This window comes from Candidatus Methylomirabilota bacterium (assembly GCA_028870115.1).
Taxonomy (GTDB): Bacteria; Methylomirabilota; Methylomirabilia; order Methylomirabilales; family Methylomirabilaceae; genus Methylomirabilis.
The window spans coordinates 1-57,671 of sequence record JAGWQH010000028.1; the positions used below are offsets into that span (position 1 = coordinate 1).

52 protein-coding genes (1 of these 52 running past the window's edge) are annotated in these 57,671 nt (G+C 59.0%); 36 read left to right on the forward strand and 16 right to left on the reverse strand.

Going from position 1 to position 57,671, the window contains the following annotated elements; genetic code table 11:
* Window positions 1-15 precede the first annotated feature (15 nt).
* From KGL31_02375 to KGL31_02390, 4 genes are all read right to left on the reverse strand, one after another.
* Window positions 16-1,803 carry an IS1634 family transposase gene (locus KGL31_02375; GenBank protein ID MDE2320751.1) on the reverse strand — a complete coding sequence of 596 codons (1,788 nt, stop codon included), beginning with the start codon at window positions 1,801-1,803 and terminating at the stop codon, window positions 16-18.
* Between the two features lie 392 nt (window positions 1,804-2,195).
* Window positions 2,196-3,002 (reverse strand): lipase family protein, encoded by an 807-nt coding sequence (locus KGL31_02380; GenBank protein ID MDE2320752.1) that lies wholly within the window; start codon window positions 3,000-3,002, stop codon window positions 2,196-2,198.
* A 1,026-nt stretch (window positions 3,003-4,028) separates the two neighbouring features.
* A complete protein-coding gene (locus KGL31_02385) occupies window positions 4,029-4,538 on the reverse strand; it encodes a hypothetical protein (protein MDE2320753.1) in 510 nt (169 codons plus the stop codon).
* Window positions 4,539-4,798: 260 nt separating this feature from the next.
* Window positions 4,799-5,965, reverse strand: coding sequence for a protein kinase family protein (locus tag KGL31_02390; GenBank protein MDE2320754.1), 1,167 nt, complete (start codon window positions 5,963-5,965; stop codon window positions 4,799-4,801).
* A 320-nt stretch (window positions 5,966-6,285) separates the two neighbouring features.
* On the opposite strand from KGL31_02390, the gene KGL31_02395 reads away from it, so the two are divergent.
* Entirely contained in the window at window positions 6,286-6,789 is a 504-nt protein-coding gene (locus KGL31_02395) for a transposase (GenBank protein ID MDE2320755.1), read from the forward strand.
* A complete protein-coding gene (locus KGL31_02400) occupies window positions 6,789-7,805 on the forward strand; it encodes an IS3 family transposase (protein MDE2320756.1) in 1,017 nt (338 codons plus the stop codon). The genes KGL31_02395 and KGL31_02400 overlap by 1 nt, the downstream gene beginning before the upstream one ends.
* 285 nt (window positions 7,806-8,090) lie before the next feature.
* Here the strand turns inward: KGL31_02400 and KGL31_02405 are convergent, their stop codons facing one another.
* From KGL31_02405 to KGL31_02460, 12 genes are all read right to left on the reverse strand, one after another.
* Window positions 8,091-9,095: a hypothetical protein gene (locus KGL31_02405; GenBank protein MDE2320757.1), complete on the reverse strand. Its 1,005-nt coding sequence runs from the start codon at window positions 9,093-9,095 to the stop codon at window positions 8,091-8,093.
* Window positions 9,096-9,157: 62 nt separating this feature from the next.
* On the reverse strand, window positions 9,158-10,366 hold the full coding sequence (locus KGL31_02410) for a hypothetical protein (protein ID MDE2320758.1): 1,209 nt from the start codon (window positions 10,364-10,366) through the stop codon (window positions 9,158-9,160).
* A 527-nt stretch (window positions 10,367-10,893) separates the two neighbouring features.
* Window positions 10,894-12,012: a glycine oxidase ThiO gene (thiO, locus tag KGL31_02415; GenBank protein ID MDE2320759.1), complete on the reverse strand. Its 1,119-nt coding sequence runs from the start codon at window positions 12,010-12,012 to the stop codon at window positions 10,894-10,896.
* 62 nt (window positions 12,013-12,074) lie between these two features.
* Window positions 12,075-12,353 (reverse strand): cytochrome C oxidase subunit IV family protein, encoded by a 279-nt coding sequence (locus KGL31_02420; GenBank protein MDE2320760.1) that lies wholly within the window; start codon window positions 12,351-12,353, stop codon window positions 12,075-12,077.
* Between the two features lie 77 nt (window positions 12,354-12,430).
* Window positions 12,431-12,997: a heme-copper oxidase subunit III gene (locus KGL31_02425; GenBank protein MDE2320761.1), complete on the reverse strand. Its 567-nt coding sequence runs from the start codon at window positions 12,995-12,997 to the stop codon at window positions 12,431-12,433.
* Between the two features lie 17 nt (window positions 12,998-13,014).
* Window positions 13,015-14,739, reverse strand: a complete 1,725-nt coding sequence (locus KGL31_02430) for a cbb3-type cytochrome c oxidase subunit I (GenBank protein MDE2320762.1) — start codon at window positions 14,737-14,739, stop codon at window positions 13,015-13,017.
* Window positions 14,740-14,746: 7 nt separating this feature from the next.
* Window positions 14,747-15,460, reverse strand: coding sequence for a hypothetical protein (locus tag KGL31_02435; GenBank protein ID MDE2320763.1), 714 nt, complete (start codon window positions 15,458-15,460; stop codon window positions 14,747-14,749).
* A 107-nt stretch (window positions 15,461-15,567) separates the two neighbouring features.
* Window positions 15,568-19,134 (reverse strand): DUF748 domain-containing protein, encoded by a 3,567-nt coding sequence (locus tag KGL31_02440; protein MDE2320764.1) that lies wholly within the window; start codon window positions 19,132-19,134, stop codon window positions 15,568-15,570.
* 32 nt (window positions 19,135-19,166) lie between these two features.
* Window positions 19,167-19,973 (reverse strand): mechanosensitive ion channel, encoded by an 807-nt coding sequence (locus KGL31_02445; protein MDE2320765.1) that lies wholly within the window; start codon window positions 19,971-19,973, stop codon window positions 19,167-19,169.
* A 140-nt stretch (window positions 19,974-20,113) separates the two neighbouring features.
* Window positions 20,114-20,548 carry a large-conductance mechanosensitive channel protein MscL gene (mscL, locus tag KGL31_02450; GenBank protein MDE2320766.1) on the reverse strand — a complete coding sequence of 145 codons (435 nt, stop codon included), beginning with the start codon at window positions 20,546-20,548 and terminating at the stop codon, window positions 20,114-20,116.
* Window positions 20,549-20,823: 275 nt separating this feature from the next.
* The gene (locus KGL31_02455) at window positions 20,824-21,324 is read right to left on the reverse strand and encodes a restriction endonuclease (protein ID MDE2320767.1); all 501 of its coding nucleotides are present in this window, start codon (window positions 21,322-21,324) and stop codon (window positions 20,824-20,826) included.
* A gap of 55 nt (window positions 21,325-21,379) precedes the next feature.
* Window positions 21,380-21,547: a hypothetical protein gene (locus KGL31_02460; protein MDE2320768.1), complete on the reverse strand. Its 168-nt coding sequence runs from the start codon at window positions 21,545-21,547 to the stop codon at window positions 21,380-21,382.
* Window positions 21,548-21,687: 140 nt separating this feature from the next.
* Here KGL31_02460 and KGL31_02465 point away from each other — a divergent pair, with 140 nt between their 5' ends.
* The 34 genes from KGL31_02465 to hflX all read left to right on the forward strand — a co-directional run.
* Window positions 21,688-22,743: a tetratricopeptide repeat protein gene (locus KGL31_02465; protein ID MDE2320769.1), complete on the forward strand. Its 1,056-nt coding sequence runs from the start codon at window positions 21,688-21,690 to the stop codon at window positions 22,741-22,743.
* Window positions 22,744-23,031: 288 nt separating this feature from the next.
* Window positions 23,032-25,437 (forward strand): vitamin B12-dependent ribonucleotide reductase, encoded by a 2,406-nt coding sequence (locus KGL31_02470; GenBank protein ID MDE2320770.1) that lies wholly within the window; start codon window positions 23,032-23,034, stop codon window positions 25,435-25,437.
* 252 nt (window positions 25,438-25,689) lie between these two features.
* Window positions 25,690-29,085: a DUF3883 domain-containing protein gene (locus KGL31_02475; protein ID MDE2320771.1), complete on the forward strand. Its 3,396-nt coding sequence runs from the start codon at window positions 25,690-25,692 to the stop codon at window positions 29,083-29,085.
* A 667-nt stretch (window positions 29,086-29,752) separates the two neighbouring features.
* Complete coding sequence (locus KGL31_02480) at window positions 29,753-29,995, forward strand: hypothetical protein (GenBank protein ID MDE2320772.1); 243 nt, start codon at window positions 29,753-29,755, stop codon at window positions 29,993-29,995.
* Window positions 29,996-30,192: 197 nt separating this feature from the next.
* Complete coding sequence (locus KGL31_02485; GenBank protein ID MDE2320773.1) at window positions 30,193-31,353, forward strand: AAA family ATPase; 1,161 nt, start codon at window positions 30,193-30,195, stop codon at window positions 31,351-31,353.
* A gap of 2 nt (window positions 31,354-31,355) precedes the next feature.
* On the forward strand, window positions 31,356-31,961 hold the full coding sequence (locus tag KGL31_02490; protein ID MDE2320774.1) for a hypothetical protein: 606 nt from the start codon (window positions 31,356-31,358) through the stop codon (window positions 31,959-31,961).
* Window positions 31,958-35,269, forward strand: a complete 3,312-nt coding sequence (locus KGL31_02495) for a DUF1156 domain-containing protein (GenBank protein ID MDE2320775.1) — start codon at window positions 31,958-31,960, stop codon at window positions 35,267-35,269. The genes KGL31_02490 and KGL31_02495 overlap by 4 nt, the downstream gene beginning before the upstream one ends.
* Before the next feature lie 85 nt (window positions 35,270-35,354).
* Entirely contained in the window at window positions 35,355-35,549 is a 195-nt protein-coding gene (locus KGL31_02500; protein MDE2320776.1) for a hypothetical protein, read from the forward strand.
* The gene (locus KGL31_02505) at window positions 35,546-35,746 is read left to right on the forward strand and encodes a DUF2283 domain-containing protein (GenBank protein ID MDE2320777.1); all 201 of its coding nucleotides are present in this window, start codon (window positions 35,546-35,548) and stop codon (window positions 35,744-35,746) included. Before KGL31_02500 ends, KGL31_02505 begins: the two co-directional genes overlap by 4 nt.
* A complete protein-coding gene (locus KGL31_02510) occupies window positions 35,743-36,693 on the forward strand; it encodes a hypothetical protein (protein MDE2320778.1) in 951 nt (316 codons plus the stop codon). Before KGL31_02505 ends, KGL31_02510 begins: the two co-directional genes overlap by 4 nt.
* Window positions 36,694-36,703: 10 nt before the next feature.
* Window positions 36,704-39,499, forward strand: coding sequence for an ATP-binding protein (locus tag KGL31_02515; GenBank protein MDE2320779.1), 2,796 nt, complete (start codon window positions 36,704-36,706; stop codon window positions 39,497-39,499).
* A gap of 143 nt (window positions 39,500-39,642) precedes the next feature.
* Complete coding sequence (locus tag KGL31_02520; GenBank protein MDE2320780.1) at window positions 39,643-40,197, forward strand: dCTP deaminase; 555 nt, start codon at window positions 39,643-39,645, stop codon at window positions 40,195-40,197.
* Window positions 40,198-40,463: 266 nt separating this feature from the next.
* Window positions 40,464-40,943, forward strand: coding sequence for a hypothetical protein (locus KGL31_02525; GenBank protein MDE2320781.1), 480 nt, complete (start codon window positions 40,464-40,466; stop codon window positions 40,941-40,943).
* On the forward strand, window positions 40,933-41,382 hold the full coding sequence (locus KGL31_02530) for a HEPN domain-containing protein (protein MDE2320782.1): 450 nt from the start codon (window positions 40,933-40,935) through the stop codon (window positions 41,380-41,382). Before KGL31_02525 ends, KGL31_02530 begins: the two co-directional genes overlap by 11 nt.
* Window positions 41,383-41,529: 147 nt before the next feature.
* Window positions 41,530-41,775: a hypothetical protein gene (locus tag KGL31_02535; GenBank protein MDE2320783.1), complete on the forward strand. Its 246-nt coding sequence runs from the start codon at window positions 41,530-41,532 to the stop codon at window positions 41,773-41,775.
* Window positions 41,776-42,082: 307 nt separating this feature from the next.
* Window positions 42,083-42,694, forward strand: a complete 612-nt coding sequence (gene lptC, locus KGL31_02540; protein MDE2320784.1) for an LPS export ABC transporter periplasmic protein LptC — start codon at window positions 42,083-42,085, stop codon at window positions 42,692-42,694.
* Entirely contained in the window at window positions 42,691-43,254 is a 564-nt protein-coding gene (locus KGL31_02545) for an OstA-like protein (GenBank protein ID MDE2320785.1), read from the forward strand. Before lptC ends, KGL31_02545 begins: the two co-directional genes overlap by 4 nt.
* Before the next feature lie 17 nt (window positions 43,255-43,271).
* A complete protein-coding gene (lptB, locus tag KGL31_02550; protein MDE2320786.1) occupies window positions 43,272-44,009 on the forward strand; it encodes an LPS export ABC transporter ATP-binding protein in 738 nt (245 codons plus the stop codon).
* 11 nt (window positions 44,010-44,020) lie between these two features.
* Window positions 44,021-45,445 carry an RNA polymerase factor sigma-54 gene (gene rpoN / locus KGL31_02555; GenBank protein ID MDE2320787.1) on the forward strand — a complete coding sequence of 475 codons (1,425 nt, stop codon included), beginning with the start codon at window positions 44,021-44,023 and terminating at the stop codon, window positions 45,443-45,445.
* 42 nt (window positions 45,446-45,487) lie between these two features.
* Window positions 45,488-46,030, forward strand: coding sequence for a ribosome-associated translation inhibitor RaiA (gene raiA / locus KGL31_02560; GenBank protein ID MDE2320788.1), 543 nt, complete (start codon window positions 45,488-45,490; stop codon window positions 46,028-46,030).
* A 134-nt stretch (window positions 46,031-46,164) separates the two neighbouring features.
* The gene (rapZ, locus tag KGL31_02565) at window positions 46,165-47,034 is read left to right on the forward strand and encodes an RNase adapter RapZ (protein MDE2320789.1); all 870 of its coding nucleotides are present in this window, start codon (window positions 46,165-46,167) and stop codon (window positions 47,032-47,034) included.
* Between the two features lie 103 nt (window positions 47,035-47,137).
* On the forward strand, window positions 47,138-47,932 hold the full coding sequence (locus tag KGL31_02570; GenBank protein ID MDE2320790.1) for a lipoate--protein ligase family protein: 795 nt from the start codon (window positions 47,138-47,140) through the stop codon (window positions 47,930-47,932).
* A 251-nt stretch (window positions 47,933-48,183) separates the two neighbouring features.
* Window positions 48,184-48,729, forward strand: coding sequence for a CDP-diacylglycerol--glycerol-3-phosphate 3-phosphatidyltransferase (gene pgsA, locus KGL31_02575; GenBank protein MDE2320791.1), 546 nt, complete (start codon window positions 48,184-48,186; stop codon window positions 48,727-48,729).
* Window positions 48,730-48,754: 25 nt separating this feature from the next.
* Window positions 48,755-49,387, forward strand: coding sequence for a glycerol-3-phosphate 1-O-acyltransferase PlsY (plsY, locus tag KGL31_02580; protein ID MDE2320792.1), 633 nt, complete (start codon window positions 48,755-48,757; stop codon window positions 49,385-49,387).
* Between the two features lie 7 nt (window positions 49,388-49,394).
* The gene (locus tag KGL31_02585) at window positions 49,395-50,633 is read left to right on the forward strand and encodes an aspartate kinase (protein MDE2320793.1); all 1,239 of its coding nucleotides are present in this window, start codon (window positions 49,395-49,397) and stop codon (window positions 50,631-50,633) included.
* Window positions 50,537-51,034 (forward strand): helix-hairpin-helix domain-containing protein, encoded by a 498-nt coding sequence (locus tag KGL31_02590; protein MDE2320794.1) that lies wholly within the window; start codon window positions 50,537-50,539, stop codon window positions 51,032-51,034. The genes KGL31_02585 and KGL31_02590 overlap by 97 nt, the downstream gene beginning before the upstream one ends.
* 3 nt (window positions 51,035-51,037) lie before the next feature.
* Window positions 51,038-51,775 carry a segregation/condensation protein A gene (locus tag KGL31_02595; protein MDE2320795.1) on the forward strand — a complete coding sequence of 246 codons (738 nt, stop codon included), beginning with the start codon at window positions 51,038-51,040 and terminating at the stop codon, window positions 51,773-51,775.
* Window positions 51,759-52,370: an SMC-Scp complex subunit ScpB gene (gene scpB / locus KGL31_02600; protein MDE2320796.1), complete on the forward strand. Its 612-nt coding sequence runs from the start codon at window positions 51,759-51,761 to the stop codon at window positions 52,368-52,370. The genes KGL31_02595 and scpB overlap by 17 nt, the downstream gene beginning before the upstream one ends.
* On the forward strand, window positions 52,294-53,163 hold the full coding sequence (locus KGL31_02605) for an rRNA pseudouridine synthase (protein MDE2320797.1): 870 nt from the start codon (window positions 52,294-52,296) through the stop codon (window positions 53,161-53,163). The genes scpB and KGL31_02605 overlap by 77 nt, the downstream gene beginning before the upstream one ends.
* Window positions 53,164-53,180: 17 nt before the next feature.
* Window positions 53,181-54,257, forward strand: coding sequence for a prephenate dehydratase (gene pheA / locus KGL31_02610; protein ID MDE2320798.1), 1,077 nt, complete (start codon window positions 53,181-53,183; stop codon window positions 54,255-54,257).
* Between the two features lie 16 nt (window positions 54,258-54,273).
* Entirely contained in the window at window positions 54,274-55,416 is a 1,143-nt protein-coding gene (locus KGL31_02615) for a histidinol-phosphate transaminase (GenBank protein MDE2320799.1), read from the forward strand.
* Window positions 55,417-55,455: 39 nt separating this feature from the next.
* On the forward strand, window positions 55,456-56,469 hold the full coding sequence (gene aroF, locus KGL31_02620) for a 3-deoxy-7-phosphoheptulonate synthase (GenBank protein ID MDE2320800.1): 1,014 nt from the start codon (window positions 55,456-55,458) through the stop codon (window positions 56,467-56,469).
* Complete coding sequence (locus tag KGL31_02625; protein ID MDE2320801.1) at window positions 56,466-57,410, forward strand: prephenate dehydrogenase/arogenate dehydrogenase family protein; 945 nt, start codon at window positions 56,466-56,468, stop codon at window positions 57,408-57,410. Before aroF ends, KGL31_02625 begins: the two co-directional genes overlap by 4 nt.
* A protein-coding gene (gene hflX / locus KGL31_02630) for a GTPase HflX (GenBank protein ID MDE2320802.1) crosses the window boundary here: on the forward strand, window positions 57,376-57,671 show its 5' end (the start). Its footprint extends 880 nt past the window's final position; 296 of the gene's 1,176 nt are visible here — the first part of the coding sequence; its start codon is at window positions 57,376-57,378; the stop codon falls past the right edge of the window. Before KGL31_02625 ends, hflX begins: the two co-directional genes overlap by 35 nt.

Genomic DNA, 57,671 nt, shown 5'->3' on the forward strand with positions numbered 1-57,671 from the left:
AATAACGTCAAACAGTTACAGCCCTGATTCGGCCGTTTTCTGCACTACATTGTCAATGATCTTGGGCCGGTTGGGCAGCAAGATGTTCATCCGCTGGAGCAGCACCCTCAGGGCTTTTGAAGGGGTAGAGACCACTCTCAGCCGGATGGTCTTATCTTTCGCAGGCAGCAGGACATCCAAGGATCGCACCTCCCGCATCTCCTCAAGGAGCTTTCTCGGCGCGGTGCCGAGTCCAGCCGCCTTCATCCACTGCTGCAGCGTTCGCCACATGGCCAGGGCCAGAAAACAGACCAGGATATGGGCCTGGGTCCGGTCCTGTCGCTGATGGTAGATCGGCCGCATCCCGAGATCCGACTTTTCGGTCCTGAAGGCCTCTTCCACTTCGGTCAACTGGATATAGCGCCTCCAGATGGTCGTCGGATCAGCCTCCTGCCAGTTGGTGCGCAGGAGATAACTGCCGCCGCTCTGCAGCGCCCACCGATACCGGTCGTCGTGCTTGATGATCTCGATGGCCAATCGCGTCTCCTGACCCATCACGGTTTCCGTCACCGTCACGGTGAAGAGGGAGGCGGCCCGGCTATTGCGCTCCAGGAGCCGTCCGATGCGACGTTCGGCCTTTTGCCGATCCCGGAGTCGGCCCTGGTCGGCCTGGGCTTGCAGGCTGTGCAGTCCAGCCTCCAGGCGGATAAGAAACCGGTCGAGGATGGCCGCCTCCTTGTCTTTCCGGCGTGCGGACCGGCACAGCACAAAGGTGTCCGCTCCGCCGTCCGGTGACGCACACCGCTTGACCTCGACACCGGGCTGCACCTCCTCCCAGTCGTGGGCCAGCAGCTCGTGCTCGAACTTTCTGAGCATCGACTTCGGGGTCCCGACGAGGTAGCGTGCACCCCGCTGCCGCAGAAACTCCATGTTGTCTTCGCTGACCATCCCCCGGTCCATGACCCAGATCCGATCGGCCTGACCGTACTTGCGCTCCATGGTCAGCACCATGTCCTTGGTGGTGGTGACATCGGGACGATTGCCGTCGAAGACTTCAAAGGCCAGGGGCAAGCCCTCCCGGCTCGTCACCAGGCCGATACAGACCTGGGGACAGTCCGGGCGGCCATCGCGGCTGTAGCCTCTCCTGGCCTGCGGATTCCCGTGCGCCCGGCCTTCCCAATAGGCGGAGGTGATATCGTAAAACAGAAAGTCGAAGGTCGCCCCAAAGAGTTCGCCGTAGCGGTCCTGCAGGTGTCGGCACAGGGCGTCTTTGTGTGGCAGCAGCGCATCCAGGGCGCGGTAGAGGCGATCGTCGTTGATCCTGTCCGTGGGTACGCCGACCAGGTCCTCCAGCGCGGTCTTGGCATACCAGGAGTCGGCAATCTGCAGTTCCGACGACGGGGCGCAAAAGCGTGCAATGGTCAGGAGGCAGGCCATGACGGACCATGGGATCGCTTCTCGGCCTTCGGCCATCTGCGCGGCACACCAGGTGGCCAAGCCGAGCCGGTGCCACAGAAGCAGGGCCAGATACACCTCGCCGAAGTGTCGCAGCCGCTCGACTCTGACGCGAGTGAGATCGATGGTCACCCAGGCCGGCGGCTCGACCGTCTGTGTAAAGAGGCTGTCTTGTGGTGAGGACTTCCCGGTGAGCAGGCGGCCGATGGCTTCCCAGCCGATCCGTTCCTCTCGGTCCAGTCCCGGCAGTTTCCCGATCGTGGCGACGAGACGCTGGCGAGGGCCTCGTGCGGTGCGGATGGATTCCACCAGCGACCAGTAGCCGTACTCCTCGCCGTCCACGCGCTTGTCATGTCGCCGCAAGTACATGCCCGACGTTATGCCCGATCTCGGCGTCCACCGCAAGAGGCTTTTCTGCACTACACGCGGTTTTCAGCATCCGGCGCTTCCGGATCACGGAGTGACGCGGTCCGGCTGATCGACGAGCGGTCTTTTTGGTGCAGATCGAGCCACTACTGCGGAAGATGGGCTAACGTTGCTGTACCAGCCAGAGTACCGGACCACGTGCTCGCCGTGGTTGGGGATGTGCGCGGTGAGGGCGGCCAGCCAGTCCAGGGCGGGGAAGAGCTCGAAGTTTCGCGTGAGACGGGGTGCATCTTGGAGCGGTAGATGACAGTCTGGGTCTTCGCCTGATAGCGCAGCTTCTCCTGGGAGAAGGGGGAGCGGAGGATAACCAACTCTTCTCACGCGAAGCTGAGCGCTCAGCGACCCCCTGCAAGATGTGGTAGATCTTCGGTAACAGGCACCGCAGCGCGCTCTACCAACGCGACATATCTTTCCATGGAGTGGGCCTTGAACGTAAACACTGATGCGAAGTTGCGCCACAGGCGGCGCAGCCAGAAATCCGCGACGGCGTGCACATCGCTCACGTCGAAGTGGATAGTACCGGCGCTGTCAAAGTAGACCAACTGGCCGACATGCACGTATCCCGTACTAAAGAGCGGCACACGCGGGACCAGGTCTGCGTGATTAACAAATCGGAACGTGCGATCACCCATGCGCAGATCGTAGTCCCTCGCGAATTCACTATTGCCCACTCTCGGCGCACCAAAGAGGTAGACACCTTGGACGTCGATATCATCCGCCAATAGCTGTGTGGCCACGAGGAGCGCAATAGCGCCGCCGAGGCTATGACCAGTCAGCCATATTGGCTTCCCGCCCGCCGACGCTTCTGCGATCAGCGATGGGAGCTCATAAAGTTTCCACAACATTTCAAATGCTGCCTTGAAGCCCGAGTGGAATCTGTACAGGCTGACTTCTCTTGTTTTGTCCCGCCGTTCCTCATATGTCGTCGGCCGCAAATCCTGGCCCACATATCCGAACTCCAGATGTCCGAAGAGGTCAATGGTGAACACATCCCAGAAAATCCCTTTGAACCGATTTACTTGTGTACCGCGGAACGAAACGATTACTTTCTCCGCATCGTGCAGTAAGAGCGCTTGCTGGTTCATAACCGTTTCGCCAGGGAATGTCGTCTTCAGTCCCCAACGAGCGGCAGCTTCGCGCATCTTCGCTACGGGATCGTATGCGAGGCTCGATATCCCCGCGAGCCACACGGCATTGGCTGTGCTATAGGCCGTTGCGTGTGCCTCAAACGGACCGCCTTGCCTCACAGCGCCGAATCTCCGCGGCGTACATTGCTCGCTCGATATCCCGTGCGGACGCGATTGCCGGAAAGTCGCATGAGGCACAAACATCGGTGCCGGAAGCATTACCCGCTCCACAAAGATGGCAAGTCCACGGGTAGCGAATCATGCAAGAACAAATGGCTCAGCGGCGTAGATATAGGAATTTTAAACGCCCTTTTTCGCTGATAAAAAAAGTACCACTGGGCTAGTGGGTTTGTCAAACACGCGAGTCTTCGGTCTAGGCTGATAGGTTGATAGGAATTTGCTTTTTGGGCCGGCCGTGGTGAGACGTCATGGACACCCCTCGGCGGGACCGCACCGCATCAGCCATTGTTCCTTTTTCCTAGGCATAGCTACGGCGGTATCATCAGGTGGTTCCCCGAATTGTGTCAACGGAAAAGACAGCTTAGATGTCCGACATGATCGAGCTGTAGTCGCGGAATTGGCAGTATAGGTTACAACCACTTACCCCTGTGTCCACGTTTGGGGTGCACCACGCAACCGAGACCACCACGAGCCAGTGCCGCACGGGTTCGGCGCTTCCAGATCCCCTGCCCGCATCGTCGCGCTGCTCGCTCGCCCCCGTCGGGCGGCCTCGACACCCCTCTCCCGGCACGCACCGGCCTCTCGCCCGGAACGCCGCTTCAGTCGCTCAGAGACCCAACCAATCCGCCTGCCGGATCGCTCTCAGGCAGAGGCATCCCTCGCTTCTCGGGTTCGCCCACCGACACACGACCAGATCGTCCTCTCCGTGCGTCTCCTGACTCACGCACAGTTCCAGCACATGACAGATCCTTATGCCTTGACCGGATCCCTCCCCATCACCCCCCCTTGGCACCGTGCGACACCGCGCCTATGCTCAACTCGATAGAGAAACACCGCGATGAAAGGTCTTACACCCCAGTGCTACTCCATCTGCTCGACCGAAACTACGCGGCACCGCCAGTCGAAGACTACATTCGGCGCCGCCGCTCCGTTGGCACCCCAGGCGTAGGCTCTGATTTCGAGGTCCTTGAAGCCGTTGACCGTTGGATCGATCAGCGAATAGTCCAGTGTGAGGAAGGAAGGCGTTTGAGCAAGTGGCGTGGCAACTACATTCACCGGTGCGGCTACGAACACGTTGCCGCCCGTGGCGGCGGCATCACAAACAAACTCGGAGAGTCGAAAGACTGTTTTCCCGTCGCTGCCGGTGGAAGAAACTCCACTTACATCCCTTAGTTTGACATTAATGCAGTACTTGAACGGCGGCGGGAAGAGAAGATTAACCCAGGTGGCGAGACCGTCCGAGGATGAATATGTTCCCTTGGGCACAAATAGATTGAACGTTCCAGCCCGAGCCGTAGCCGCGTCGACTTCGTGACCGACCAATGCTTCGAAGTGTTTCTTCATTTCCAATTCTTTGGGCTTCCTCTCCATTTCGTCCTCCTTAGGTTGCGCGCTATCATTTACAGGGTTTTTTCCGGAGTTTATGAGGGAATGTAGAATACCATGCCGGTGGGGGCGCCGCCAAGTACGGCGGTGAACTGCCCCCAATTGTTGTACCACCCTCAATGTTGGTCATGCACACACATCTGGCCGGTAAGTTCCTTGTATCATGAGGCGCCCTTAATGTCGACGAAGGGGATCAAAAATTCAACGCATCAATTGGCAGATAAACTTGCTCGATCTAGTTTGCCCTATTCGCGCCAGGCGTCTGATGGCTCCCCCCCGTCGAAATAAAACCACTGGACGTGCCCACAGTGGGAACATGTGAAAATCCTATATGTGCCAGCGCCAGTTGGATTAACCCCCATGTTTGCCAGTAGGGCTCGCTTTCGATCCGCAGCAATTCGGTAGGTCCCAAGCCCGCATACCTTGCAGCGCCGTTTAGCCTTAAGATCAAGACGACAGGCGTTATCGTCAATTAGAGATAAGACTTGATCAATCTCCGCAAGCAGCCTGCTTGCATCAGGAAGACAGTCTTTCTCGTGTTCCACGATGCATTTCTTGAGAAGAGGGTTCGCCCACTCAATTGCCCGAGCCTCGGGAAATTTCGTTTCTACGTTGAACTCCGAGCTTTCAAAGTACCAGAGCCGAAGGATCGGTAGTCCTGAAACCATGTACCACAGGACCTTGCCGAGGCAAAACACGTCGAAGGCAGGGGTTATCGTTTCAACGCGCATCCCCATTGCCCACCCAGGCATCCAGTCGCGGCTTCCTACGTTCTCCCATTTGTCTGAAATTCTGGTGCGTTGAGTGTCTACGAAGTAAATCAATCCAAAATCCCCGAGAACCAGATTGTCTGCCGCATCAACGAAAATGTTCTGCGGCTTGATATCCCTATGCACAAAACCCTTTTTGTGTAACTCGGAAGCTCCCTCCACGAGCGGTCGAAACGCTTTGAGTGCACGTGCGAAGTCTCCGAAAAATCTGCTTTGATTTTTCGCAAGAGTTCCCTTTGGATAGTATTGAGAGACAAACCACTTGGATTCTGGATCAGCATCGAGAATCTTTAGGAGATTGGGATGCGAAATATCGGACATCGCTTGAATTTCGCACCTTATGCGGGCGTCAGCTCGGTCGGGATCTCTTGCCTCTTTGGGTTGATGCAGAACTTTCAGAGCGCCATGATGAGATGGGTCTTCCATTTGAACAAGAGCAACCACCGATTCCCGAAACGCGTCGAAGTGATCCTTCTTCGGCTCTTGGAAATCGGATTGGGCCAAGTATACAATCGCTTTTCTTAAGGCCGGTCGAAGATGACCCTCTACATCAAACTTGGAGCCATCGAGGGCGCGGTAGACTTTTCCCTGCCCCCCTTCGGGGAGCTCTTCAATGATTTTCCATCGATTGGAATGATCCATTTACTTTCACTTTTTGCTTTCTGGGGAATGGTCTTGGCCGCGGCCAGCAGATGGCCAGATTTTATCGGCAGACAAGCAGAGGCGTCAAGAGGCTTCTGGGTGACATCTTGCGACAAAGCACCCAGCCACTTTCCTGGGTTCCCCGCAGTATAGATTTCAACCACTAACCCGCACAAGCATCGGAACGCCTGGCCGAGTTCAATCGGAATCGGTGACCGGTTTGCGATTGGAATAGGTGGCAGATTGCCCTCTGTGCCAATAATAGTGAGACACCTGCCCCCCCTGTAAATTAGTGTAGAGGGCGGGGAGGAGCACACATCATGAGAACTGACACGATCAACGCACGTCAGGGCATCCCAGTCGCCCGCCGAATCCCCGCACGTCCGTGGGTCGACCCAGTACGCACCGCCGAGCCGCAGCGGGCTGCCTCAGCAGCTCCGGCCGATCCCGAGGTGCCGGCCAAGGCGGCCAGGCGACGCTTTACCGCCGCCGACAAGCTGCGTATCCTAAAGCTCGCCGATGCCTGCACGGTGCCGGGAAGCCGGGGAGCGCTCCTGCGCCGGGAGGGGCTGTATTCGTCGGACCTCACGACCTGGCGACGTCAGCGGGAGGCCGGCACCCTGTCCGCGCTGACGCCACAGAAGCGGGGTCGCAAGGCCCCAGGTCGCGATCCGCTGCGGCGCGAGAATGCCCAGCTCCGCACGGAGAACGAACGGCTGACGCGGCGCCTTCGACAGGCCGAACTCATCATGGACGTTCAAAACAAAGTCTCGCAGATGTTGGGGATCCCGCTGGCGACCGTCGAGGCAGGAGACAGCGACTGATGACCGTCGCGCGCACCCTGGCCTCCGAGGTGGGGATCACGCCGGCCTGCGACGCACTCGGCCTGTCCCGTGCCGGGTTCTATCGGACGCAAGCCCGGAACAATGCGCCTCCTGTGGAGCCCACGAGGCGGCTGAGCCCTGCGCGTGCCCTGTCTGCCGACGAACGGCAGGGGGTGCTCGACCTGCTGCACGCGGACCGGTTTGTGAATCAGGCGCCCCATGAGGTCTATGCGGCTCTGCTGGATGAAGGCGACTATCGGTGCTCTATCCGCACCATGTACCGCATCCTCAACGACCACACCGAGGTCAAGGAGCGTCGGAATCAGCTCCGCCACCCGGTGTATCAGACACCCGAGCTGCTGGCCACGGCCCCGAACCAGGTCTGGTCCTGGGACATTACGAAGCTCCTCGGCCCCGTGACGTGGTCGTATTTCTACCTCTATGTCATTCTCGATATCTTCAGCCGCTACGTGGTGGGCTGGATGATCGCCCCGGCGGAATCGGCGGCCCTGGCCGAGACGCTGATCCGGGAGACCTGCGACAAGCAGCACATCGAGAAAGGCTGCCTGACGATCCATGCGAATCGGGGGTCGTCCATGACGTCCAAATCGGTCGCCTTCCTGCTGGCCGATCTGGGCGTGACCAAGACGCACAGCCGACCGCACACCAGCGATGACAACCCGTACTCCGAGGCCCAGTTCAAGACCCTCAAGTACCGGCCGGACTTCCCAGAGCGCTTCGGCAGCATCGAAGATACCCGGGGCTTCTGTCAGGACTTTTTCCTCTGGTACAACACCGCGCATCGACATACCGGCATCGGCCTGCTGACGCCGGCGGTCGTGCACTACGGCTTGGCGGACGAGGTGCGCGCGGCCCGCGCCGCGGTACTCCAGGCCGCCTATGCGGCCCATCCGGAGCGGTTCGTCCGCAAGATCCCGGTTCCTCCGGCGCTGCCGGAGGCGGCGTGGATCAACAAGCCGAAGCCGGCGTCCGTGAGCGAGGAGACGCGACACTAAATTCGGATACCAGGTGTCTCAAAATCATTGACACATTCCGTTGATCGGAATACGCAGTGCATAATTGACACCGGAGTATAGGGCATTCGATTCGATTTATAGGTGCGTTAGTGCGATAAGCTAAATCGACAAAAACGACAATACAATTCAAGTGTTCTGCTATTTCAGAGCACGCCCACGCAACTGCGGTGACGGTTCGCTGACTGAAAAACTGCGATCTCAGCTAACGAGCACACCTCCCACTTCGAGCCAGCGCAACGTGTCCAGTAGCAAACTTCAATCGTCCTAAAGTTTCGGAAAAGGCTTTGGTGCTTGAGTAAAATCAAAACAATCGGCCATGCCGTCGGCGTGGGCGTCTCGTTTATTCAGATGCGGCAAATTGAACACGTCTTCACAGAAACGCACCAGGCTAACGTGCGAATGCAGGACTTTTGAGATGTAGCCCTGTTTCGCATACGGGCTGACTACCAGGCATGGCACGCGTGACCCGTAACGAAAAGGTTCTCCATTGAATTGAGGGAACGCGTCCTGGGACCGCTGCGCCATTGAGCTGTCCCACTTCTCCACCACCTGAGGCGTTACGTGATCGAACCATCCGCCCCAGTCGTCAAAAGTCACGAAGATCGCCACACTGTTCCACTGCGGTCCGGCGGCGACGGCTTTGATCTGGTCCAACGTCCACTGCATTCCCTGGGTCACGTTCTGCTTGGGGTGCTCACTCAATGATGGTGTGCCCTCTGCATACAGCCAGGAAATGGTAGGCAGGTGTCCGTTGGTCGCGTCAGGAATAAACTCATCCGTCTTGCGAGTACCCGGATGATTCTTCAACGCCTTAATGTACTGGAACGGATAGCCGCCGTAATTGCCCCAGGTCAGACCTTTGTTCTCCAGAAGAATCGGTAGCGACGGCAAGTCATATGCGTCCGTCGGGCTGGGCCGATAATGATGGGCCGGATTGTTGATAATCGGCGCGGCTGCCGCGATCAGCATCAGGTGATTGGGCGTCGACGGCCCGGCGACTTCAGAAAAGTAGTTGTCGCAGAGAGTAAATTTCTTCGCGAGCTTGAAGTAGCCAGGGATATCGGCCTCTTTGTACTGAATCCGATGGACGGCATCTGCATCGCGCTTCATCCACGCTTCATGTCGATGATTCGGATCGTCATTCGGCGGATTGGGCGCGGACGCCAGCTTGATACCGTTGGCGCCCGGGAAGGTGCCGAAGTAATTGTCAAAGGAATGATTCTCCTTAACGATGATCACCACGTGTTGGATCTGGCTGTGTTGGGTCATGGGTGGTTTCTCCTTTGTGATGGCAGACAGACGGGTGATTCACTGCGCTTACAATGCCCGCCTCACCGACCTCCAGAGGTGTTAGCGACCCGGTCCGCATCGCCTCGCGCGTCCTGGCGATCGGCGCGCGCCTTGCCGGAGGTCACGAGGTAGTAGCAAAATAGCTCGTGTTCCGTCAGCTTCTTGGCGATGACGCCGGCGGCCGTCTCGATGACGCTCGCCAGCGTCTCATTGTTGATGCCGAGGCCTCCCCCGCCTCGCACCCACTCTCCCATATGGGACGTCGCTGCGGCTTCGGCCCGGAGCGCATCGGTGGTGACCTTCGCAAAGTCGTCAATCGGAATCGGAGGGCTGTTCGCATCAAACTTCGGATATCCCGCCATCTTCAGGGCCGTCGCCCTCTCCGCGGCCGGGACTTGAAACGCGGCATCGAACACGGCTTCCATGAAGATCCGAGCCAGATCCGATGCGACACGACGAGAGTCCGCCGACCCGGCCTGGACGAGCAAGGAATTCTTCGCGACGAGCACATCAGCGGACAAGCCCGGAAACACGAGCGTTGCGCCGTTGCGGTCCACAAACCCGTCTGAGGCGCTCCGGACCACCCCTGTGATCGTCATGCCTGCTGCACCCCGCCGGGCTTCTTCCGGCGCGACTTTAAATGTGATCTCGCCGAAATAGGCTTTGTTATAGGCCACCAATAGGCGTTCGACTCGCGATCCTGTCTGAGCCATCTGGGCTTCGTCGTACCGAATGCGCGCATGCAGATGCTCAACCAACTGCGGCGTGGCGGCAAGGAGAGCTGTGTACCGACCCAGTTCGAGCTTGTGCTGGCTCGAGTCGATGGTGCCCTTGAGCCTCCGAGCGAGCGGCCCTAACGTCAGGCCATGTCCGCCCAGATCGACCAAGTCCGTGACCCGCTCGCGTAGATCGTGTCGGGCCTCGTCAACCGTGATGTGAAGGTCCCGCACCACCCGATCGACCAACGCCGCCGCCCTGCCTGCCGCGACCTCCGGCTCTGCACTGCTGACTCCGGGTCCGGACCCGACGTCGGCCGGCTCGCCCGGAGACGGCTCACCATAGGTCTCGCCGCTACAGACGAGAAATCGCCTGGCGAGTTCCTTGTCGTGTTGGATCTTCTCGTATACCCTTGACTGAGGCGGAAGGGACAGTCTGGGCAGTTCGCGAAGCGGCTGATCGAGGGTGGCGCATCCGGCCGCGACGACGCACAGTGCAATCGTCAGCCGGTGAAGCAGGCGAGCAACACGCATCGAAGACCTCCTCCTTCTGAGTGCAGTGGTCGGAAGGCTCAAGGATTATTCGAGCCGACCGTCTTCCTATGAGACAATAGCCGTCGCTAGCCAGTTTTCAGTGACACTCGGTATCACAAAACACACTAAGCGGTTAGCTGTAACGCCTAACGCCGAGGCTCGCTTGCTGCGTCGGACTGAACGTAATCTCATAGGTTGCATGCCGTCAATACGCTTTTTGGCGTACATGGTCTAACTCCGACCAGCGGGAACGGAGGATGAACCGGCTCACCCAGACACGGACGATCTAGACCTTCACCCACACGAAACCCGGAAGAACCGGAAAAAAGAGCCGTATTGAGGGCCGCACTGGAGGGGGTTGGCAGTGTAGGTTACAACCACTAACCTGCACCAGGATCGGACGCCTGGCGGATTTTAGTCGGGATGAGTGCGCGATTTCTTCGTTTGAGTCCATAGATGAGCCTGATGCGCAAACCCAATGATGTGCTTCGACAGGCTCAGCACGAACGGGGGGGCAGGACAGGCTCCTATTGCCCGGCGAATCGATCAGGGGAGAAAGCCTCGAGGGGGAATGGCGGTTTCTTGCCAAGAATGAGGTCGGCGAGCAACTCTCCGGTCAGCGGTCCCAGCAGGATCCCGCTACGGTAGTGGCCCGTAGCCACGACCAGATTCGGGATATTCGCAAAGCGGCCAATGGCAGGCAGCCCGTCCGGTAGGCGTGGACGTAGTCCGGCCCATACTCTGTCGAACGGCGCGGACATCAAAGTCGGCACCATCGCCTTGGCAGCCCCGCACAGCCCTGTCACACCGGCGAGAGTGGGGGTTGAAGCGAATCCCGCCTGCTCAACCGTAGTCCCGATCAAAAGCTCTCCGTTGAGTCGCGGAACAAGATACCCCAATGAGCCCCAGACAAGATGAGTCAACAGGGGCCGGTCAAACCGGGTCCGAACGATCTGACCTCGCACAGGCTCCATGGGCAGCCCGTGGCCGATGAGATCCAAGAGGCGGCCGGACCATGCGCCGGCGCACGCCACCACGGTATCTGCCAGGAACGTCTTACCGCCGACGTTGACACCTCGCACCCGGTCCTCGTCGAGAACGAAGTCGATCGCCTCGACGTTCTCCAGAATCTGTGCGCCGCCGGCACGGGCTCCCTCCGCCAGCGCGGATACGACGGTACAGGGTCGAACATGAGCCTCATCCGGAAAGAAGAGCGCGCCTCCAATCTCAGGATTCAGGACGGGTTCCAACGCGCGCACCTCACGTCCCGAAAGTTCCTCTACGCGAAGGCCGGCCGCTCGCTGCCAGGCGGCTCGTCCTTTGGCGGCTTCATGCTCGGTCGGATCGACGAGATACAGCAGTCCCCATCGGCAATATTCAATGTCCTCTCCGGTTGCGTCCCGAAGCTCATCGGCCAGCGTCCGATAGCGATCCCTTGCGGCGAGACAAAGGTCGAGGAAGGGCCCGGGGCCTTCTGCCTCGCCTTGAGGCACCAGCATACCTGCAGAAGCCCGCGACGCCTCACGCCCGAGCTTTCCACGCTCGATCAGGACGACACGCTTAACGTGAGCTCGGGTCAGGGCGTAGGCGCAGGCCACGCCGATAATCCCGCCACCGATGATGATAACATCCGCGCCTTTAGCCATGGTTATATGAGGGTACCGTATGTATCTATAGGGAAATCGTTACGTTGCACTAAAAGTTGCGCTCAATGGTGAAAAACGATGTCTGGAAAAAGGACCAAGGTCATGGCAACAGCGAGTAGCACTGGAACGATCGCCAGAGCGTAGATCAGCCAATTTTCAGATTTCAGGTGCATGTAGTTCAGTGCGACAAGCACCGCCTTGACGGCTGCAATGGCGAAGATCAGGCCAACAACAGCCGACTTCTCAATGGGTAACAGGGTAGCGAGGACCCCGGCCAGCATCAATACGACCAGCCATATCCAGATCGCTACATAGTGAGGGTGAACCTGTTCAGCAGTCACTTGGCGTATCCTTTACACAACAACTCGACGACTCGTCGGGCGCATATACAGCAGACGCAGGTACTAATATCATAGTTTTAGTACGAAAGATAGAGCAGTGGAAAGAGAAAGATCCACACGATGTCAACAAAGTGCCAGTATAACCCCGCAACTTCGATGCGATAGCCGGTGTTCAATCCCTTCCCTGCCGCCAGCAACAGGATGAAGTTCACAACAATCCCGGCGAGGACGTGTAGCGCGTGCAGTCCCGTCAGCATATAGTAAAAGGACCAGAAGGAACCGCTCCACGGTACGGCGCCCTCCATAATGTGGGAGGTATACTCATAGGCTTTGATGCCGAGGAACGCCAGCCCGAGCAGGATGGTGAGCAGCAGGAATTTGCGCACTCCACGCTGATCCATCTTTTGGTAGGCGGCAAAGGCCATCGCCATCGTCATACTGCTGGTCAGCAGGACAAAGGTATTGATCGTCGCCAGGGGGGTGCTCAGATGGGCGGCCTCTGCCGACCATCCTGGACCGGCCGCCCGAGCCATGATATAACTGCCGATGGCGCCGCCAAAGATCATCACCTCAGAGGCGATCAACCACCAGAGCGCGATCTTGCCACGACGCGCGGGAGTGAACTGTTCGGTTACGACGGCCATACCTGTTAACGCTGCTCTCAGGCAGATCTCGCCGCTAAGGGGCGATCCTGCGGAAGATAATCTTCATGAACACCTGGAAGGCTGTACTCATAGGGGCCGCGGTAGACTGTTGGGATCGCCTCTCCCCAGTTACCGTGGGGCGGCGGTGATGGAACGGTCCACTCCAATGTCGCTGCCTCCCAGGGGTTGCGCTCCGCCTTCCTGCCGGCTACAACGCTCCAGACAAAGTTGATCAGGAACAGAAACTGAGCCAACGTGAGTCCAATCGCACTGATTGTAATGTAGATGTTCAACGAGTGAACCGGTTGGAGAAACTCGTACTGAAGCGGGTTTGCGATGCGGCGCGGCATCCCGGCGAGGCCGACGGCATGCATGGGGAAGAATGTGAGATTAAAAAAGATGAAGGTAAGCACAAAGTGAAGATTCCCCAGGGTCGCATTCATCATCCGACCGAACATCTTTGGAAACCAGAAGTAGATGCCGGTAAAACTGCCGAATATGACGACGCTTAACAGGACGTAGTGAAAGTGGGCCACGACAAAGTAAGTTCCGTGGACCTGAATGTTGGCCGGTGCAGAACCAAGGACGATGCCGGTGAGTCCCCCGGTAATGAACATGACGACGAAAGCCAAAGCCCAGAGCATCGGTATTGCAAGCCGGATCGAGCCTCTCCACAGTGTGAGAATCATCGAGAAGACGATGAGCGCAATCGGGACGGAGATTAAGATCGTGCTGATGCTGAACGGCATCGCCAGTCGAGGATCCATGCCGCTGATAAACATATGATGGGCCCAGACAACGAGGCTAAGGAGTCCCACGGAGATCGTCGAGTAGATGATCCACCGATAGCCAAAGATCGGTTTTCTCGAAAAGACGGCCAGGACCTCCAGCACCGCCCCAAGTCCCGGCATCAGGACGACATAGACCTCCGGATGGCCGAAAAACCAGAAGAGATGCTCCCAGAGCAGCGGGTTGCCGCCTCCTTCGGGCACAAAGAAGCTGGTCCCTAAGAGCCGGTCCATCAGGAGCATCACGGCACCGGCGATGAGAGGTCCAACAGAGAGTAAGAAGATGATGGAGGCGGTGAGTAGCTGCCAGACCATCAGCGGCAGACGGAAGAAGGTCATCCCCGGTGCCCGCATAGTGATGGCGGTCGTGAGAAAATTGACGCCTCCCATCAGGAATGAGGCAAACTCAAGCGCGTGGGCCACAAGCCACAGGTTAATTCCCCAGTTCACACCGGTATATTCGGCTCTGGCGCTCAGCGGCGCATAGCCGGTCCAACCGGCCGCCGCCGCCCCCCCGGGAACAAAGAAGGATGACAAAATTATGAGCGATGACGCAAAGAGGATCCAAAAGGAGAGCATATTGAGCCGCGGGAAGGCCATATCCCTGGCTCCGATCATGAGTGGGATTAAAAAGTTGCCAAAGGCTCCAAGCAGGATCGGCATCGCCACAAAGAACACCATAATCGTACCGTGGTTCGTGACGAGGGCGTTGTACGTCTCCGGCCCCACGAATCCGAATCCAGGGATGGATGTGTCGGGGAAGGCGAGCTGCCAGCGCATCACATAGACCAGATAGCCCCCCACAAGCGCCATAAAGAGGCCGAGGCTGAGATACTGTTTGGCGATCGTTTTGTGGTCGGTCGAGAAGATGTAGGTCCGCCAAAAGCCAAGCTCCTCATGCGCGCTACGGGCCACAGACGAGGGAATGGAGTCTGATCGTGCGCGATGACTCATGGTTGATCTATTTCCTTGACAAGGTGTGACGTGATATTTCATCTCCTGTGGCGGAAGGCCACTGCTCCTTCACCCACTTGTCGTACTCCTCAGCCGTGTGGACGATCAGATGTCCGATCATTCCAGAGTGGCCGAATCCGCAGAGCTCCGCGCAGGGGATCTCGAAGACACCGGGCTTTGTGGCCTGGAACCAGGCATGAAACTCGCGTCCGGGTATCACATTCTGTTGCAGGCGCACATTTGGCAGGTACAAGCTATGGATGACATCCTTTGACTTGAGTGTGACACCGACGACCCTGTTGACTGCAACGTGCAGCTCGTTGTCGATCTGCAGATCATCTGCCGTTCCGAACTGGCCGTCCGGTCCTGGATAGAGGATCTCCCAGTTGAACTGCTTTCCGGTCACCTGCACCTGGATCTCGCTCGGTGGCACGTGGAGCTTGACTTTCGCCCAGGCATCGCCTCCACGAAAATCGATCCACAGGTCGAGCATGAGGACGAGCGCGGTCGGGATAAGCAACCATGCGGCCCCTGAAAGCCCGTCGCCGGTAATATAGGCAGCCCGTTTTCCATCACGGCGGCGGAACAACAGCACAAAGCCGAGCAGCGCTCCTATGGTCACGATGAACCAAGGCAGCGTGATGTAAAAGATAAGCCGGAGGATTGAGTCAATCTCCCCTCCAAAGGTTGAGATATTCTCGGGAAGCCAGTCCAGGAACATATCTCACTCACCTCGATCAGACTCACCACATTGTGACAGACATGCGCCTCATGACCTACGTAAGGGTTTCTAACATTCGCCTGGGGCGGTGTCAATGTTAATCCTGTCTAGCGGATTCTAAAATCAACGCGGCTCTGCTTCAGTGCGTTGCGTTTCTCAGGCGCCAGCGACTTGGGTTCGACGATGAACAGCCGTTCCGGCTCAACCTTGTTCGATCGCAGGATGGCGTCCTTAACCTTTAAGGCGCGCTGAGAGGCCAGCAGTCGCAGATCATCGTCCTTGATCTGGATGTGGGTCAGTATCAGCTTTTCCATTTCAGGAACCGGTAGATCCTTCGCAAATCCCAAGAGGTTGCGTGGCTTAGGAAATGTTTCAGCTTTGTAGGCCAGTGTCAGGTACCGCTCGTACTCAGCGGATTCGATGTTCAGTTCATCGACCGGGATCGACGGCTGTCCTTGCTTGAGGCGCTGATTGAATTTCTGGACCTTCAGCTTCCCCATGAACTGGTGCTGCCGCAACCCCTCTTTGTCCTTCTCAAGATCAACATGGCCTTCGATCTCGAGCTTCAGCGATGGCCGCTCATACAGTGCCTTGATCAGCATCTCAATCTTTTTGACGTTCGCATCGGCCACGGCAGCGCTCCCAGGCTCGTACTCGAGATACCCCAGTTCCTCTCCACCCCCGAGAAGCGCCCCAAGCAGGGTAAATGGGGCCGTTGCCGCCTTTGAGATGAGATTAATAAGGATCTTAATAACAACCTTCCAGACGCTGAATTCAGGGTCATCAAGGCTGCCGGTCACCGGGAGGTCGAGATGGATCTCTCCTTTTCTGTCCTTGAGGAGGGCGATGGCCAATCTAACTGGCAAGTTTGTGGCGGTAGGACTCTCCACCTTCTCCCCAAGCGTCATCTGGTCCAGGAATAGATTATTTTTTGCATCGAGTCTCCGCTTGGCGATCTGATAATTCACATCGAAGGAGAGTTTGCCCTTCTCGATCGTGTAGCCGATATATTTTCCGGAGTAGGGGGTCATCGAGCTGAGGTCCATGTCCTTGAACCTGGCTTTCAGGTCTACGAAGAGGTCCTCGCGCAGCGGGTTGATCTTTCCTACGATTTCGAGGGGGGCGAACTGATTGACTTTGCCACGTAACTCGACATCCGCGAGGGTGGTTTCACCGGACGACAGTCCGGATACCCTCCCACCGATTTCTGTCAGGTCCATGGAGTAGGCCGGTTTCAGCGAAGTATCTGAAAAGTTAATGCGTCCCCCCTGGAGGGTGACCGTCTGGATTTGAACGTCAGCGCCGGTCTTACCGGAGACTTGGGCTGGGGCGGGCTGCGGCGTGGTCGGCGATGTATTCGGGAGAGACGGCTTTGCCTCGCGCGTCCCCTTTTCCATGATCTGCGCGAGGTTGACGGAGCCATCGGGATACACGATCAGGCGGGCGTAGAAGTCGGTCAGCGCGACCTTACCGATATGGACGTACGTCGGATTATAGCCTACATTGAGGTCGCCGAACGCGAGGGACTGCCAGGCCAGAAAATCCTGCGCATGAGCCTTGTCAACCGATCCGAACTGCGTCAACGATACGTCCCCCTTGTAGACAGCCTGCAAGCCCGTTCCATCCTGGTGAGTCACTGACAGATAACCCTCGGTTGATACGGCGCCCTGTGTGACGTGGATCTTAACGCGATCAGTGAAATAGGGTTGAAGAGGGCGAAGATCGATATCTTTGAGACTTACGGTCAATCGCGCGGACAGCGGGGTGATGCCGACGGGCCCTTTGACCATGATGGTCCCCCCCTTATTCAAACGGAAAGAGACAGCGGTCGTACCCTGACGACCTTTCCTGGTCGTCAGGGCGTTTGCCCTCAAGCTGATATCCTCGGCGACGAGGCTGGCCGGCTCGACAGGCGATTGATCCTCAAGTTTGATCGCATACTTTTCGGCCATCACCTTCTCGACCGTAACCAGCCAGGGTCTTTCAGTAGAGGTGATGTTGGGTTGGGTCGTCGCCGAATTCTGAGCAGGAGATGGTGTAAATAGGGTCTGGATATTGAATTGACCTTCAGGGTTCCGCCTGAGTGCGAGTGAGCCCTTGGTCGTCGAGAACTCGCCGATCACAAGTTCCCGTGTCGGCTGATCCAGACGTGTCTTCTTAACGCCAATAAAGGGAATCACCGCGAATGCTTCTGTCTCATCCCGCTTTTTGAGTTTCAGTGAGGCGATGGAGACGGAAAGATCCGAAAGATTGACTCCGGCATCCGCGGTGTCACCTGACTTGTATACATACTGAGTAGAAAGTCCGAGGGTTCCCGCCTGCACGTCGAACAACAGTCTGTCGGCATAATACGGCGAGTATTTTTTCAGTGCGATGGACTGAAGGGATGCTTGCCCTTTCACTGTGAGAGGATCGAGGGAGAGATCGCCATTGAGCGCGACCTCTTCACCGACCTCCGTTTTGACCTGTAAGGCAAAGGTCGCCGGCGTTCGACCCCTGGTGCTGAAATGCTCCACGCGCAGTTCGACAGGGTTCAACACCGTTGTGAATGGAATCGCCGTGGCCGCATCTGAAAAGGAGAGCATCCCCTTGATCAGCCGTATCCCATCAATGTCTATGATGATAGGGGTAGAGTTGTCTTGGGCCTTGGCATCAGTTGGGGTATCAGCATTCCGGGGGAAGAGGGTCTGAAGGTTCGTCATCCCGGCCCTATCGCGCCTGATGAACAGTTCAGGCGATTCCAGCGTCACGGATGCTGCGTGGAACAGCCCGGCAAGCGGTTCTGTGGGTGCGAGCGAGAGATCCAGAAGCGGAAGCGTCAGGAGTAACCGATCCTGCGCGTCGCTGACGGAAAGCTGGCGCAAGGCGACGTGGCCTTCTACTGTCAACGCTGGTTGTGGATGTTGAACAAAAGAGAGTTGCGCCTTGACGGTCAGCTTTCCTGAACGGATCGCGAAGTTGGTTTTCAGCGGCAGATAGGCAAGATAGTGGGGAATATCGAGATCGGTGATCTCGATATCGAACGCGGTCTGCCGGGACGAGGCAAACGGTTTTGTCTTGCCTTCAAGGACATACTGACTGCCGTTGATCGTTGCCGATATTCTGGGCTCGACCGATGTCTCGATATAGTAGGGGTAATTCGAGATAAATGGGATGGCGATGTTCATATCCCTGACGGTGTGACTTGTCTGCTTAGGCTGATCCAGGAGGTCCATGCTGCCGTCCACGATCCGAATATTATTGAATGAGAACCTGCTGGGGGCTGCTCCGCCACCCTGGCCCGAGCCACCCCCCGCCAGAAGATCGGAGAAGTTGTAGGAGCCGTCCTGATGGCGGACGATCCGGATGTAGGGCCGATCGAGCCTCACCTCCTTCAGAATCAGAGCCCAGCGGAACACAGAAAAGCTTTGGAGATTAATGAAGAGCTGATCAAACGACGCGAACGTTTCGGGTGTCCCACGCTCCTTAACCATGACGCCTCTGACGGTCAGTGATAGCGTGAGCGGATTGATCCTGATCTGTTGGATCGTCACCTCGCGGTGAAGCGTGTCCGAAAGTGTTCGTATCAGATACGATCGCATAAGGGGAGGGAGGCCAAAAAACGCAAAGACCGTCACGGCGACGAAGACCGCGCCAAACCAGATGAGCAGTTTCCGGATACGATGCATGGGCATCAGTCGGCTCAACGACGATAATACTAAAGGTCTCATTGCTCGGACACCAAACGCACCTCCCGTTGCGGAAACGGAATGGCGATGCGACCGGCCTGGAACCGCTCAACAATGGCTTGATAGAGCTCGGCCTGGGCCGTGTCATATTCGTTGACTTTGACCCACGGGCGAATCGAGATAATGATGGCTGAGTCGTCAAGCAAAGTGATGCCGACGAGGGAGGTCGGCTCCTTCAGCACATATGCGCTGTTCTCCAATACCTGGCGCACGATGCCCAGTGTGTGATCCAGGTTGGTACCATACGCTACCCCCACCTTCAGGTTCAGTTGACGCATGGTCCCGAAGTTGTGCAGGATCTCCCCAACGATCTTGCGGTTGGGAATGACGATCTTCGAGAGGTCCGGATGAACGAGTGTCGTCGAAAAGAGATCGATCATGTGAACCTCACCCTGCTCCCCAGCCAGCTCGATGTACTCGCCGACACGATACGGTTTTGTAAAGATGATCGTCAGGCCCGCGACCACGTTACTCAGGACGCCCTGCAGCGCCAGCCCGATACCGACCCCGGCCACCCCGATGCCGGCGAGGAACGGTGTGATCTGAACCCCGAGGTTATCAATCACTACGACGAACGTCAGGAGGACCACCGCCATCCGGATAAGGCGGACGATCAAAATTCTGATCGGAGGCTCAATCTGCTGATGCGCAATCCATGAATGGACGATGTTCCCGATCCATCGGGCCACGAGCAGACCGCCTGCAAGGATAACCATGGCCCCGAGGACCTTGAATCCGTAACGGATGGTAAGGTCGATTACGAGATCTGTCGGCGACATCGTCATACTCATAGTGTAGGCTTTCCCTCGTTGTTGTGATTCGCCGTTGTCATCCTTACTTCACTTCCTAATCCCTGACCAAGTCGTCTGGGCACGAATTATTGGCTCAACGACAGGCCGACTAGGTTAAGACCGCCACGCTCTCTTTAGATCACCGATGTGCAGTAGGCGCAGCGCGTAGCCTTCAGGTGGATGCTCGACAGACAGTGAGGGCACGCTTTTGTGCTCGGTTCGACCGGAGCAGCTTCGGGTTTCCGTACCATGCGATTCACCTGCCTGATCAGCAGGAAGATCGCAAAGGCCACGATTAGGAAATCCAGTACGGTGTTGAGAAACACCCCGTAATTGATGGTGGCCGCACCTGCAGCCTTGGCTGCGGCGAGCGTGGGGTAGGCGCCACCGGAAAGATCGACAAATAAGCCGGAAAAATCGACTTTGCCGACTAACCGACCAACGGGGGGCATGAGGATATCGTTCACAAAAGAACTGACGATCTTGCTGAAGGCGGTGCCGATAACGATCCCGATAGCCATGTCAAGGACATTCCCGCGCATTGCGAACTCTTTGAACTCCGTCAGCATTTGCGCCCCTCCTTTCATATAATATAGTGTACTGCGCCTACCTGTGCCTCCACAGAGGGTATCATCATCACCACACTTCACACATAGCTTTCAATCGGGTGAAATCTGTAAAATGGAGTAAGACGGTACCTCATTCATCTCTCCAAGCTTTTCCGGTCCTTGTGCTACGTAATTCGGGGATTGCCCTGAGACCCGGAAAGAAAGCAATCAGCGCTTGCGCTAGGTTTCCGGCGTTGCTATGATTCGCAGCGTCGGTTTTGCCTCCTCGTTCTAGTCTAGCCCAAAGAGATCCTGTGTTCGCGCATGATCTGTCGAAGGCGCTGGCCGTTAATGAGTTCGATGGGTGGCCCTGCGATAAGTTTGGCAACCTCTTCGGAGAAGAAGCCCGTTGTGATGAGGATACCTTTCAATGCCCTTTCGGCAAGCACCGTATGGCTCAGAGCAATGATCTGGGTGGAGTGGATCGGTGTCTCAGGCGGGGTCAGGATGCAGCGAATAATATAGCTGCCGCCGGTAATTGGTTGGGAGTTGACGGCAGCAACATCGATCTCCCCCTGTCTGTTGCGGTGGCAGCCGGTGATGGACAAACCCATCTGCTCCACGAGGCGATAACAGAGGCGCTCGAACTGTTCGGACGTGAGTTGTTCCAACTGTTGTTGCTCGACGCCCCTGGGTTGGTAGTAGGCCTTTTCGACGGCGACCGGCGACGAAGAACGATTGAGTAAGAGGATCAGGCCCAAACCGAGCAGGATCGCAATCGTCACCAGAATGAACATGCGCCTCGCTCTTCAAGGCCCCATTCAGGGGATCAAGCGAACAGATAGAAAGTTCCTATCTGTACATCTCTTCGAAGATTCGATCTTTCTGGCCCTTTTTGATCAAGCGGTCATGGCGGAATGCTTGTTTCATCGCTGATCCAAGGCAGACCAGGATCAGGATGAGCATGCCGATGATCGGGATGTTGTCCGGCTGGGTCGCAATGGCCAATACATTGTCCATACAGAACCTCCTTTCAGTCGAGATTCTAGCACCACTACTCGTGATGGCAAGTCTTTTGTTCGAAAGGTTCCGTGGGGGATCTGATGCTTTCCTGGATAGGTTCTGAGAACGAGAAATAAGGTGAGAGTGAGAGGCGATTGATGCAATGGTCGATGCATACTCTCGTAATTAGCTTGCTCCTGGTTGGACGCGCCTGGGGAGCTGAACTGACGCCGGCTCGATCCGGTGAGGCCGACCAGGCGTACCGACTTGGCGTACGTCTGCAGCAGGAGGGACGGATGGCGGAGGCGATTGAGGCATTCCGGTCCACCCTTCGACTTGACCCTGCTCGCGCCGTTGTCTATGTGAGGCTCAAGGAGGCGTATCGTGGACGGACCAGCGATCAGATCCTTATGGAGCTCAGGCAGCAGGCTGATCAGGACGGCACCGACTTCGTATCCTGGAATCTGCTCGGTGTTCTGTATGCCGGGCAAGGGCGTTGGGCCGACGCCATAACCGCACTTCATAGAGCGGTGCAGATCCAGCCTGCAGATGTCGATGCATGGACGAATCTCGGATGGCTCTCATCGGAATTACAGCAGAGCGAGAAGGCCCGCGAGGCCTTCCGTCGAGCCCTTACGCTCGATCCTGCCTATGGGCGCGCTCATGCCGGCCTGGCCGGTCTGTATGCGGAGGCAGGACGTGACTACGACAGAGCGATAGAGGAGTATCAACTCGCGTTATCGGCGGAGCCGGATAATCCGCGCTACCTGTACGATATGGGATGGGTCTACTACCGGAAGGGGATGATGGATGAGGCGCTGAAGATCTTGACAGAGGCTTCAATCCTGAGTCCGGACGACCCGGCGGGACGGGCGAAGATCGGGTGGGCGCGGCTCCGGCGGAAGGAGTATACGGTGGCGGTTGAAGAGTTTGAGCGGGCGTTGCGCGCGCAGCCGCACTATACCTTCGCTCGGTTCGGGTTAGCGCGGGCGCTTCAGGCGGAGGGACACGACGATGCGGCCGCTGTGGAATATAAGCGGGCATGGCAGGAGGCCAATAACGATATCTACCTCTTGTATCTTGTCAAGCTCTATCTGCAACGAAACCTTTGGGTTGTGCTCCTGGCAGTGGTATCGGCGATGGGCCTGACGGTGGTGTGGCTCTTACGACGCAGAGGCCTTCCGCAAGGTTCTGAGGCTACATCCGGAAAGTGATGGTTAGGGTATAGGTCTCCGTATCTCTGCAAGTGAATACGCTCCCATCGTTGTCTCGGTCTCGCCTACACCAACGGGAAATATCCAGCCGATTAACGCATTTTATTCTTGACACGCACAATATATCGTAGTAATTAAAATATAGCTATACAAGATATAGTGTTCTATGAGAATCGACATCGATCTGAAAAGTTGGCGATAGATAGCGTATTCAGGCGTATAAGATCGGGTGCTCGGGATCGTAGTAAATCCGTATTATATCAATTATCCCAGGTAGAGGAGGACACAATGCTTGGTAAGGCAAGCGAGTCAACGTTTCACGGGATAGAACAGGGAGTAGACACGACCCAGGCGTTTGGAGCCCGGCCGGTGAAGGATGGACAGTGGAGTGAGTCGGCTCTCCGCGTTCTGAGGGAGCGTTACCTGGTGAGGGACGCGACAGGTATCAAAGAGACACCGGAGGAAATGTGCTGGCGGGTGGCGGTGGCCATCGCCAAGGCCGAAGCGCAGTGGGGTAGAACTGAGGCGGAGGCTCGCCAGGTCGCAGAGTCGTTTTACGAGATGATGGTTGAAGGAAAGTTTCTTCCTAACTCGCCCACGATGATGAATGCCGGCAAAGACAATGGGCTGCAGTATTCGGCCTGTTTTGTGCTTCCGGTCGATGACTCCATGGAGGGGATCTTCGAGGCGGTCAAGAGGGCGGCGATTATCCACCAGTCGGGTGGCGGGACCGGCTTTGCCTTCTCGCGTCTCAGGCCGAAGGATACGCTGGTCAGGTCGACAGGCGGCAAGGCCAGCGGCCCGATCAGCTTTCTTCGAGTCTTCAATGCCGCCACTGAAGCCGTCAAGCAGGGTGGCACCAGGCGAGGCGCCAACATGGGGATTCTTAAGGTGGATCACCCTGACATCCTGGAGTTTATCGACTGCAAGCTGGACGGTGGCATTACTAACTTTAATATCTCGGTGGCTGCCACCGAAACCTTCATGGACGCCCTGGCGAAGGACGAAGTCTATGATCTGGTCGATCCTCACACCAAGCTCGTGACCGGCCATCTTCAGGCTCGAGAGGTCTTTCAGCGGATCGTTCAGGCGGCTTGGCGGACTGGCGATCCAGGAATGGTGTTCATTGATCGAATCAATGCGAGCCCGGCCAATCCGATCCCGCAGGATGAGCTGATCGAAGCCACCAACCCCTGTGGGGAGCAGCCGCTTGGGCCTAATGATGCCTGCAATCTGGGCTCGATCAATCTGACCAGATTTTACCTCGCCTCAATTCCAGTGAACACCCTGGTGACGGAGCGAATCGATTGGGTTGGACTGGAACAGGTCGTACGAACGGCGGTTCGCTTTCTTGACGACGTTATCGACGTGAATCCCTATCCGCTTCAAGACATCATCGAGGAGGTTAGAAACAACCGGCGGATCGGTCTTGGCGTCATGGGGTGGGCCGATCTGCTGCTTGAGCTTGGCATACCATACGATAGCAATGAGGCGGTCACGCTGGGTGCGGAGATTATGGGTTTTATCCGTCGAATCGGCCACGACGCCTCCGAGAAACTGGCGGAGGCGCGGGGGCCGTTTCCGCGTTGGGGACGGAGCATTTACAAGGGTAAGAGGCCGCTCCGCAACTCCACCGTCACGACCATTGCGCCCACCGGGACCATCAGCATCATCGTCGGCTGCTCATCCGGGATTGAGCCGATCTTCGCCGTCGCGTTCAGGCACATCGTCGGCGACCGGCACCTGACCTTCGTCAACCCGATCTTTGAGGAGATCGCGAAGCGGCGCGGCTTCTACAGCGAAGAGCTGATGCGGCGCGTGGCTGAGCGAGGCACGGTTCGCGGGCTTGAAGGCGTACCGGAAGACGTTCAGCAGGTCTTCGTGACGGCCCACGAGATTGAGCCTGCCTGGCACGTGAGAATGCAGGCGGCGTTCCAGCAGCAGACTGACAACGGTGTCTCCAAGACGATCAACCTGCCCAACTCGGCGACGCCTGAGGATATCGCCAAGGCCTATATGATGGCATATGAGCTGGGCTGCCTTGGGATCACGGTCTTCCGCGACGGCTGTAAGGACACGCAGGTCTTGCACATAGGCACGGGCGCTCAGCCTGCGCTGAGCAAAGCCGAGGCAGCTGAGGAGAAGGAAGCTTTACAAGCCAGCCTTGCCACCGGGGCGATGGGTCTGGAGGAAAGACTGAAGGTCAAGCCGAGGCCGCGGACCATGAAGGGCGTCACGTACAGGGCGGAGACGCCGCTTGGGACGGCCTTCATCACCGTGAACCAGAATGGCGAGGGCGAGCCGTTCGAGGTGTTCGCCAGCGTGGGGAAGGCCGGGAGCGACACCTCTGCAGTGTCCGAGGCGATCGGCCGTCTCATCTCGTTAGTCCTGAGGCTGCCGTCACCGATGTCGCCACGGGAGCGGGTCGAGCAGATCGTCAACCAACTCTCCGGCATCGGTGGACGGCGACAGATGGGTTTCGGCAAGGATCGGGTCCGGTCGCTGCCGGATGCCATCGCCCAGGTCCTGGCCGAGCATATCGGCCTCACCGAGCCCGGCGTTCAGGAGATGCAGGCGGCTCTCGGCAAGGCGACCCAGAAAGCAGGCGATATGTGCCCCGACTGTGGCTCGGCCACCCTCGTCTACGAGGAAGGCTGCCAGAAGTGCTACTCCTGCGGCTTCAGCGAGTGCTAGTGTAGCGTCTCAGAAGTCTCTTTACTCTGATTGTCATTTCGGGCTTGACCCGGAATCCAGTCTTTCCGCGCTGGATTCCCGCTTTCGCGGGAATGACGACCTTGGAGTCAATGTAAAGAAGTGTTGGGGATACTACACTAGGCGGCAACGCAGTGACTATGGTGACGCTGCCTTGAATCGTGCGTTACAGTGACCGGCATACCCCCCATCAGCGCAGGTCAGATCCTGACCGGCCCGCTCTTCAACGAGCCGATGCGGGTGGAGACCGTGCAGGCCAATGGCCCTGCGAGCTGGGTGGTGGGGCTGGTCGGCACGCACTCCGAGCGCTTCCGCAAGGTGACACTGACTGCCGACGAGTTCAAGCGCCTCACGGTCCTTGACGCGCGGCACTCCTTTGACGGCGACGGGCGCCTCCTGCGCCTCGGCTTGCAGGCCTACGCCCTGGGCATCGCCTACGAGTTTGATCCGTACTTCGGGCTCTCGATCTCGCGCGTCGATCCGCTCCCGCACCAACTCGAGGCGGTCTACGACTACCTGCTCAAGCTCGCGCGCGTGCGGTTCCTCCTGGCCGACGACGCCGGGGCTGGGAAGACCATCATGGCAGGCCTGCTCATCCGCGAACTCGAGCTGCGCGGCCTCGCCGAACGTATCCTGATCGTCTGCCCGGCCAACCTCGCCTTCCAATGGCAGCGCGAGCTCAAGGAGAAGTTCGACACGAAGTTTCTCGTGCTCAAGGGCCAGGACATCCGCGACCAGTTCGGCGTGAACCAGTGGCTGGAGCGGAACCGGATCATCACGTCCCTCGATCTGGCCAAGCGCCAGGACATCCTGCCAGGGCTGCGCCAGGTCCGCTGGGATCTGGTCATCGTGGACGAGGCGCACCGCATGTCCGCCGCGGACGAGTCGCACAAGAGCCTGCGCTACCGGCTCGGGGAGCTGCTGCGCGACATCTCGGACCACATACTCCTGCTTACGGCGACCCCCCACAAGGGCGATCCTCAGAACTTCAGCCTGTTCCTGCAGCTTCTTGATACCGACGCCTACGCCGACGTGCGGTCGATCCGCGAGGCGATGGACCGCCGCCGGGCGCCCTTCTACCTTCGCCGCACCAAGGAGGCGATGGTCTACTTTCCCCAGCGGCGCGCGGACGGCACCTGGGCCGCCGAGAAGATCTTTACGAAGCGCATCCCCCACACGGTCGACTTTCACATCGACGGGGCAGAGTTCGACCTCTATCGCGACGTGACGCGCTTCGTGAAACGCGAAAGCGCGCGGGCCGCCGCCGAAGGAGAAGACCCGCGCGCCCGCGCGATCGGCTTCCTGATGTCCCTCTACCAGCGACGGCTGGCCTCCAGCACCTACGCCATGCGGCATTCGCTGGACAACCGGGCGCGCCGTCTCGAGGAGGGGATCAAGCGCGCCCAGGAGCTGGCCCGCCAGGCGCCGCCCGATCTTCCCGATCCGGAAGAGCTGGAAGAGATGGAGGAGGTCGAGCGCGACCGGCTCGAAACGCTCCTTGAGGCGATCACGCTGGCCGGAAGCGCCGAGCAGGTGCGCGAGGAGGTGCAGGAGCTGCGGCGACTCTCGGCACAGGCCCAGGCCGTCGAGCATGCCGGCGTCGAGGCCAAGCTCTCGAAACTGAAACATCTGCTCCACGAGCAGGGCTTCTTCGACAACCCCGACCAGCGCCTGCTGCTCTTCACCGAGTTTAAGGACACACTGGATTATCTGCTGAATCGGCTAAGGTCCTGGGGCTTTCGCGTCGGCTGCATTCATGGCGGCATGAAGTCCGGCTCGCGCGACGAGCCGGGGACGCGCCTGCACGCCGAGCAGCAGTTCCGCGAAGGCGTGATCCAGATCCTGGTCGCCACCGAGGCGGCGGGTGAGGGGATCAACCTCCAGGTCTGCAACATCCTCTTCAACTACGACATCCCGTGGAATCCGAACCGCCTCGAGCAGCGGATGGGCCGCATCCATCGCTACGGCCAGCGAAAGGACTGCCTGATCTTCAACTTTGTGGCCACCAACACCATTGAAGGCCGCGTCTTACAGCGGTTGCTCGAGAAACTGCAGGAGATCCGGGATGCCCTGGACGACGACGCGGTGTTCAACGTGGTCGGCGAGGTCCTGCCCGCGGCCCACGTCGAGCGCGTATTGCGCGACTACTATGCCGGGCGCCTCGGCGACGCCGACCTCGAGGAGCGCCTGCTCCGCGGCGTGGACGAGGGGCAATTCCGTGCGATCTGCCGGAATGCCCTGGAGGGACTGGCAAGCAAAAAGCTCAATCTGGAGATGCTGATCGAGCGGCGGGCGCTGGCGCAGGAGCGACGCGTGGTGCCGGAGACGATTGCACGCTTCCTGCGCGAGGCGGCTGAGTTTGTGCCGCTCACGCTCAAGACGTTCCCGAGCTTGCCGTACACCTTCGAGCCGGCGCGGACGCCCTCGGTCCTCCGCCGCTATGAGAAAGATCCGGACTGGAAGCTCCCGGCCCTTGCGGACCGTTATCCGCGCTGTTCGACCGACCGCGAGGCGGCGGAGACGAACAAACTGGAGTGGGTTACGCCCGGCCATCCGTTGTTCGAAGCGATCCGGCGACACACCCACGCGCAGGCGCTTGACGTCCTCGGTAAGGGCGCGACTTTCTACTCGCTTCAGCACGAGCACCCGGCGCGCATCGACTTCTACCGGGCGCGTGTGGTGGATGGACTCGGCCAGGTCATCCATGAGCGACTGTTCGCCGTGGAGATCTCCGAGGACGGTGAACCTCGACTCCAGGAGCCCGGCCTGCTCGGCAACTTTGTGCCTGCGGACCCCTGCCTGCCGGCAGGCGGGGCGCCGGCCGAGACGCCCGCGGTTGTGATCCTTCCCGAGGCGACGACCTGGCTGCACGAGTACGTACTCGCACCGTTCCTCGAGGAGACACGCAGGGACCGCCTGGCCGAGGTCGAGCGGGTCAGCACGCACGTGGAGCTCTCGCTCACCGAGCTGCTCCAGCGAGCGGACGAGGAGATTGGCCGCGCGGTGGCCGAGGTGGACCAGAAGGTCGCCGGGGCGGAGGGACGGCTCGCACAGGCCGAGACGCGCCACGCAGAGCTGCTCGCCCGCCGCGATCATCGCAGGACCGACCTCGATCGCCAACGGGCACTCACGCTTCAGGCTGTGGAGCGGCTCGCGAGCGTCCTTGTGCTGCCCCACCCTGAGCAAGAGGCGCCAGAGGTGCGGCGTCTCAAGCCGAACTTCGAGACCGAGGCCGTCGCGATGCGCGTGGTGATGGAGCACGAGCGGGCGCAGGGCCGGCAGGTCTACGACGTCTCCGAGAAGAATCTGGGCTACGACGTCACGAGCCTCGACTTGGCTTCCGGAGAGCTGCGGCTCATCGAGGTCAAGGGGCTTGGCGCAGCGACCGGCACGATCCTGCTTACGCCCAACGAGCGACGCGTGGCAGAAGACCGTCCCGACTGTTTCTGGCTCTACGTCGTCACCGACTGCGACAATGCGCCGCGACTCCAGGAACCGATCTGCGACCCCGCCCGCCTCGACTGGCACGAGGTCACGAAGGTCGCGCACTACTACCTAAGCGTAGACGCGATGACGAGGCCAATGTTGGTCAAGGAGGATAGCGCGTCATATGGAGGGGAAACGCCATGATGACTCTGCGGCGCTTTTCCCGGAAGTTCGAATCTGTACCCGCTGCTACATCCTGGCATCTCGCTGACCTCGGTGAAGCACGAGGAAAGCAGGAATTGTTTACCCGCCAGTCGCCACAGCGCCTCAAGGCGCTCCGGGAGCACGCGCTTATTGAAAGCGCCGTATCGTCGAACCGGATCGAGGGCGTTGAAGTTGATCAATCACGAATCGCCACCATCGTCTTCGGCAAGTCGCTCCTGCGGGATCGTGATGAAGAGGAAGTTCGGGGATACCGGCAAGCTCTGACAATGATTCATGAGCAGGGCGCGAAACTGCCCGTATCGGAAGCCACCACATTGACACTCCACCGCCTGACACGAGGGCACACACGACACCTGGCCGTATATCAATTACATTCTTTCCATCGTCAAGATGGCGTATCGGGAATTCGAACAGCGCATCGGTCAACTCCGGAGTCCCAAGGGGGAGAAAACACGCCTCATTCTTCAAGCGATCGACAGGACGCTCGGACCTTTCAGCGTAGCCGATCTTCAACACCGACATCCGAATGTCAGCGTGGATTTGATCCGGCGTATCCTGAAAAATGTGCGGGCTACAAATCAGATTGAATGTCTTGGACGCGGCCAGAACGCCCGATGGCAAAAAACCGCCAAGTGGCAATTGGGTAATGTCGAATGAATTGGGTAACGAAATGGGTAATAACAGAGGCAGGGCTGGCGGTTTTGGAGAAGGGAAGAACGAGGCAGAAATCATGACGATTCCTGCCGAATTGGGTGTCGATCATCGCGTCACACTGAATGTGGCAAAAACAAAAAGAGCGCGCCGTGCAGGCTTGGACCCCTCCAGCTTAGCCAACCTATGGATGGAAACACTGGAGGAACCTACAACGGACTTACCGCTCATCTCGTAAATTATGCTTACGGCCTAGTCCGCGTCAAGATACAATTACAGGGCAGCATAGCTTTACGCTGGGCGACAAGCGAGTATTCCCAGGGAATGTAAGCGCCTCGCCGAGCAGGAGAAGTCCATTCAGCGAGGATTCGAGTAGGCTGCATCTACTGTGTACCGATCTGCAGACAGAAAACAACCGGCGGAAGGAATGACCCGATGAGTGAAAAGACCGAGTCGCTAAGATTCTCAAGCCTCCGGCTGCAGAACTGGAAGAACTTCGCGCAGATCAAAGTCGATCTCCAGAACCGCGTCTTCCTCGTTGGACCGAACGCCGCCGGAAAATCTAATGTGCTGGACGTCTTCCGCTTCCTGCGGGATCTGGCCTCGCCGGGCGGAGGCTTTCAGGAGGCGATCCGTCGCCGCGGCGGTGTGAGCGCCATCCGGTGTCTCGCCGCGCGCCGCTATCCCGACATCGAGCTTCGCGTCGTCGTTGAGCCGCCCCAGACGGCAATCCGATGGGAGTACGAACTCGCCTTCAATCAGGACGCGCAGCGCCGGGCGCGCATCCGCAAAGAAAGGGTGGTTCGAAACGGGCAGACGCTGCTGGAGCGTCCGAACGATGATGACAAGCAGGACCCGGCGCGATTGACGCAGACGCACATCGAGCAGGTCAACGTCAACCGTTCCTTTCGGGATCTCGCGTCCTTCTTCGAGTCGGTGCGGTATCTGCACATCGTCCCGCAGCTCGTCCGCGAGCCGGACCGCTCGGTCGGACGTTCAAACGATCCCTTCGGTGGCGATTTTCTCGAGCAGATCGCCAAGACCCAGGAAAGAACGCGTGTCGCCCGCCTGAATCGGCTCCGCAACGCGCTGGGCGTGGCCGTTCCCCAGCTCGCAGAGATCGAGATGACGCGGGATGATCGCGGCGCCCCACACCTGCGTGGGAAATACGAGCACTGGCGCCCGCAAGGCGCGTGGCAGACCGAGGATCAGTTTTCCGACGGCACCCTGCGTCTCATGGGACTGTTGTGGGTGGCGATGGAGGGTGGCGGGCCGCTCCTGCTCGAGGAACCGGAGCTGTCGCTTCATTCCGAGATCGTGCGATACCTGCCGCAGATGTTCGCCCGCGTCCAGCGCCGGACGGGAAGGCAGATCATCCTCAGCACCCATTCGCCCGATCTGCTTCGCGATGAGGGCATCGGGCTCGACGAGGTGCTGCTGCTGCGCCCGGGTAGCGAAGGCACCGAGATGGCGCCTGCCGGCGCCTTCCAGGAGATCCGCGACCTTCTTCAAGGTGGGATGACACTCGCCGATGCCGTCATACCCAAAACTCGCCCCGCGCACGCAGACCAACTGACCTTGTTCGGGGATTCGTGAAGATGGCGGGCGGCACCGTGATCTCAGCGGCGGTAGAGGGAATCGTGGACGAAGCGGTGGTGCGTAAGCTCATCGCCCACGCAGACGCCACGCCCGGAGACGTGTACGGCAGGCAGGGCAAATCGTTCCTGCGGCAAAAGATCGCCAGCTACAATAACGCCGCGCAACGGATGCCCTGGATCGTCCTCGTGGACCTCGACCGCGATCATGACTGCGCGCCTCCGCTACGCATCGCATGGCTGCCTCAGCCGGCGCCATATCTCTGCTTTCGCGTCGCCGTGCGCGAGGTCGAAGCCTGGCTCCTTGCCGATCGCGAACGCCTCGCGCAATTCCTTGGTGTGGCGCGCAGGAAGCTTCCCCCTGATCCTGAAGCCCTGGACGATCCAAAGACCACCATGGTCAACCTGGCGCGAGCCTCGCGCCGCAGGGACATCCGAGAAGACATGGTACCTCGGCCTGGAAGCGGCCGGCAGGTCGGACCTGCTTACTCGTCCCGGCTCATCGAGTTTGCTTCGAGGGATTGGCGGCCGGACGTGGCGGCCGGCAGGGCGGACAGCTTGAAGCGGGCGTTGCGCTGTCTGAAGCGACTCATCGAAGGCGCGGCATGATTCCGAAGGACTGCAAGCGGCTGGCGGAGGTGGATTTTCCGATTGCCGAGGTGTCGCGGCATGCGGCGCGGGAGAAGTCGATCCGGCACGGGCATCCGAGCACGCTGCACCTGTGGTGGGCGCGCCGGCCGCTGGCGTCGAGCCGGGCGGTGCTGCTCGCGCTGCTGTGGCCGGACCCGTGTGATCCGTTGTGCCCGGAAGCGTTCAAGGAACAGGCGCGGGAGCTGCTGCCACAGGTCCAGGGCAAGGTCGGGCCGACGGATGAGGACCTGCGCAAGGCGCTGCTCAAGTTCATCGCAGACTTCGCGAACTGGGACCTCGCCGCGAACCGCAACTACTTAGAGGTAAGTCGCGCGCTGGTGAAGGCCGCGCACCTGCCTGCGCCGGGCTCCGGCAGGCAGGCGGCGTACGAGCCGCCGCTGGTCGTGGACCCGTTCGCAGGCGGGGGCTCGATCCCGCTCGAGGCGCTGCGGCTCGGGTGCGAGGCGTTCGCAAGCGATCTGAATCCTGTCGCCTGCCTCATCCTCAAGGTGATGCTCGAGGACATCCCGCGCCACGGGCCGAAGCTCGCCCAGGAGCTGCGCCGCGTCGGGGCGGAGATCAAGCAGCAGGCGGAGAAGGAGCTGGCCGATTTCTATCCCTGCCTGCCGGCAGGCAGGCGAAGGACCCCGCCGGCGCCAGAACCCGGAAAGTTCTATGCCTATGTCCTGAAGTGCTCGGATGGCAGCTTCTACAAAGGTCACACCGACAATCTCGAACGCCGCTTCAAAGAACACGAAGGTGGGATGGTTGATTGGACTTCGACTCGCCTGCCCGTGGCTCTCTGGTACTTCGAGGCACTCACCAGTCGAGATGCCGCGATCGCCAGGGAGAACTATTTCAAGTCTGGGAGCGGGCGCGAGTGGCTCGAACGGAAGTTTCAGGAAATCGAGGAGCAGCCCATCGCCTATCTCTGGGCGCGGACCGTGCGCTGCGAGTCACCGAACTGCGGCGCCGAGATCCCCCTCGTGCGCTCGTTCTGGTTGTGCAAGAAGGCGAAGCGCAGGCGCGCACTCAAGCACCGGGTCGTGCGGCGCGCTGGTGAGGCGCCGAGTGTGGAATTCGAGGTCTTTGAGCCGAAGGCGGAGCAAGACGTATCGCCTGGTACGGTCTTCAAAGCAAGAGCCACGTGCATCTCATGCAGTTCCGTTCTGGCCCCGGCTCGAGTGCAGGCCCAACTAACGGCCCAGCAGGCAGGTGCGAGCGTTCTCTTCGATCCCACCGGCGCGAGGGTTGGAGGGGCGAGGTTACTTGCGATTGTGCAGCGATCTACGTCCACGGATGAACGCGAGTATCGAGGCCCAATCGCACAGGACTATCTCGCGCTTTGGAGAGCGTCGCTCGCAATCGGTGCGGTGGAACCGACAGGACTAGCGATTCGGCTGAACCCAGCGCGCCCTTCTCCGAACGCCCGAGGCGTAACCGCCCCGACGCGCTATGGCGCAACCACGTTTCGTGACTTGTTCTCGCCACGTCAGCGGCTCTCATTGGGAACGCTCGCCCGACTGATCAAGCAGCTATCAGGATCCGATGTCGCCGAGGTGCTCCAGGATTGCTTGTTCTTGGCTCTGGGGCGATGTGCGGATCAGTCATCAGCCCACATTGCGTGGATTCCTGGAATCGAGGCCGTCGGACACACGTTCCCGAGGCAAGCCATTCAAATGGTGTGGGACTTTGTTGAGAGTGTTCCCATCGCCAGCGAGAGCGCAAACTACCTCGCTGCGGTCGAGTGGATCGCGAAGGTTGTTGACGCCATGGCCGTGGCTGTCAAGACCCCAGGATCGGTCAATCAAGCCGACGCCGGATCCCTGCCGTTACCGACGGAATCGGCGGGGATGGTATTTACGGACCCGCCCTACTACGACGCTGTCCCGTACGCTGACCTCTCAGACTTCTTCATCGGGTGGCTAAGTAGTTCACCAAGCATGAGGAGATTCTCCAGCCTCAATGGAGGAGATGGGTCCGCTCCCAAAGAGCAGGAGTGCGTATGGAACACTGCGCACTCCGTGAACGGCCACCCGAAGACCTCCGACTTCTTTGAGGCGAAGGCACGGGAATGTCTTGCGGAGGCACGGCGCGTAGTTGGCGCCCACGCCATTGCTTGTGTCGTGTTCGCGCACAAGACTACAGAAGGATGGGAGGCTTTACTCTCGGGAATGATCAATGGCGGGTGGATGATTCGTGCCTCATGGCCAATCGTGACCGAGCGATCGGTTCGGACCAACGCCCAGAATACGGCCTCGCTTGGAACGAGCGTTCATCTCGTCTGCCGCCCGCGTGCGGACGACGCGGTGGTCGGCGACTGGGCCGACGTGCTGCGTGAGCTGCCGAACCGCGTTGGCGACTGGATGGAGCGCCTGCAGGGTGAAGGCGTTCGTGGTGCCGATCTTGTCTTCGCCTGTATTGGCCCCGCCCTCGAGATCTTCAGTCGCTATACCAAGGTCGAGACCGCCGACGGGCGCGAGGTCACGCTCGCCGAGTACCTGGAGAAGGTCTGGGAGGTCGTCGGCCGTAGCGCTCTTGCTCAGGTGCTCGGCACCGCTGAGGCCAAAGCCCGCAACGGTGCGGCCGGCGCCGTCGAGGAAGACGCGCGGCTCACGGCACTCTTCCTGTGGACGCTCCAGAGCACTGATCAAGGAAAAAGTGAAAAGGAAAAAGGTAAAAGTGAGGACGTAATCGAGGAGGTAGCGGAAGACATTGAGGATGACGAAGAAGGCGGGGAGCCGGAGGGAAAGGCGAAAGGATATACGCTCGTGTTCGATGTCGTGCGACGGTTTGCCCAGCCGCTGGGAATCGACCTACCCAAGTGGGAGGGCCGAATCATCGAGACGAAAAAGGGAGTCGTGCGCCTGTTTTCGATAGCGGAACGCGGGAGGATTCTTTTCGGAGACGATGGCGTTCAGGCCGCTGCTGAACAGTTGGAGGAAATGCCTTCCAGTAGCGTCACGCAGCTCGCTCTCTTCCCGGAGTTGGCGGCCGGTACCCCCACGAAGATGAAGGGGCGTGGCAAGGGAGGTAAGAGGGTCAGCCTTGATGTCTCCGACGAGGCGCTCAAGACAGACCGCGAGGCCACGATCCTCGACCGCGTCCACGCGGCGATGCTGTTGCAGGCTGGCGGCCGCACGAACGCCCTGCGCGCGCTCCTCAAGGCCGAGCAGGAGCGCGGCCCAGACTTCCTGCGGCTGGCGAACGCCTTCTCTGCGCTCTATCCGAATGGGAGCGAAGAGAAGCGGCTTCTTGATGCGATGCTCTTGGCGGTCCCGAGATGAAACGATGGCTGAGCCGATCGTTAATTACATCGTAACGCCGCATGCTGCCTTCGAGATGGAGCGTCGAGGCGTCGCTGATGAGATTTTGCGGCGGGTGTTGGGCGAACCCGAGCAACGGTTGCCGGTTCGTCCTGGGCGCGAAGTGCTACAATCCAGGGCTGTGCTGGCCGGTAAGACGTATTTGATCCGCATCTTCGTGGACGTGGATTGCAGCCCGGCTGAGGTGGTAACGGTCTACCGGACGAGTAGGATCAGCAAATACTGGAGGAACGAGCCATGAAAGTCACCTATGACCAGAGGACGGACACACTGAGCGTCATCCTAAAGGAGAACGTACTGGTTGCCGAGAGCGACGAGGACAAACCGGGTGTGATCCTGGACTACGACGAGCAGGGAAATCTTGTCTCTCTCGAGGTCCTCGATGCTTCGAAGCGGGTTACGGAGGCGCGGAAGATAGAATTTCAGACTACGGCATGAAGCAGGCAATCTGGCAATTGGCCGGTGGCCAATCCACCCGGCCGTATGCGGATGTCTTCTTGAAGTACGGCGTCGGCCTGATCGGCCCGGGGGACGCCGGAGCATGGGCGCCCGAGCGCGACGACGATGAGTTCGAGGGCGGCTTCGTGCGGCGCTTTGCGAGCGAGATAAAAGCCGGGGACGCGTTCCTACTGCGCACCGGCCTCGCCACGATCGCTGCTGTTGGCCTCGTGGCGGGCGAGTACCTCTATGTGAATGCCTTCGATGATGTAAACGGCTGGGACCTGCAGCATGCCAGGCGCGTCCGCTGGTGCCGTCTTCCCGAGGAGCACGCCTTCGGAAGCGCTGTGTTCGGCGCCAACCCGCCGCGCTGCTCGCGGGTGTGGAACGAGGAGATCGTGGACTTTGCGGAACGGTTCCTCAAGTCCCCACCGACACACTGGCAGACGGCGCCTCTTCCGGAGCTGCCCGCCGAGGAGCCGCCGTTCGATGAAGTACCAGTCACTCTACAGGGGATAGTCGCCCAGGCGGCCGATCTCGTACCGCTGCTTCAGGACGGCCAAGCCTTCGGCGAGCACCCGAGCGAGGACGAGTTGATCGCGCACTTCGTCGTACCGTTCTTGCGTGCGCTCGGCTGGCCGCCGGAGCAGATCGCCATTCAGTGGCATCGCATCGACGTGGCGGTGTTCCGGGCGCTGCCGCGAACGCCGGAGAACTGTCACCTCGTGATCGAGGCGAAGCGCTTGGGCGCGGGCGTCGAAGGCGCACTTGAACAGGCCAAAGGGTACGTGGAGGCGCTCGGCGTGCGCCGCGACGTGATCGTGACTGACGGCATTCGCTATCGGCTGTACGATGGAGAGCGTAACTTCGAGCCCGTGGCCTACGCAAACCTTGTGCGGCTGAAGCAACGGGCAATCGAGTTATTTACACGCATGCAGAGACCGTAGGAGGATCGGAATGGAGCCGTGGTACAAGGTCGCCACACCGCGCAAGGAAGTCCGTGAAGGTCGCTCGTTCAACCCGGACGAGTTCGCCATTGCCCTCGAGCAGGTCGTGGCCGGGACCGCGCCGGAGGACTACCGCGACCCGGCCCAGTTTTTCGCCCGCACCTGCTTCACGCGGGCGCTGCGTGAGCACGCCGGGATGGTCCTGCGCCGACTCTCGGGCAAGACCGAGAACACTGCGCCGGTGCTCACGCTCATCACGCAGTTCGGCGGGGGCAAGACGCATACGCTGACGGCGGTCTATCACCTCGCCAAGAGCGGGGACAAGGCAGCCGGGTTCAGCGGCGTCTCCGACTTACTGAGGGAGGCTGGGCTCTCTTCGGTTCCGGAGGCGCGTGTCGCCGTCTTCGTGGGCAACGCCTGGGATCCGCGGCCGGGCCGCGAGACGCCATGGATCGACATTGCCAGGCAGCTCGCGGGCGATAAGGGCGTCGAGGCGCTCGGCCAGGCGGCACTGACTACACCGCCCGGGACTGAGGCGATTGCGCGAGTCTTCCAGGCCGCCGCGGCGCCGGTGCTCCTACTCTTTGATGAGGTGCTCAACTTCATGAACCGCCATCGCGGGAGCGCCGAGTCGTTCCACGCCTTCATTCAGAACCTGACCGTTGCGACGACAGGCACGACTCACGGCGCTGCGATGATCAGCCTGCCGCGCAGTCAGGTCGAGATGACCGAGTGGGACCAGGAGTGGCAAGAGCGGATCTCGAAGGTCGTGCGGCGCGTCGCCAAGGATTTGATCGCCAACGACGAGACCGAGATCAGCGAGGTCGTCCGGCGGCGGCTCTTCCAAGATCTGGGCAGCGAGAAGATCCGGAAAAACGTCGCCAAGGCCTTCGGCGATTGGTGCTTCGAGCGACGGGCGCAGCTCCCACCTGAATGGACGGCGGTCGACACGGCCGCGACCGAGGCCAAGGCGCGGGAGTTCCTGCGACATCGCTTTGAGACTTGCTACCCGTTCCATCCGGCGACGCTGTCGGTGTTCCAGCGCAAGTGGCAGGCGCTGCCGCAGTACCAGCAGACGCGCGGTACTCTGGCGATGCTGGCCCAGTGGATTTCGATCGCCGCGCAGGACGCCTACTGCAAGGCGCGCACCGAGCCGCTCATCACGCTCGGCTCGGCACCGCTCGCCGAGCCGGGATTCCGAAGTGTGGTGCTGGGTCAACTGGGCGAGTCGCGTCTCGTTGCCGCCATCGATGCAGACATCGCCGGCGAGCAGGCGCACACAAAAGTGCTTGACGCCGACACCAAGGGACCATTTCGGGACATTCACCGCCGCGTCGGTACCGCTATTCTCTTTGAGTCGTCGGGCGGGCAGTCCGACAAGGTCGCGCATCTACCCGAGCTGCGCTTCGCCCTCGGCGAGCCCGAATTGGACACAACGTCAATCGACAACGCCGCGTTGGCACTCGAGGATCGCTCCTACTTCATCCGCAAGGCGGGCTCGGACGGTTTCCGGATCGGCTACCTGCCCACGATGAAAAAGGTGGTGAGCGACCGGCGTGCGTCACTGGACGAAGAGACAGAGGTCAAGCCTGCTATGCGGAAGCTTGTCGATGACGAGTTCCGGCGAGGGGCGAGTATTCTCGTTGTGCCATTCCCTGGCGAAGGAGCGGAAATCCCGGACACGCCCAGGCTGAGCCTTGTGGTTGCCGATCCCGAGGTGGAGTGGTCTGGCGGTGGGTCGCTGCGTGCGCAGATTGCCGAATGGACACGTCAGCGCGGCAAGTCGCCACGGCTCTACCCGGGCGCCCTCGTCTGGTGCCTCAAGAAGCCCGGCCGCGATCTGCGGGAGAAGATCGAGTTGTGGCTCGCATGGAAGCGGGTGGCACGGGAAGTCACCGACGGAACGCTCGGCGGCGACTTCGACAAGATCAATCGGGCAGAGCTCCAGTCGAAGGTCAAGGACGCAGAGGAGGCCGCCAAAGACGGCGTCTGGGGCGACTACCGCTTCGCCGTCGTCGCGGACGGGCAGGAGACAGACGGTCTCAAGGTCATCGACCTGGGCGCGGGGCACTCTTCCAGCGGCAAGACGCAGTGTGGCCGAGTCATCGAGGCGCTCAAGTCCGAGGCGCTGCTGAACGAGTCCGTCGGCGCCAGCTACATTGAGCGCAATTGGCCCCCGGCGCTCAAGGAGTCAGGGGTGTGGCCGCTTGCAAGCCTGCGGCAGAGCTTCCTCAACGGCTCGCTCACGCGCCTCGTCGATCCCGACGCAATCCTGCGCGGCAGGATCGTCGAGTTCGTCAGCCGCGGCGAGTTCGGGCTCGCGTCGGGGCAGGGAGCCAACCTGCCTGCCGCGTCGGGCGCGGCGCAGGCAGGCGGCACCTACGAGCGGGTATGGTTCCATGAGCTTGTGGCGCCGGACGAGGTCGCCTTCGAGGCTGGTATGTTCCTACTGAGAAAGGTCGTGGCGGAGGCGCTGAAGTCGGGTGCGTCACCAAAGCTCACGCCGGAGCCCAAGCCCCAACCCAGCCCAGAGGATATTGTATCCCCTGAGCCACTCGACGCGCATAGGCCCGAGTCAGTACCGGACATCCAGGTGAAGACTATCCGTCTTGTGGGCACCATTCCTCCCGAAGTCTGGAACCGCCTCGGGACAAAAATCCTGCCGAGGCTTCGGTCTGGTGCCGACCTCAAGGTTGGCGTGGAGTTCTCGGCCACGGTCAACGCGACCAGCGCCGGCAGCTTGGCATCGGAGCTACGGCAGATCCTGCAAGAACTCGGACTGGCCGATCTGGTGCGAATCGAATAGAAGCGGCTCAACAAGTTTAATAGCTTTTCTCTTGTCAGGCTGCAGGCTATTGCGATATATCTGCTTGACCCTTCAATTCATCCGGGGTCATAAGTACGTGATCCGCAAAAATAGAGACGTGGTGTTTCGCGGGAGGATGTCATATGTCCATCAAATCAGACAAGTGGATTAAGCGGATGGCGGTGGAGCATCAGATGATTGCCCCGTTCGAGGAGCGGCAGATTCGGGATGGGGTCATCTCTTACGGTTTGTCTTCATATGGATACGATATCCGGGTCGCAGACGAGTTCAAGATCTTTACCAATGTCAATACGACCATCGTGGACCCAAAGTGCTTCGACGAGCGGTCGTTCGTCGACTTCAAGGGCGATGTCTGCATTGTCCCGCCCAACTCATTCGCCTTGGCCAGAACCATCGAGTATTTCAGGATTCCTCGTAACGTCTTGACCGTCTGTCTCGGGAAAAGCTCATACGCACGCTGCGGAATCATTTTAAATGTCACCCCGTTCGAGCCGGAGTGGGAGGGGTTTGCCACCCTCGAGATCAGTAACACCACACCACTCCCCGCCAAGATCTATGCCAACGAAGGGATCGCTCAGGTGATTTTTTTTGAGAGCGATGAGCCATGCCTCGTGTCATACGGCGATAAGAAAGGGAAATATCAGGCCCAGCACGATATTACGCTGCCAAGAATTTAAGCGCCGTTTCGCGTTCCCCTTCGCTACAGTAACTGCTGAAGTCGCACTGACAACAGCCAACGTATGTAATCTTTTTAGCCTCAGCTCAAATAAAAAATAATTATTTTTTTGTACGATTTCTGTTGACATGGAAGGAACAGTCGTTGTAAAAATATCAACAACGATGAGGTGGGCTGTTGTTAATTCGGTTGTTTTCGTCAGAAGTACGTGTAAGTCTTCTCACCCTTTTTTTTACTAGGTTGGATAAGCGCTTTTATGTGAGAGAGTTGGCGCGACACCTTGGGCGGGATATCTCTGGGATTAAGCGAGAGTTGGACAACTTGGAAAGGGCTGGTTTGTTGGCTAGTGAAAAGGTTGGAAATCTTCGGTACTACCGGGTCAATAAAGCGTCGCCCCTATACACTGAGATCAGGGGAATTATCGCGAAGACCACTGGCATCTATGCGAGCCTCCGAGAAGGGCTCAGAAGGATCAAAGGAATCCAGAGGGCCATGGTATATGGGGCAGACCAGCGGGAGGGCGAGGAGGGCCTCGGTCCTGTGCGATTAATGGTGATCGGTCAAGTCGATTTGAATGAGCTTAATGAGGCAATAAGAGTGCTGGAGAGCCGCTTGAATCGTGAGATTAACTACCTTGTGTTTGATGAGGCCGAATATCAGCGGAGAAAGACAGAGGATGACCCGTTTCTGGCTGAAGTTCTGAAAGGTCGAAAGTCAATCCTGATCGGAACGGACGATGGCCTATGAGGAACTTCGAGAACGGGGGCTGGTTGAGGAAATTAGGCCCGACTTCCGCCAGGTCTCGATGCTGCTCGTGCGGGCGTCGAAAGATTTAGCGACCGCTGGAGCAAATATAAATATTGATAAGGAGTGGGCATATATCATTGCCTATCAGGCGATGCTGAGAGCGGCGAAGGCGTTGGTGATGGCTGAAGGGTGGCGAGCAAAGGGTCGTGATCAGGCGAGAACATTCGTCATATTAATTGGAGAGATATTGGGTGAAGAAGGACGAGCGCTCGTCAACGGTTTCGATCGCATGCGTCGTAAGCGACAGGACCTTATGGAGGAACCGCAGACGCCGATTCCTCGATACGAGGTTGAGGGAGCGCTTAAAGATTCGCAGGTCTTAATTGAGAGGCTGGTGGAGCTTGCGCGTCAGAAAAATCCACAGTTAGCGTTCTTGTAGCGAGACCGACCAGAAAACCGGTGGCGTAGAAAGGGGGTGAGGGACTGTATGGCAGCGAAGAAGCCAGCACCAAAGAAGGCGGCGCCGAAAACGGGAAAAAAGGGCGGGAAAGGTTGTTAGCCTCGATCGGCCGTGTCAGAGGCCTTAATGAGGAAAGGAGGTGAGAACCTCAATGGCAGCGAAGAAAAAGGCAGCACCAAAGAAGGCGACGAAGAAGAAGTAGGAACATTGTTAGGCCTTGGTGACCGAATCGACCCCGAGAAGCCGGAGATGAAGCGGCTCTATGTGAACGGCTTCGGGTTAATCATCGGGGAAGAGTTGGTCGGTTGCCTTATCGGTGGGAAAATACCACCCGCTGCTGGGGGGGGTTACCCCCCCCAGCCGGTATTATAATTATCATACATGATTCCACGTGTTGGGCATCAACATTGAATGGCCAACGCAATAGCATGTAAAGGTACAATTGGGGAGGTGAAGCTTAACTTGTCGGAGTACCCGAAGAAAGTAATGTCTGATCGGTAAAAGAAGTCCTGGAGTTCTCCCATCGGTCGTTAGTTCATTCCGCTTGTTGCCCCCGGCGGTGAGCCTCGTTACGTTATATGTGAAATGTAGTGGCTCTCGCTACTCTGCCTATCCGTATCGCTTCACCCCCTCCGCGTCTCTTTACATCATCTCCACTTTATGTTATAGGAAAGTAGGAATGCGAACGACTCGGTGTATATGGATAACGTGGATCGTAGTGATATCGGTAACCGCTACGTGTGCTTTTGAGTCGATCGTCGGTGCGTCACCGGCATCCGGTGAGGAAAAATCAGGCTCCACAGCAGACGTCAAGATCACCAAATTCCATCTGGTAGAAACGAAGGATGGCAAGACGCTCTGGGAGGTGTGGGGCGATCGCGGTGAGATCTTTGAAAAGGGAGATGTCGCGAAGGTGGTGAAGGTCGCTAATCCGGTGACCGTAGTGCTCTATTCAGAGCATAGCAAATTGACGACCTGGTCCGATAGCGCCCGGGTGAATATGCGGACGAAAGATATCCGTTTGGAAGGTAATGTGACGGCGACTTCGGAGCAGGGCAACAGTCTGCAGACCCAGTCCCTGGACTGGTCGGCCAAGGATCGTCGAGTGTTCACTCGATTGCCCGTGACGATGGTCAGGGGCGGCCTGACGAGTTGGGGCGTGGGAATGGAGGCGGAGACCGATCTTGAACGCGCGAGGTTTTTAAGTCGGGTGCGATCGCATGTGGCTCCCGGTAGCGCTGAGCTGAAGACGAAAGCCGGTTCTGGTGCGCGAAACCGAGGAGCTCAGTGAGCTACCGCGGTTGGATCTGCGCCGTCGTTGTACTGGTGAATCTGGTCTTACCGGTCGGTTTCGGGTTCGCCCAGGAGCAGCAGCAAGCCAAGAATCCTGTGACGATTACCTCGGATCGCCTGGAGGTGAACCGGAAGCTTCATACTGCGGTCTATGCCGGGAACGTGATGGCTGACGATAAGGATCGAAGTATGGTTGTGCTGGCTGATAAAATGGAGTTCCTCTTCGATGAGAAGATGGAGCGGATCCAAAAGGGGATCGCCACCGGCAACGTCAGGGTCACCATTAAGGAGAAAAGGATCACCGCGGATCGACTCGAGCTGTTTCCTGATGAAGATAAGGCAGTCCTGACAGGGAATCCCAGGGCATGGCAGGATAACGATCTTATTACCGGAACGAAGATGACGATTTTCTCGAAGGAGGACAGGGCGGTCGTCGAAGGCGATCCCTCGAAGCGCGTAACGGCGATCCTCTATCCCAAGGCCGATGGGGCGGCGCGATCTGAGCCGCAAGCGCCCGATAAGACTGACAAACCGGCAACGACGCAGGGGGGATCCTGAACCGGGATGGACCTGTGGTGAGCCCGTCGAACCAACGGACCCTCCGAGCAGACAACCTTGTCAAGTCGTTTAAGGGTCGAACAGTCGTAACCGGCGTCAGTATCAGTCTCGAAGCCGGAGAGGTGGTTGGCCTGCTGGGGCCCAACGGCGCCGGGAAGACGACGACCTTCTACATGGTTCTTGGGCTGTTAAAGCCGGATCGCGGCCATGTCATGTTGAATGGGGAAGATGTCACCGACCTTCCGGTGTACAAGCGAGCCCGCAAGGGCTTAGGGTTTCTCCCGCAGGAGCCCTCGATCTTCCGCAAGCTGACAGTAGAACAGAACGTAATGGCGATCCTGGAGATTCTGGACCTGTCAGAAGAGGAGCGACGGAAACGGCTTGAGAGCCTCCTCCAGGAGTTGGATCTCACCCACCTTGCCAAGAGCAAGGCCTACACGCTCTCAGGTGGCGAGCGTCGCAGAGCGGAGATCACTCGAGCCTTGGTGACCTCCCCGGATTTCATGCTGCTGGACGAGCCGTTCGCGGGCATTGATCCCATTGCGATAGCCGATATTCAGGCCATTATCGCTCGGCTCAAGCAGAAGGGTGTGGGGGTCCTGATAACCGATCACAATGTGCGGGAGACCTTGCAGATCGTAGATCGCGCGTATCTGATCTACGAAGGCAAGGTATTAGTCTCCGGAACAGCCCAAGAGTTGGCATCCGACGAGCGCGCCAGGGAGATCTACCTGGGCGAACGGTTCAGCCTGTAAGGGTGAATGTGATGGCGTTTGAAGCGAAGCTCAGTCTGCGACAGATGCAGAAGATGGTCATGACGCCGATGCTGCAGCAGGCGATCAACCTCTTGCAGTTATCGCGGATGGAGCTGCTTCAGGCAGTGCGGCAGGAGGTAGAGGCGAATCCGGTCCTGGAAGAGATGATAGAGGACACGGAGGAACTGGACGAGGCGCCGGCTTTGAAGTCGGCGGCCGAGGAACCGACGGTCGAGCACAATGGAGAAGGGCAAACCACAGAGATTGATTGGGACAGTTATCTTCAGGATGCCTCAGACTATCGGCCATCTATCCAATACGAGTCGGTCGATCGGTTCGATAGCGAAAGCATGCTTACCAGGTCGAACTCCCTTCAGGACCATCTGCTTTTCCAGCTTCACCTGGCTGTCAGGGATCAGGAACTTCTCAGGCTGGCCTGCCTCATCATTGGGGAGTTGGACGACAACGGATATCTGCGTAGCAGCATTGAGGAGCTGGCGTCGCTGGCCGGCGCTTCCTTGGAATCGATGGAATCAGCTCTTCGGCTTATCCAGAGTTTCGATCCGGCCGGGGTAGGGGCGCGGGATCTCCGAGAATGTCTGCTTATTCAACTCAGGACGCGGTCGGAGGAGCATGCGGTGGCTGAGGCTATTGTCAACAGTTACCTCCATGATCTGGAGCGCCACCGATTCGGGAAGCTTGCGGCTGCGCTGGGCTTGTCACTCAGAGAGGTGCAACAGGCGGTGACGCTCATCGCCTCTTTGGAGCCCAAACCTGGAAAGAACTACAGCAGTGAGGAACCACAATATATTACGCCCGATGTCTATATTCTCAAGATCGATGGACGATTGCTGGTGGCGCTGAATGAGGACGGTCTCCCACGCCTTCGGGTCAGTCGATATTATCGGCAGATCCTTTCCAAGCAAGCGCTTGCCCCGCGCGAGGCCCGGGGTTACGTTGAAGAGAAGATGCGCTCCGCCCTATGGTTCATCCGGAGCATTGAGCAGCGAAAACGGACGTTGATCAAGGTGGCCGAAAGCTTGGTCAAATACCAGAGGGATTTCTTCGAGTACGGGATCTCCCACCTCAAGCCCCTGACGCTTCGCGAAGTGGCCGATGACATCTCGATGCATGAGTCCACCATCAGTCGAGTGACCACGAATAAGTATGTCCAAACCCCGCAAGGACTATTCGGTCTGAAATACTTTTTTCATCGTGGTGTTTCATCAACCGTAGGTGAAGTCGTCTCTTCTCGTCGGGTGAGGGACTTGGTTCGCCGATACCTGACGGAAGAAGACGCCAGCAAGCCGCTGAGCGACCAGAAGATTGTGGAGATTCTGGCGAGGGTTCACGGAGTGGAGATCGCCCGTCGGACTGTAGCCAAGTATCGTGGTCAGCTCAAGATCCCCTCGTCCAATCAACGTCGCTACGTGTAATACGGTACATAGGCATTCCATTCTCTGACGAGGAGTCAACTGATGCAGATTACTATTACTACTCGCAATCTCGAAATCACCGAACCCCTCAGACGTTACGCGGAGGAGAAGATCGCCCGCCTGCAGAAGTTCGTCAACCAGATTACCTCAGTCCATGTCATCCTCTCAGTGGAGAAGCATCGACAGATCGCCGAGGTGACGCTCCACGTACGAGAGCATACGATCCGGGGAGAAGAATCGAGCACTGATCTATACTCGGCCATCGATCTTGTGGCGGACAAGATTGAACGCCAGATCCTTCGGTATAAGGAGAAGATCGTGGAGCACTCCGGTCGAGGCCTTGGGCGGTCGAGTCCTACAGAAGAGACGGTATTGGCGGAGGGCGAGTCTTTTTCCGAAGACGGTCCCCGCATCGTCAAGATGAAGCGTTTCGCCATGAAACCGCTATCCCCTGACGAGGCCGCCGTACAGATGAGCCTGTTGGGCCACAATTTTTTTGTGTTCCGAAACGCTCGGACTCAAGAGGTCAATGTTCTGTATCGAAGACGCGATGGTGATTACGGCTTGATTGAGCCCGCAGGTTGAGCGCTCCTCACCGGCATTAGATACGGAAGATGACAGACGCGACGCGATGAGACCGCGTTCTTGAGATATAACGATGATTCTCCGAAGAGTCGGAGCTGAGGAAGTCCTCTCACAGCGACGACCAAGGGTGCGATGTGGTGAAGGCGGCTGAGGTTGTCATCATCACCGGTGTGTCCGGGGCCGGCAAGAGTCAGGCGATCAAGTGCCTGGAAGACATCGGTTTTTTCTGTATCGATAACCTGCCGACCACATTACTCCCCACCTTCGTCCGACTTTGCATGCAATCGGAGCACACGATTGAGCGGGTCGCCCTTGTCATCGACGTTCGGGGGGCCGAGTTCCTGACCCCGCTGTTCGACATCCTGAAGACGCTTCGGGCTGAAGGACATGTCGTCAAGATCGTATTTCTGGACGCAAGCAATGAGGTCCTTGCGCGGCGATTTAGCGAGAGCCGACGCCCTCACCCGCTCGCCGCCGGAAAGTCGGCCATGGCAGGGATCGCGGCGGAGCGACAGATGCTGACTCGCCTCCGGGGCGAGGCCGATCTCATTATTGATACGAGTACGCTGACCATTCACGATCTGAAGCGATTTCTCTCGCAGGCATTCGTGATGGAGCGGCCAACGGCCAGGATCGCCCTCTCCTTGGTCTCTTTCGGCTATAAGCATGGACTGCCGTTCGACGCCGATGTGGTCTTTGATACCCGATTTCTACCGAGCCCTCACTTTATCGATGACCTGCGGCCGCTGACCGGTCTTGATTCCCAGATCGGCGAGTTTCTCATGCGGGCCTCCGTGACCAAGCCTTACCTTGAACGCCTGACGGATTTGCTCGACTTCGTGACCCCTCTCTGCGAGGAGGAAGGTCGCGCCTATCTGACTATTGCGCTCGGCTGTACCGGCGGACATCACCGTTCGGTCTTCCTTGCGGAACGACTCGCCGGTCATTTTCGGGAGTGCGGCTATCAGGTCAACGTCCGGCACCGTGACATCGAAAGGACCTGACCATGCACTCATCGCGTGCAGGGGTAGGGGAAAGCGTGTAGGCGACGCGGGACCGCTCGACCAGAAACTCAAAGAGCGGGACCGGACTGATGGACGCCTGAGGATGCCTCCCGCAGGCCGGCTTCTGAGGATGGGCGCTTCTGCCGGTTCCATCAACATGGGGATCGATGAGGCGCTTGCTACGCTGTGCCCGGATCGCGCCACTCTGCGCTTTTATGCGTGGGACGCGCCTACACTTTCCATCGGTTACGCCCAGCGGAGCGATGACATCGACCTGGCGGCCTGTCGCAAATCCATGGTGCACCTGGTACGTCGTCCTACGGGCGGTCGAGCTGTACTGCACCAGCAGGACCTGACGTACAGCCTGATCCTGCCGCTACGCCCGCCCTGGACGACGATCTCGATTGCAGAGAGTTGCCGCCTGATCAACGTCTACCTACTCCGGGGTCTTGAAATGCTCGGCCTGCAAGTGAGTTTCGGGCATCGCCAAAGACAGGCTGATGGGGCGCTGTCGCCGTTCTGCTTCCTGACCATCTCGCCGCATGAACTTTTGGTGGATGGGAAAAAGGTGATCGGTTCGGCGCAACGACGATTTCCCGCGGCGCTTCTCCAACAAGGGACCATTCTGTTGGATTTCCAACCTGTCGGCATTCTCGATCTCCTACGCCCGGCCGAGCGGGCCGCAGCGGCCGGTGCCGTCAAGACAATGGGCTCACTGCGGGAAGCGCTGGGACGGCTTCCCGATCGCCTGAACATCGAGACGGCGATTCGGGATGGGTTAGCCGGAGAGATGGGAATCGAATTTGTGGAAGATGAGCTGCAACCGGAGGAGTACAGGCTGGCTACAGAGTTAGCCGACACCCGCTATAGCTCAGAGGACTGGACGTTCCGTCGCTGATCGCGTGTGGGATCGACCTTGACAGCTTCCTTCAGCGTTTGCTACGGTACTTTTGTCATGGTATGGCGCGGGGCTGTAGAATATAACTCACGGAGTGGTGGGTGGTGCGCGCTGAAAAGTGGGGGCCATGAAGAAGGTGCTGGTGCTGGTCCAGGCAGCTCCACAGGAAGAGAATAGTGATTGAGCACGGCAGACGCGATAAAGAAGAGTCGACGGGCGTCGCGCGGGATGTCAAAGGGTCAGGAGTCTATATGAACCTGCCCAATAAGCTCACGCTTGGTAGGATCTTCCTGGTGCCCTTTATCATCGTCTTTCTGGTTGTGGGAGAGAAGGTCCCTAACTACACGGCGGGAGCCATCTTTCTTGCCGCGGTGCTGACCGACTGGCTGGATGGCCGGATCGCCCGGAATACCAGGCAGGTGACTGCACTGGGCAAGTTGCTTGACCCGATTGCCGATAAGCTGCTCATCTCAACCGCCCTTATTGCGCTGGTACAGGTGGGTCGGGCGCCGGCCTGGATGGTTGTCCTCGTTGTCGGCCGTGAACTGGCTATCACCGGGCTCAGAACGGTCGCCGCCTCGCAGAGCATCATCATCCATGCAAGCGACTTCGGAAAGTACAAGATGCTGGCTGAGGTAGCTGCGGTGACGTTCCTGATCCTCGATTGGCCCCCGCAGTGGGATTTCATTGGCACCGCGTCTCTGGGCATTCTGTGCCTCTGGGTTGCGATTGTGTTGAGCACCGCCTCGGGTATCGACTACTTCCTGAGATTCTGGAAGGTGATCGACCTGAGCTGATAAACCTTTTCGTATCCTGAGGGCAATGAGCACAAGCGTGTGGCTTGTTCCACTGGGGTATCTCGCCGGCTCCATCCCGTTCGGTCTCCTGATCGCCAGGGTCACCACGGGAGTGGATGTACGTAAAGCCGGGAGCGGCAACATCGGCGCCACCAATGTCCTTCGTGTCGTGGGCTCTGGGGCCGGCGCGCTCACCCTTGCCCTGGACGCGCTGAAGGGGTGGGCGCCTGTCGCGTTGAGTCAGCTCTTTGGGTCACCGGAACTGCTCGTTGCCATGGTTGGGCTGGCTGCATTTCTGGGTCATCTGTATCCGCTCTTTCTCGGCTTTCGCGGGGGGAAGGGGGTCGCTACCGCCCTGGGGGTGCTACTCGCGCTGTTCGCGAAGATCGCGTTGCTGATTGTAGGCGTCTGGTTGTTGATCGCGGCTCTCTTTCGCTATTCGTCTCTCGCGGCCCTCGTCACCGCCGTCGCGGCCCCCTTACTCGTCTGGGTGCTTGATGGCCGACCGCCCTATGTGGGACTGGCGATCATTATCTGCGGTTTTATCCTCATTCGGCATCGGGACAATTTAGGACGCCTTATGGCAGGGCACGAGGGGAAGATCGGAAAAAGACTGCAGGGGGCGGATCTGCCAGGGCACGATCGGCTCGTCTCGTAGGAGTGATATGCCTCTTATCGTTCAGAAATACGGCGGCAGCTCCGTCGCGGATGTAGAGCGGATCACAAATGTGGCCCGCCGGGTGGTGGAGACGAAGGTTCAGGGGAACGACCTGGTTGTGGTGGTGTCAGCCATGGCGGGAGAGACGGATCGCCTGTTAGGTCTAGCTGCTGAGATCTCCGATACGCCGGATGAACGGGAGCTTGACGTCATCGTAGCCACCGGGGAACAGATCTCGATCGGTCTGCTGTCACTGGCCATCCAACAACTCGGGCACAAGGCCCGCTCTTTCACCGGAGCCCAGGTGAAGATTCAAACCGACACCGCCCACACCAAGGCAAAGATTGTCAGTGTCGAGGTTGATCGGGCACAACAGGCGCTCCGTGAGGGAGCCATCGTCATCGTCGCCGGGTTCCAGGGGGTGACGGCGGAAGAAGACGTGACGACGCTGGGGCGCGGCGGATCCGACCTGACGGCGGTCGCCATGGCTGCAGCGCTGAAGGCCGACCTCTGCGAGATCTATACCGATGTGGAAGGGGTCTACACGGCAGACCCGAACATTGTTCCGGAGGCAAGGAAGCTTGGGAAGATCTCCTATGATGAGATGCTCGAACTGGCCAGTTTGGGGGCTAAGGTGCTTCAAGCTCGGTCGGTGGAGTATGCCAAGAATTATACCGTGCCGGTTCACGTCCGTTCCAGTTTCAATACAAACCAGGGGACACTGGTGGTCCAGGAGGATACAGAGATGGAGAGAGTGGTGGTCTCGGGGATCGCCTGCGACAGGAACGAGGCGAAGATCACCGTGCTGCGTGTGGCGGATCGGCCGGGGATCGCTGCGAAGCTGTTCGGCCAGGTTGCAGAGGCCAACATTGTGGTAGACATGATTGTCCAGAACATCAGCCAGGATGGGACCACCGATATCTCGTTCACGGTTCCCAAGTCCGATTTCTCCAAGGCAATGTCGCTCGTGAACGGGGTGGCCAAAGAGATCGGTGCCCAGCAGGTTATGGGTGACGACAGGATCGCCAAGGTCTCGATCGTGGGGGTGGGGATGCGGACTCACTCCGGGGTGGCTGCGAAGATGTTTGAGACCCTGTCACGCGAGAACATTAACATTCTGATGATCAGCACCTCCGAGATCAAAGTCTCGTGTGTGATCGATGCCAAATATGGAGAGCTGGCTGTTCGGGTTCTTCACGAGGCCTTCGGCCTGGCCGAGCGCAACGTTGTCGGGGAGCGTGTGTGAAGGGGGCGTATACCAGACGCGAAGCGATCGTCGCCGGCCTCTTTGGCGTGGCTGTTGCCGGCATCGTGTGGGGTCCCGTTCTCCTCCGTCCGTTCAGTACCTCTCATGCCGTCGATCTCGGAACACTCCATCTCCCTGAAGATCAGCGTGCTGCACACACTCGCTCGTCGCCGACGCCGGCCAAGGTCGCAAAGGGGAGACCAAGCAGCCGGGTGGACATTAATCATGCGGATGCCGCAGCGCTTCAGACGCTGCCGGGGATTGGTCCGACGCTGGCCAGGCGGATCATCGCCTATCGGAAGGCCTATGGCTTGTTCGCTGACGCCCGCGGGCTTCTGGAAGTCGATGGGATCGGTCCCAAGCGATTTGATAAGATTGAGTCCTGGATCGAGGCTCGCTGAGCGATGAGCTATCGCGTTCGCCTGGAGATGTTTGAAGGTCCCCTGGATCTCTTGCTCTATCTGATTCAGGTCAACGAGATCGACATCTACGACATCCCCATTGCTAAAATCACCCAGGAATACCTGGGATGTCTGGCAGGGATGGAAAAGCTGGATCTGGAGGTTGCGGGAGAGTTTCTGGTACTGGCCGCCACACTGATCCATATCAAGTCGAAGATGCTCATCCCGGTCGAGGAAGAGACGACGGATGGGCCGCTTGCGGATGACCCGCGACAGGAGTTAGTAGAACGCCTTCTGGAATATAAGCGATTCAAGGAGGCGGCCATGACGTTCGAAGAGTTGGAGGCTGGCCAGTCGCTCCTCTACGTGCGGCCTGCCGATCCTGTGGTTCCGATTGCCGACGGACCCCTGGAGATCAGTCTCTCCGCGCTGCTGCGCGCATTTATGACGGTGATGCAGCGAGTGCCGGAGGCCGTAGCAGGCGAAATTACCCCAGAGACGATTAACGTAGGAGAGCGAATGGTGGCGCTGTTGGATCGGCTGGCCCTTCAGAGTCCGGTATCGTTTATGGCCCTCTTCGAGGGGGTAACAACGCGTATCCAACTGATTGCGACCTTCCTCGGATTGCTCGAGTTGTTGCGTCGGGGCCTGGTCCGAGCCCGGCAAGCGGAACCGGGAAGCGAGATCACGATCTATCGTACCGTTGAAACTGCGGTGGAGACCGATGGACACTCCGGCTGACCTCGGCCCACTCGGCATTCTTGAGGCATTGTTGTTTATGTCCGACGCGCCGCTCTCGCTGGAGCGGATCGAGGCGGTACTCGATGGGTACCCCAAAGCAGAGGTCAGCCGCCTACTCGCCGACTTACAGGAACAATGCCGGCAGCCGGAGCGAGGGGTGATCGTCAGTGAGGTTGCCGGAGGGTATCGCCTGACGACAAAGCCGGAGGTGGCCCCCTGGATCCAGCGGCTTCGCGGATCCAAACCGGCGAGGCTGTCCAAGGCTGCGCTGGAGACGCTGGCACTCATTGCCTATAAACAGCCGATTACCAAGCCGGAGATTGAGGCGGTTCGAGGGGTCATGGTTGACGGCGTCTTAAAGACGCTGGTGGAGCGTGATCTGGTTCGGATTCTCGGACGAAAGCCGGAGGTGGGCAGGCCGATCCTGTACGGAACCAGCCGCTCCTTCTTGGAATATTTTGGATTCAAGGATCTTTCGGAGCTGCCGACCTTGAAGGAGATTGAGGCGCTGGCCCCGAATGCGGCGGGGAAGGAGGTTTCACACGAGGCAGTTGAGCACACCGAGGAGGCGGAGGGAGTCGGCCGGCCCGACTAAGCCGGCACGGCAGACAGGCGGCGGAGAGGAGCGGCTGCAGCGCTATCTCGCACGCGCGGGGCTCGGCTCGCGGAGGAGTTGCGAGCAACTGATCCTGGATGGGAGAGTCCGTGTGAATAATCGGGTCGTTACCCAGCTTGGGACCAAGGTCTCACCGGGTTTCGATACGGTAACGTACGACGGCAGACCCGTCACGCCATCGCAGAGTCTTCTTTATCTTATTCTCCATAAGCCGGCGGGCGTACTGACTTCGCTGTCCGATCCACGAGGGCGGCCGGTTATCGGTGATCTCTTGCCGCCGCGTGGACTGCCCAGGCTCTTTCCTGTCGGGCGTCTTGACTATCAGACCGAAGGCCTGGTGCTTCTGACCAATGATGGGGCGCTGGCCCATGGGCTCATGCATCCCAGCTTCGAGGTCGAGAAGGAGTATCTCGCAAAGGTGCGTGGTTGTCCTACACCCGACGATCTGGCCAGATTGAAGGCGGGGGTGGTGTCGGATGGGGAGAAGCTGCGAGCGACCCACGCCGAGATTGTGAGGCCCGGGATCGGTTCCGCGTGGCTCAAGCTGATCGTGCATCAGGGACGGTATCACGAGATTCGACGGATGTGCGACGTCATCGGACACCCGGTGCTGCGGCTTCAGAGGGTTCGCGTCGGCCCGATTGTGTTAGGGAGGTTACCCAAAGGGTGCTGGCGTCGGCTCACTCCCGTGGAGTTAGCCGGTATCCGTCGCGCGGTAGGCGACGGAGCAATGCGTAGGGGTCCAATAGCGAGGGGTAGCGCGCGCCCCTGAGAGGACTGGAGAGCCGGATGAAGATTACAACGTTGCGGCGTAAGGTCGATCAAATCGATTCGAAGATTGTGTCGCTGCTGGGCGAGCGGGCCGAGCTTGTGGTCAGGATCGGGCAGGAAAAGGCCAAGGCGAATCTGAACGTCCACGTTCCACAGCGCGAGGAAGAGATTGTCGCCCGTCTGATACGGCAAAACAAAGGCCGCTTTCCGGCTCACGCCATCAGGCCTGTCTTTCGCGAGATCATATCAGCCTGCCGGTCCGTACAGGGTCCGCTGAAGCTGGCCTATCTTGGCCCTGAAGGGACGTTTACCCACGTGGCCTGCACCCGGCGGTTTGGAGGTTCGGCCTGCTTTGTACCGGTCCACACTATCGGTGATGTATTTGCTGAAGTGGAAAAGGGGAACGTCAACTACGGGATCGTGCCGATCGAGAACTCCAGCGAAGGTGTGGTCAGCCACACCCTGGATATGTTCGTTGACTCGGACCTGAAGATCTGCGGTGAGATTCTTCTGGGGGTATCCCACAGCCTGCTGTCCAAATCAGGCGATTTGAGGAAGGTGAAAAAGGTCTACTCGCACCCGCATGCCTTCGCTCAGTCACGGAAGTGGCTGGAGGCGAATCTGCCGAGAGTTCCGCTCTTTGAGGCTTCCAGTACGGCAGCGGCCGCACAGCTTGTGACAAAGGATCGGACGGCCGCGGCTATCGCCAGCGAATTGGCGGCGAGCCTGTACAAGCTTCAAGTAGTTTCTAGGAAAATAGAGGATACGCCTTGTAATGTCACAAGATTCTTGATAATAGGTCGGATCGTACCCGCACCCACTGATCACGATAAAACCTCCCTGATGTTCTCGATCAAAGATCGGGTCGGCGCACTCTATCGGATCCTGGAACCGTTTGCGAAGTATCAGATCAACCTGACCAAGGTCGAGTCCCGCCCATCTAAGACGAAAGCGTGGGAGTATATCTTTTATCTGGATATTGAGGGACACATCGGCGACGAGCCTGTCAAGGCGGCGCTCGCGCTCTTACAGGAGGAGTGCCTTTTTTTGAAGGTCCTCGGCTCGTACCCAAGAGAAAACTCAATCGAGAGCTGAGACAATCGGAAAAGCCATGACTAAGTTACTGGAAGAGCTCGCCTCTCCATATCTTCAGGGGCTCGTACCGTATATCCCGGGGAAGCCGATCGGCGAAGTGGAGCGGGAACTCGGAATCACGGGAGCCATCAAGCTAGCTTCCAATGAGAACCCCCTTGGCCCCTCGCCGCTGGCGCTCCGCGCCCTACGAGACGCGCTGTCGGAGAGCCACCGGTATCCCGATGGCGGCGGCTATTACCTGAAACAGGCGCTGGCGAAGCGTCTTGGGCTGGCACCGGACCATCTGGTGCTGGGGAACGGCTGCAATGAACTCCTTGAGCTGACGGCCCGCTGCTTCCTGCTGCCGGGTGATGAGGTCGTGATCGCCGATCCGGCGTTCATCATCTACGGCATGCTGGCGCATCTGCAGGGGTGTACGACGGTTCGCGTACCGCTGAAGGCGTGGACCCACGATCTTGAGGCGATGGCGAAGGCAGTGACCTCCAGAACCAAGATGGTCTTTATCGGCAATCCGAACAATCCTACCGGCACGGCTGTGAGGCCGACGCAACTGGCCGTATTTATGGACGCCCTGCCGGACAATGTCGTTGTCGTGATCGATGAGGCGTATGTCGAGTATGTCCCTTCGGAAATGGTGCCGGATTCGCTCAGGTTTGTCCGGCAAGGGTGCTCCGTGATTGTGCTGCGGACCTTCTCCAAGATCTATGGCTTGGCAGGGCTGCGGGTCGGATATGGGATGGCGCCTCCGGCGATGGTGGAACTCCTCGATCGGATTCGCGCGCCGTTCAACGTCAATGCCTTGGCGCAGCGGGCTGCGCTGGCTGCCCTCGATGACGAAGCCCATCTGTCAAGTAGCCGAAAGGTGAATGAGTTGGGCAAGGCCTACCTGTCCGGAGAGCTTCATCGCCTGGGGCTGGAGTGCCCGCCGTCCGTCGCCAATTTCCTGTTGGTCGATCTAAAGCGGGACGGGCGGTCGGTGGCGGATGCGCTGCTCCGCATGGGCGTCATTGTACGCCCATTAGGGGGAGCCCAATTATTGAAGACCTACATCCGTGTGACCATCGGGACGCCTCCGGAAAACGAACGATTCATGGAGGCGCTAAAAACTGTGTTGGGGAGAGAGCAGCATTCAACTCTCAGCGATCAGCAAGCAGGATAAGAGCCGAGAGCTGATTACTGCCAACTGAGGGTTTATTCTATGATCATCATCTTGAAACCGAACGCAACCGAAGCTGAGATTGCCCTGGTCGTGAAGAAGATCGAAAGCTTCGGCTTGGCCGCCCACATCTCGAAAGGGACCGAGCGGACCATCATCGGGGCGATCGGCGATGAACGGGTTCTGCAGGAGGGGCCGTTAGAGGCCTTCCCCTTTGTGGAAGAGGTTCTGCCGATTCTGAAGCCGTATAAGCTGGCCAGCCGCGAATTCAAGCCGGACGGCTCCGTCGTCAATGTAGACGGGGTGCTGGTGGGCGGCCGGCAGGTGGTGGTGATGGCCGGTCCCTGCGCTGTGGAGAGTCGGGAAGGTCTCCTGCAGATCGCGCAGTACGTGAAGGCCGGCGGAGGGCGCATCCTCAGAGGCGGCGCGTATAAACCTCGGACCTCCCCGTACAGCTTTCAAGGTCTGGGTGAGGAGGGGCTGGCCTATCTGGCTGAGGCCAAGCAGGCCACGGGACTACCGATTGCGACCGAACTGATGGACAGCCGTGATGCGGATGCCGTCTATCAATACGCCGATCTGATACAGATCGGCGCGAGGAATATGCAGAACTTCAAACTCCTGACCGAGGTCGGGTCCCGGCGAAAGCCGGTTCTCTTGAAGCGGGGATCGAGCAGCACCGTTAAAGAACTGTTGCTCGCCGCCGAGTATATCCTGTCGGAGGGCAACTACGACGTGATCCTCTGTGAGCGCGGGATCAGGACCTTTGAGGACGCCACCCGCAACACACTGGATCTCTCGGCTGTCCCACTAATCAAGCGGCTTTCCCACTTGCCGGTGGTCGTCGATCCGAGTCATGGGACAGGCAAGTGGCATCTGGTTTCGCCGATGGCCCTGGCAGCCGTCGCAGCCGGCGCCGACGGTATCATGGTGGAGATCCATCCTCACCCGGAAGAAGCCCTGTCCGACGGCCCGCAAGCGCTTCTACCCAGCACATTCGAGACACTGATGAACGAACTGCACAGAGTGGCTCAGGCCGTAGGAAGATCCCTGTGACCACCGGGTCAAGCTCGGAGCCGCTTGGCGCTGATGTCTCGCCGTCTCTTCCCCTCATGGGACGGCTCGCCATTGTCGGCCTGGGTCTGATCGGTTCAAGTGTGGGGCTGGCCTGTCGGGCTCGTGGTCTGGCCAAAGAGATCCGAGGGGCCGATATCGCAACGGACCATCGCGCGCACGCGATCGCGCTGGGCGTCGTCGACCTGACCTTTGCAGATGCTGGTGCTGCTGTCGAGGGGGCCGACATGGTCCTGCTCGCTGTGCCGGTCGGCGCGATTGCACCTACGCTGGAGCGGATCGTTCCGCATCTTGCGCCGGGCGCGGTGGTGACTGATGTGGGAAGCGTCAAGCGAGTGGTTACGGCGGCGATGGATCGGCTGCTGCCGAAGGGCAACGGAGTTCCCGGCCATCCGATCGCCGGACGCGAGACATCCGGTCCATATGCGGCGTCGGCCGAGCTGTTTGTTAGCGCCAAGTGCGTTCTGACCCCAAGCGTCATTACCGATCCGGCCGCTGCTAGTCGGGTCGGCGCCCTGTGGAACGGAATGGGAGCGGAGGTACTGCAGATGAGCCCGGAGCGTCACGACGAGATCTTCGCCGCCGTCAGCCATCTGCCGCACATTGTTGCGTATGCGCTGATGGGTGCTATATTCGATCTGGAGGATGGCGAGAATCTGCAGGCATTAGCGGGAGGTGGCTTGAGAGATTTCAGTCGGGTAGCGATGAGCCATCCGATCATGTGGCGGGATATCTGTCTCGCCAACCGTGAGCCGATTCTGAAGATGATCGAACGGTTCCAGGCTGCGCTTGGTGATCTGGCGGCGACGATCAGTGCCGAAGACGGGGAAGGGCTCCGCCAGCGGTTCGCGAGGGCGCGCGCCTGTCGGGAGGATTTTAGGAGCGGGAATGAAGGGAACGACCGCGAGCGTCCAGGTCGGTAAGTCAAGCGAACGGGCGCTGCTGGTGGGGATTCACTGCAAGCGCAACCCCCGCTGGGAGGCTGAAGAGTCGTTGGAGGAGCTGGCTCGTCTGGCGGAATCGGCAGGGGCCTCAGTGGCTGGGACGATCTTGCAGGAACGGGACGCGCCGGACCCGCGCTATCTGATCGGGAAGGGCAAGGCGCAGGAGATGAAGGCGCAGTGGGGCGGGAAGGTCGATCTGCTGGTAATGGATGAGGAGCTGTCCGGTTCGCAGCAGCGCAA

Coding starts and splice junctions, on each gene's coding strand:
- KGL31_02375 (MDE2320751.1), bottom strand. CDS start 1,803: ATGTACTTGCGGCGACATGACAAGCGCGTGGACGGCGAGGAGTACGGC.
- KGL31_02380 (MDE2320752.1), bottom strand. CDS start 3,002: ATGCGCGAAGCTGCCGCTCGTTGGGGACTGAAGACGACATTCCCTGGC.
- KGL31_02385 (MDE2320753.1), bottom strand. CDS start 4,538: ATGGAGAGGAAGCCCAAAGAATTGGAAATGAAGAAACACTTCGAAGCA.
- KGL31_02390 (MDE2320754.1), bottom strand. CDS start 5,965: ATGGATCATTCCAATCGATGGAAAATCATTGAAGAGCTCCCCGAAGGG.
- KGL31_02395 (MDE2320755.1), top strand. CDS start 6,286: ATGAGAACTGACACGATCAACGCACGTCAGGGCATCCCAGTCGCCCGC.
- KGL31_02400 (MDE2320756.1), top strand. CDS start 6,789: ATGACCGTCGCGCGCACCCTGGCCTCCGAGGTGGGGATCACGCCGGCC.
- KGL31_02405 (MDE2320757.1), bottom strand. CDS start 9,095: ATGACCCAACACAGCCAGATCCAACACGTGGTGATCATCGTTAAGGAG.
- KGL31_02410 (MDE2320758.1), bottom strand. CDS start 10,366: ATGCGTGTTGCTCGCCTGCTTCACCGGCTGACGATTGCACTGTGCGTC.
- thiO (MDE2320759.1), bottom strand. CDS start 12,012: ATGGCTAAAGGCGCGGATGTTATCATCATCGGTGGCGGGATTATCGGC.
- KGL31_02425 (MDE2320761.1), bottom strand. CDS start 12,997: ATGGCCGTCGTAACCGAACAGTTCACTCCCGCGCGTCGTGGCAAGATC.
- KGL31_02430 (MDE2320762.1), bottom strand. CDS start 14,739: ATGAGTCATCGCGCACGATCAGACTCCATTCCCTCGTCTGTGGCCCGT.
- KGL31_02435 (MDE2320763.1), bottom strand. CDS start 15,460: ATGTTCCTGGACTGGCTTCCCGAGAATATCTCAACCTTTGGAGGGGAG.
- KGL31_02440 (MDE2320764.1), bottom strand. CDS start 19,134: ATGCCCATGCATCGTATCCGGAAACTGCTCATCTGGTTTGGCGCGGTC.
- KGL31_02445 (MDE2320765.1), bottom strand. CDS start 19,973: ATGACGATGTCGCCGACAGATCTCGTAATCGACCTTACCATCCGTTAC.
- mscL (MDE2320766.1), bottom strand. CDS start 20,548: ATGCTGACGGAGTTCAAAGAGTTCGCAATGCGCGGGAATGTCCTTGAC.
- KGL31_02455 (MDE2320767.1), bottom strand. CDS start 21,324: ATGTTCATTCTGGTGACGATTGCGATCCTGCTCGGTTTGGGCCTGATC.
- KGL31_02460 (MDE2320768.1), bottom strand. CDS start 21,547: ATGGACAATGTATTGGCCATTGCGACCCAGCCGGACAACATCCCGATC.
- KGL31_02465 (MDE2320769.1), top strand. CDS start 21,688: ATGCAATGGTCGATGCATACTCTCGTAATTAGCTTGCTCCTGGTTGGA.
- KGL31_02470 (MDE2320770.1), top strand. CDS start 23,032: ATGCTTGGTAAGGCAAGCGAGTCAACGTTTCACGGGATAGAACAGGGA.
- KGL31_02475 (MDE2320771.1), top strand. CDS start 25,690: ATGCGGGTGGAGACCGTGCAGGCCAATGGCCCTGCGAGCTGGGTGGTG.
- KGL31_02480 (MDE2320772.1), top strand. CDS start 29,753: ATGTCGAATGAATTGGGTAACGAAATGGGTAATAACAGAGGCAGGGCT.
- KGL31_02485 (MDE2320773.1), top strand. CDS start 30,193: ATGAGTGAAAAGACCGAGTCGCTAAGATTCTCAAGCCTCCGGCTGCAG.
- KGL31_02490 (MDE2320774.1), top strand. CDS start 31,356: ATGGCGGGCGGCACCGTGATCTCAGCGGCGGTAGAGGGAATCGTGGAC.
- KGL31_02495 (MDE2320775.1), top strand. CDS start 31,958: ATGATTCCGAAGGACTGCAAGCGGCTGGCGGAGGTGGATTTTCCGATT.
- KGL31_02505 (MDE2320777.1), top strand. CDS start 35,546: ATGAAAGTCACCTATGACCAGAGGACGGACACACTGAGCGTCATCCTA.
- KGL31_02510 (MDE2320778.1), top strand. CDS start 35,743: ATGAAGCAGGCAATCTGGCAATTGGCCGGTGGCCAATCCACCCGGCCG.
- KGL31_02515 (MDE2320779.1), top strand. CDS start 36,704: ATGGAGCCGTGGTACAAGGTCGCCACACCGCGCAAGGAAGTCCGTGAA.
- KGL31_02520 (MDE2320780.1), top strand. CDS start 39,643: ATGTCCATCAAATCAGACAAGTGGATTAAGCGGATGGCGGTGGAGCAT.
- KGL31_02530 (MDE2320782.1), top strand. CDS start 40,933: ATGGCCTATGAGGAACTTCGAGAACGGGGGCTGGTTGAGGAAATTAGG.
- KGL31_02535 (MDE2320783.1), top strand. CDS start 41,530: ATGAGGAAAGGAGGTGAGAACCTCAATGGCAGCGAAGAAAAAGGCAGC.
- lptC (MDE2320784.1), top strand. CDS start 42,083: ATGCGAACGACTCGGTGTATATGGATAACGTGGATCGTAGTGATATCG.
- rpoN (MDE2320787.1), top strand. CDS start 44,021: ATGGCGTTTGAAGCGAAGCTCAGTCTGCGACAGATGCAGAAGATGGTC.
- raiA (MDE2320788.1), top strand. CDS start 45,488: ATGCAGATTACTATTACTACTCGCAATCTCGAAATCACCGAACCCCTC.
- KGL31_02570 (MDE2320790.1), top strand. CDS start 47,138: ATGCCTCCCGCAGGCCGGCTTCTGAGGATGGGCGCTTCTGCCGGTTCC.
- pgsA (MDE2320791.1), top strand. CDS start 48,184: ATGAACCTGCCCAATAAGCTCACGCTTGGTAGGATCTTCCTGGTGCCC.
- plsY (MDE2320792.1), top strand. CDS start 48,755: ATGAGCACAAGCGTGTGGCTTGTTCCACTGGGGTATCTCGCCGGCTCC.
- KGL31_02585 (MDE2320793.1), top strand. CDS start 49,395: ATGCCTCTTATCGTTCAGAAATACGGCGGCAGCTCCGTCGCGGATGTA.
- KGL31_02595 (MDE2320795.1), top strand. CDS start 51,038: ATGAGCTATCGCGTTCGCCTGGAGATGTTTGAAGGTCCCCTGGATCTC.
- scpB (MDE2320796.1), top strand. CDS start 51,759: ATGGACACTCCGGCTGACCTCGGCCCACTCGGCATTCTTGAGGCATTG.
- KGL31_02605 (MDE2320797.1), top strand. CDS start 52,294: ATGCGGCGGGGAAGGAGGTTTCACACGAGGCAGTTGAGCACACCGAGG.
- pheA (MDE2320798.1), top strand. CDS start 53,181: ATGAAGATTACAACGTTGCGGCGTAAGGTCGATCAAATCGATTCGAAG.
- KGL31_02615 (MDE2320799.1), top strand. CDS start 54,274: ATGACTAAGTTACTGGAAGAGCTCGCCTCTCCATATCTTCAGGGGCTC.
- aroF (MDE2320800.1), top strand. CDS start 55,456: ATGATCATCATCTTGAAACCGAACGCAACCGAAGCTGAGATTGCCCTG.